Genomic DNA, 57,021 nt, shown 5'->3' on the forward strand with positions numbered 1-57,021 from the left:
CTTCACCCGCACAAGGCTCTTCACCCGCACAAGGCTTTGGGATATCGATCACCGCGCGAGTTCTTAAACCGTCAAACAGAAACCTGATCCTGTCCGGTTTTTATGGGGCAACTCCAGGAACGTTGATCGGGATCAAGGAATAAGCCCCTGATGGCGGTAGGCTTGAATGAAACTTGGAGAAGGAGGATCCCATGTTTCGCAATATTCTTATACCCACCGACGGTTCGCCGTTGGCAAAATCGCGGTCGATGCAGGCATAGCCTTCGCGAAGGAGGCCAGCGCAAAAGTGACCATCCTTGCCGTTACCGAACCATTCCATCTCTTTTCGGTCAATCCCGAGCAGGTGTCGGGCACGCGCGACGAATACGAAGCGCTGGCCAGCAAGCATGCCGCGGAAATGCTCGCGGCTTTGGCGCGCAAGGCAGAGGCGGAAGGCGTGGCGTGCCAGACGGAGCAGGTCAGCAGCCACGAGGTCTACCGCGCAATCATCGACCAGGCGACACACAAAGATGCCGATCTCATCATCATGGCGTCGCATGGTCGCGGTGGTGTCGGAAGCCTGATGCTCGGCAGCGTAGCTGCCAAGGTGCTGGCTCATTCGACGATACCGGTATTGATCTATCGCGCGAAGAAATGAGGCGACTTAGCGCGACGCGTCGTTATGTCCTGCGTACGCCGACAGGTGGGTTGAAGGCGTTCGCTAAGCCTGATGAGGCCGGGACGCGCTTTTCCAACATAGCAACGGCTCGGCGATCTACCGATCCCGAGCCGTTTATCCTTGGGAGGATTGGCGCGCCTTAGGCGCGTTGAAATTCATTAGTCGCGGCGCGTGTCCGGGAAGTTCGCCGGGTCGATGCCGAGGGTGCGCAGGTCGCTTGCCTTGGGGCGGCGGTGCCCTTCGACAGCGGCGGCGGCAGCGCTAGCAGCGCCGAGACCTGCGAACGCACGACCGATGAAACCCGTGTGGTAAGTTGTGGTAGCCATCTTCTTGCTCGCTTTCGCTTTCTCTTTGATGAGAAAAAGATGGGGGCTGGCCGGTCTTGCTGCAATGCACAATTGGGCACGTCAGCCATGCAGGGAAAGCAGTCCGGTTGCTCGCGTCGAGGCACTACCCCATAAACGCACAACGGCCCGGCGATCTTCCGATCCCGAGCCGTTTTTCATCCTTGGGAGGATAAGGCACCCATTGGGCGCCGGAATTTTGTTAGCCGCGGCGCGTGTCCGGGAAGTTCGCCGGGTCAATGCCGAGGGTGCGCAGGTCGCTTGCCTTCGGGCGGCGGTGACCTTCGACAGCGGCGGCGGCAGCGCTGGCAGCGCCGAGAACTGCGAACGCACGGCCGATGAAACCCTTGTGGTAAGTTGTGGTAGCCATCTTCTTGCTCGCTTTCGTTTTCTCTTTGATGAGCAAAAGATGGGGTCTGCCTGGTCTTTTTGCAATGCACAATTGGACACTCCAGCCATGCAAACGAAGCAGGCCCGGTCGGTAGTGAAATCGACCGGGCCTGCGGATAGGCCTTGGGAGGAGGCGCTAATTCGGACAACTCCGAAAGGGGCTCCCGGAGTTGTTTTGCGAAGACGACTTAGTCTTCGTTCGCCGCCAGTTGCGAAAGCACCTCGCCACGACCGCGGGCCCTGAGGATCAGCGGTACGATCAGCGCAGCAGCGGCAATAACCAGAAGTACAGCTGCGATCGGCGAGGTGAACAGCACGCTGTAGTCGCCCTGGCTGATGGCGAGCGCCCGGCGAAGCTGCTGTTCGGCCAGCGGACCGAGGATCAGGCCGACGACGACGGGAGCGATCGGATAACCGAAGACACGCATGGCGTATCCGAGAAGGCCGAAAGCGAGCAGCATGCCGAGTTCGTAGACGGATGGGTTGGCGCCGATGGTTCCCAGCGTCGCGAACAGCAGAATGCCGGCATAGAGCCACGGCTTCGGGATCGTCAGTAGCTTCACCCAAAGACCGATCAGTGGCAGGTTCAGGACCAGCAGCATGAAGTTGGCGATGAGCAAGCTGGCGATCAGGCCCCAGACGAGCTGCGGGTTGGTCGCAAACAGCAGGGGGCCCGGCTGCAGGCCGTATTGTTGGAAGCCGGCGAGCATGATTGCAGCTGTTGCTGTCGTCGGCAGGCCGAGCGTCAGGAGAGGTACGAGCGTTCCGGCGGCGGACGCGTTATTGGCGGCCTCGGGACCTGCAACGCCCTCGATTGCGCCATTGCCAAACTCTTCCGGATGCTTCGTCAGACGCTTTTCTGCAGCATAGGAGAGGAAGGTGCCGATCTCGGCGCCGCCAGCCGGCATGGCGCCGATCGGGAAGCCGATGATGGTGCCACGCAGCCAGGGCTTCCAGGAACGCGCCCAGTCGTTGGCGCTCATCCAGACGGAGCCACGAACTGCCTCGACCTTGTCGGGCCCCTTGTCGCCTTGCGCAGCGATGAAGAGCGTTTCGCCGATGGCGAACATAGCAACGGCGAGCGTCGTAACTTCGATGCCGTCAAGCAGTTCCGGAACGCCGAAGGAGAGGCGCGCCTGACCGGTCAACTGGTCGATGCCGACGACGGAGAGCGCCAGCCCGACAAATAGCGACGTCAGGCCGCGAAGGGTGGAATCGCCGAAGGCCGAAGAGACGGTGACGAACGCCAGCACCATCAGTGCGAAGTACTCGCGCGGACCAAAGACCAGGGCCAGCTTGACGATATAGGGCGCGATGAAAGCGAGGCCGAGCGTGGCGATGAGGCCGGCGACGAATGAGCCGATCGCAGCTGTCGCCAGCGCCGGGCCGCCGCGTCCGGCGCGCGCCATCTTGTTGCCCTCGAGCGCGGTCACGATCGACGCGCTTTCGCCGGGCGTGTTCAAGAGGATCGACGTGGTCGAGCCGCCATACATGCCGCCATAGTAGATGCCGGCGAACATGATCAGCGAACCGCCGGGATCGAGCCGATAAGTAACGGGCAGGAGGAGAGCCACGGTCAGCGCGGGCCCGATGCCGGGCAGAACGCCGACGGCGGTTCCGAGCGTGACGCCGATCAGCGCATAGAGCAGGTTCATCGGCTGGGCAGCAACCAGCAATCCCTGCAGCAGGAAATCAAAAGTAGCCATGGTCGTCGGCCCTCTTAGAAGAACAGGCGTTCAAGCGGCCCCGCGGGCAGCGACAGTTGCAGGAGCTTGGCGAAAATCACCCAGACGACGAAACAGAGCACGATGCCGACGGGGAGAGAAAACCAAAGCTTGCGTTTGCCGAAACCGCGCGCGGTCAGCGCGAACAGAATGCCGGTGGCGATCGAAAAACCCGCGACTTTCAGCAGGAGCATCTGGGCAGCCAGGCCGCCAACGATCCAGATGACCGGAGCAACCTCCTGGCGTTCACGCTCCGGAAAATCGCCGCGAAACGCTTCGAAGCCCGTCCAGATAGCGAGAGCGAGAAGACAGCAGGCGATCGCGTAGGGGACCGTCGTCGGTCCGACCTGGGAGTAGCCGGCAGCGCCTGCCAGGCGCGACACATCCCAAAAAATGAGGCCAGCGATAGCGCCGAGAACCACCGCGATGAAGAGCGCCGCCCGATCCGGGCGACGCGTTGCGGTTGAAGGGTGATGCCCCTTGGTCATTTCACCAGTCCAATGTCCTTGAGAACACCTTCGGTTGCCGCAACGTCCTTTTCGAGTTGGGCGTTGAAGGCATCACCGGCGAGATAGCTGTCCTGCCAGCCCTTGGTCTTCAGAACTTCCTGCCAGCCGGCGGACTTCGCAAGCTTCTCGATATCGGCCGAGACGGCAGCCTTCTGCTCATCCGACAGTCCCGGAGCGGCTGCGACCATCCGCCAGTTTTCGACGACTACGTCGAGGCCCGATTCCTTGAGTGTCGGAGCGTCGACGCCCGCAATGCGCTCGGGGCCCGATACGGCGAGCAGACGGAGCGTGCCGGCCTTGACCTGAGATTCGAATTCGCCGTAGCCGGAAACGCCGGCGGTCACCTGGCTGCCGAGGATGGCAGCGAGGGCCTCGCCACCGCCAGAGTAAGCGATGTAGTTGATCTTGGTCGGATCGACACCGGCAGCCTTGGCGATCAGGCCAACGGCGATATGGTCGGTGCCGCCGGCCGAGCCGCCTGCCCAGGAGACTGCGCCCGGATCTTTCTTCAGGGCTTCGACGAGGTCGGCCATCGTCTTGATGTCCGATGCAGCCGGCACGACGACCGCTTCATATTCGCCGGTGAGGCGAGCGATCGGCGTCACGTCCTTAAGGGTGACCGGGGATTTGTTGGTGAGGATCGCGCCGACCATGACGTAGCCGCCGACGATCAGGGCGTTCGCATTGCCCTTCTGCTGGCTTGCGAACTGGGCGAGGCCGATGGTGCCGCCGGCACCCGGAACGTTCTGAACTTGAACGTTGCTGGAGATGCCTTCCTGCTGCATGACGGTCTGCAGCGAGCGTGCCGTCTGGTCCCAGCCACCGCCCGGGTTTGCCGGCGCGATGATGGTGTAATCAGCGGCGAAGGCCGGCAGCGACATGGCGCCGGCGAGAATCGTTGCGAGGAAAAAGTGTTTCAAGGTCAGTCCTCCGTGAGGCGCGTTTTCACCGCGCACGTTGTTGCTCAGTGCGAACGGGAAGACGGCGACGGGTTCTTTCGACCCTTGTCGCTTGACCGGATTGGTGGCTTCCTCCCAGTGCGCAACCGGCGACCCGCCTCCACGGGTGCCAGTGACCCTAAGGCAACATAGAAAGCTGACATTTAGCTGACATCAAGCCCCTAATGCGCTTTTCGGTGCGTGACGTTTACGAAATCTTAGATTCTTGGCCGCGCCAACGAGGGAGATAGGCTCTGTCAGCCTCGGTGGCCGAGTTCGGAGAGGTTGATCCACCGGGAAATGGGCGAATCGAAACCTCGGAGCCGAGGTGCCGGTTCCACGTATGATGGCAGCGATATCGCGAGGACGGCAAGCTGTGGTAGTGTCGCGCCGGCCACCCCGAAGACCTGTTCGCCCCGAGACCTGATCGAAAGGATGGAGCAATGACCAAGACAGCCAACTCCAAGATCGCCAATGTGACATCGAAGCGACCAACAATGGGAAAAGCCACGCGGACGCGAGTGTCAGTCAAGAAGGAAGGCGAAAAAGAGGAGAAGGGACAGACGGTTGCAGATCAGCCGAAATTGCTTTCAGGCGGCAATCCCCAGATCGCCAAGGGCTATGGCGATGCGCCAGTGCAGGCCTATATCGCTGCCATGCCGGGCTGGAAGAGTGCGGTCGGGCGCCATCTCGACCAGCTTATCATGCGCGCCGTCCCGAAGGCGCAAAAGGCCGTGAAGTGGAATTCGCCGCTTTATGGCATGGAGGGCGACGGATGGTTCCTCGGCGTTCACTGCTTTGCGAAATACATCAAGGTCGCGTTCTTCAATGGCGCGGCCCTCAGCCCGCCGCCACCTGTCGAATCCAAGATGGCAAATGCGCGCTATTTCCATATCCACGAAAAAGACGAGATAGATGAGGCGCAATTCAGCGATTGGGTAAAACAAGCGAGCGAATTGCCCGGCGAAAGTATGTGAGCGGAATGTCAGTGACGTCGTGCAGAGCGCACCCCGCGTGATGTGTGATACCTGCGTGGAGATGATCGGATGAAGAAAGCGACGGGAAAGATGACGAAGACTGATGCGATGGAGGGAGAAGCGCCTGCCTCCGAACAGATCGATGCCAGGATAGCTGAACTGGGCGACTGGCGGGGAGAGATGCTTGGGCGGGTTAGGAAGCTCATCAAGGAGGTCGATCCCGAGGTCGTCGAGGAATGGAAATGGAGAGGCGTTCCGGTTTGGGAACATGCGGGGATCATCTGTACCGGCGAGACCTACAAGGCGGTGGTGAAGATGACCTTCGCCAAGGGCGCATCACTGGAAGATCCCTCGGGTCTCTTCAATTCAAGCCTCGACGGCAATACCCGGCGGGCGATCGATATCCACGAGGACCAACGGATCGATGAGGACGCTTTGAAGGCCCTCATTCGAGCTGCCGTGGATCTGAACCTGTCGGTACAAGCCGAACGCAGCGGCCGCTCCAGGAAGAAAGCCTGACGTTCCCATTCAGGGCGCCGCCGAATTGACGCGCGCCCTGATTTCAGTGGAGCCGCAGGACTTCGTTCCATTTGGCGATCAGACGCGAGCGCTTTACCTGGTCGAGATAGACCATCAGTCCGGGGCTAACGGGAACCGGGCGCAATTGAGCGCCGAGCATTTCCTGCATGGTGTTTGCGGTATTTTCTCCGGCGACCTCTGGGCTGACGGCGGCGATCTGCAGTTCTCGCGCCATAATCGTCTGTCCTTCCTTGGACATGAAGAATTCGAGGTAGCGGCGTCCAAGGTCCGGAGAGGCCGAAGCCTGGGGAACGAGGCCAATTCGCGACATCACCACCGTGTAGTCCTTGGGCAGAACGATCCCGACATCCGGATGTCGCGCTGCCCAGTCCGCCGCGTAGGAGCCAAGGATATTATAGCCGAGCACGAAACGCCCGTCGGCAACACGCTCGAGGATGGCTTCGCTGGTGGAATAGAGCTTGACGCCAGCGGCACCCATGGCCTGGATCACATCCCAGATATCGCCGAACTGCTCCTGGTCACGTGCCATGAAGAGGAAACCGACGCCGGAGCGCTCGATGTCGTAGGTTCCGATGCGGCCGAAGACGCTGGCGCCCTGGCGCTTGAGGTAATCGACGAATTCGGAACGCGTGGACGGTGGTTTTTCCGTCGTGAAACTCGGCTTGTGATAGACGAAGACGGCCGGTTCGAAGGTCAGCGCATAAGCCGTGTTGCGCCAATTCGCCCAGGCGGGCCAGCGGTCGCTCATCGGCAGGTCGCTGCGCTGGGCATAGCCATCGTTGCTGAGCTTGACTTGCAGGTCCATGGCGGAAGAAAACGCGAAGTCCGCCGTCTTCATGCCGGCATCCGTCTCCTTGATGATGCGGTCATAGATCTCGCCGGTCAGCATGTCTTCGTAGCGCACAGTGACATCCGGATTGGCCCTCTGGAAGCCGATGATCATCGGCCGGGCGAGAGGCTCATCGAGCGAGGAATAAACCACCAGCGTGCGCGCGTCGGAGTTGCCGGAAAGGGCTGGAAATATGATCGGCGCCGCAAGGAGCAGTCGGGGGCAAAGGGCAAAAAAAAGAAGAGAAATCAAGAACCGCATGAATCCACAATGCCTCAGCGTGTCACCGTTCACAAGCAAGGCGTCGCCGGATAAGGTGGATCGGGGAGTGACGATATTTGCGTATCTTGCTTGTTGAGGACAACCAGGACCTGGCCGAGGGCCTGTCTGCCATTTTGCGTGGTAGCGGCTATGCCGTCGACGTTGTCAGTGATGGTGCCTCGGCGCATGCTGTTGCGGCAACTGAAACCTTCGATCTGGTCATTCTCGATCTCAACCTGCCGGAGATGGACGGGCTCGACGTTTTGCGGGCAATGCGCGCCCGTCAGAACCGCGCGGCGGTGCTGATCCTCACAGCACGGGGGGCGCCCGAGGAGCGGATCAAGGGGCTCGATCTCGGCGCCGACGATTACATGATCAAGCCGTTCGACGTCGGTGAACTCGAAGCGCGGGTGCGCGTGTTGCTGCGCCGGCAGGCCGGGCTCAGAGCATCCACTGTGAGCTATGGCAATGTTTCGCTCGATCTCAATACGCGCAGCTTCTCCTCAGGCGGCGTGCCGATCGAGATCCCGGCGCGCGAACTCGGGCTTCTCGAACTCCTGTTCATGCGGGCCGGAAAGGTGGTTGCCAAGGACGCGATCATGCAGTCGCTGACCGGCTTCGACGATGATTTGAGCTCCAACGCGATCGAGCAATATGTCAGTCGGCTGCGCAAGCGGCTGGCGCCGCATGGCCTCACAGTTCGCACGGCCCGCGGCATCGGCTACTACCTCGACAAGATGGCCGGGCCGGAATGAAGGCGACGGTCTACTCCCTCCGCCGGCGCCTGCTTGGCTGGCTGCTGATTTCGACGGTCGTCATCGGCGTCATAGCGCTCACGGACACCTACCGCGAGGCTGTGACGACCGCCAACGTTGTCTCCGACCGCGTGCTCGCCGGCTCCGCGTTGGCGATCGCGGAACGCGTGGTCGTCGCGGAGGATGGCTCGCTCGAGGTCGATATTCCCTATGTTGCCCTGGAGATGTTGACCTCCGCGGCGCAGGACCGCGTTTTCTACAGGGTCGACGGACCGCCCGGCCAGTTCATCACGGGTTACCAGACGTTGCCGTCGCTTGCGGAAGAGCCGGGGACATCCACGACCTTTGCGGATTCTACCTTCCGCGGCGAACCGATCCGCATCGCGGCGCTCCGCCGATCCGCCTCGACCGGGATCAATTCGGTACCCTTTGTCGTGACCGTTGCCGAAACGACGATCGCGCGGCGGCAACTTGCGCAGACCATCCTTTTCCGCTCGGCGCTGCGCCTCGGCATGATGATCGCAGGTGCTGCAGTCATCGTCTGGATCGCAGTCACGTTTTCGCTGCGCCCGCTCTACCGGCTCGGAGATGCGATTTCGGAGCGTAATCCGGATGATCTGCACCCTATCGGAGAACGCGTACCGAACGAAGTCCAGGGGCTCGTCGATACCGTCAATTCCTTCATGGGACGCCTGCAGTCGGCCCTCGATGCGCTACGCAATTTCACCGGCAACGCCAGCCATCAACTCCGCACGCCGCTGGCGATTATTCGAACCCAGCTCGCCCTGGCGCAGCGCGCAGGGTCGATCGAGGAAACGCATGGCGCGGTGAAAAAGGCCGATGAAGCGGTCGCCAATGCCGAACGCATCCTGGGGCAATTGCTGCTGATGGCGAAAATCGACGCGGCCGGGAAGAACGAGGCGCGGATGCTGGGGCGCGTCGATCTCGTCGATCTCGTGCGGGAGATCACGGCAGAACATGTACCCGCTGCAGGCGAAGCGGATATCGATCTCGGCTTTGACGGCGAGGGCGAAGCCTTCGTTCGCGCCGAGCCGCTGCTGGTGGCTGAGATGCTGAAGAACCTGATCGGCAACGCGCTGCTTTATGCCGGCCGGGGTGCGGAGGTGACAACGCGCGTACTCGCCGAAGGCGGTTCGGTGTCGCTCGACGTGGAGGATAACGGGCCGGGAATTCGGCCGGAAATGCGCGAATCGGTGCTCCGCCGCTTCGAGCGCGGTGGCAGCGAAGCGCCGGGCTCGGGGCTTGGTCTGCCGATCGTCGAGGAGATTGCCGAACTCTACGGCGCGACGACCCGTCTCAGCGAGGGGGCCGATGGCCGGGGCCTCAAGGTGACCATCCTCTTTCCAGCGGGCTAGTCACAGATCGGCTCTGTCGGGCCGGCTCTGTCCGGCGCCGCGATTGCGGGCCGGATGAGCAAAAACCATCTGCAGGCCGTCAGGTCGACACGCCCAAAATGGTTGCGGCATTTTCGATTGTTTGCTTAGCGGCCGCGGTGGCCGAAGAGGGAAGCTGTCTCGCGGGTCTGTACCCGCAGCATCGCGTTCCAAAGCTGTAGAACGAAACGCGGCTGAAACTGGCTCGCAAGCTTGCGCTGCGACAACATGATAAGTCTCCGATAGTTTTGGACGCTTGCCGTATAGTGCATTGGCGGGGATTTTGCCAGAGCGCTCGCGCCGGGGCAGCTCTGCGCGCCAAGCATATGTGGAAAACGGCATAAGGCGGACGAAATACCTGCCGGCGAAAAAGAAAATGCCGGGATGATTTTCATCATCCCGGCCAGTTGGCTTCACTGGGAGGAGGGTTATTCTTTTGAGCGTCAAGCCTTCTTGCGGTTTTTCTGTCGGTAGACGTCGATGACGACGGCTGCGACGATGATCAGGCCCTTGACGATTTCCTGGTAGTAAGCGTCGACGCGCAAGAAGGTGAATCCAGAAGTCATGACGCCGAGGATAATCGTGCCGATCACCGTGCCGGTGATGCGGCCGACGCCGCCGGTGAGCGACGTGCCGCCGATGACGGTCGCGGCGATCGCATCCAGTTCGTACATGACACCCATGCCTGCCTGTGCGGTCTGGGCGCGGGCAGCGGTGACGACGCCGGCGAGGCCCGCCAGCATGCCGGCAATGGCATAGACCTTGATGAGGTGTGCTTCGACATTGATACCCGAGACGCGTGCCGCCTGAACGTTGGCGCCGATCGCATAGGTAAACTTGCCATAGCGGGTATAGCGCAGGGCGATGTGGAAGATGATCGCGACGACGAGGAAGACGATGACGGGCCAGATGCCGGTGCCGATGAAGTTGAACTGTTCGGTGAGGCCCGAGACCGGCTGGCCCTTGGTATACCACTTGGAGATGCCGCGTGCCGACACCATCATGCCGAGCGTGGCGATGAAGGGCGGGATCTTGGTGCGGGCGATGAGCTGGCCGTTGATGAAACCGGCGAGGAGGCCGATACCAACGCCAAGCCCGATCGGAACGATCGCCGGCATGTCGGTCAGCGACGGATAGATCGCGCGGGGCCAGGTGGAGGCCTGAGCGACGCTTGCGGAGATCATCGCCGTCATGCCGACGACGGAGCCCGAGGAAAGGTCGATGCCACCTGTGATGATGACCTGCGTGACGCCGACGGCGATGATGCCGATCACCGAGACCTGCAGGATCATGATTGTCAGGCGCTGTGGATTCATCAGGAAGCTCTGGCCGACGAAGATCCAGCCAAGAACCTCATAAACCAGCGCAATGCCGATCAATACGAGGAAGATGTTGAATTCGGGGGGCAGGCGGCGCTTTGCGCCGGTAAGCGGTGTGCTCGCGCCCTGTGCGGCGACATTGGTATCCATTTTCATTCCTCCCTTTCGTCGGGTCGCTTCCCGCTCAACTCGCGGCGAGCTCCATGACCTTGATCTGGGTTGCTTCCGCCCTGTCGAGGAAGCCGGTGACGCGGCCCTCGTGCATGACCATGATGCGGTCGCTCATGCCGAGCACCTCTGGCATTTCCGAAGAAATCATGATGACCGCGACACCATTGCGTGCGAGTTCGGTGACGAGGCGGTGGATTTCCGCCTTGGCGCCGACATCGATGCCACGTGTCGGCTCGTCGAGGATCAGGATGCGCGGATTGGTGAGCAGCCAGCGGCCGATGAGCACCTTCTGCTGGTTGCCGCCGGAGAGGTTTTCGATGCGCTCCTGCAGGTTCGGCGTCTTGACGCGCAGCTTGCGGCTCATCTCTTCGCAGGCGGCGGTAATCAGTTTCTCGGTAACGAAGCCGCCCTTGACGAAGCGATCCTGCAGCACCGCGATCTGCATGTTCTCGAGGATGTCGAGGATCAGAAGACAGCCGGTGTCCTTGCGGTCCTCGGTCAGGAACGCCATTCGGTGCCTGATTGCAGTGTTAGGGCTATTGATTGAAAGGGTTTTTCCGTCGATCGAAATCGTGCCGGAACTTGCCGGTGTCACGCCAAAGAGCGTCTCGGCGACGTTGGAGCGGCCGGAGCCGACGAGGCCTGCAATGCCGAGGATTTCGCCGGCGCGGACATCGAAGGAGACGTCGCGGAAGACACCGTCGAGCGCCAGGTTCTTTACCGAAAGGACGACATCGCCGATCGGCACTTCCTCCTTCGGGAACATCTGGGTGATTTCGCGGCCGACCATCATGCGGATGATGTCGTCGCGGGTGACGTCGCTCGAGGCATGGGTGCCGATAAATTTGCCGTCACGAAACACCGAGAACTCATCGGCAATTTCGAACAGCTCGTTCATCTTGTGGGTGATGTAGACGATGCCGATCCCTTGCTCGCGCAGGTCGCGGATGATCTCGAAGAGGTGCGCGACCTCGCGCTCGGTCAGCGCCGAGGTCGGTTCGTCCATGATCAGCACGTCGGATTCATAGGAGACCGCCTTGGCGATCTCGACCATCTGCCGGCTCGCAACGGACAGATGGCGGACCTCAATCTCCGGATCGATCTTGATCTTCAGGCGATCGAACAGCCGGGCGGTGATGCGGTTCATCTCGCCGTGGTCGACGAAGCCAAAGCGGTTCTTCGGCTCACGGCGGATCCAGATGTTTTCCGCGACCGTCATGAACGGCATCAGGTTCAGTTCCTGATGGATCATCGCGATGCCGTTTTCGAGTGCGTCGAGCGGCGATTTCAGTCGGATGTCGACGCCCTTCAACCTGATGTCGCCCTTGTCGGGCGTATAGATGCCGGCGAGGATCTTCATCAGCGTCGACTTGCCGGCGCCGTTTTCACCCATCAGCGCATGGACCGTGCCGCGCTTCAACTTGAATTCGACGTCGTCAAGGGCGACGACGCCCGGGAATTCCTTGCGGATGCCTTCCGCCGAAAGAAGATATTCGGCCTTCGGTACGGCGCCGCTGGCGCGCACGGCTGCCATCGTTGTCGGACTGAGCGTCATGTTCCTTGCCTCCCCCGTCGTTTCCGGCTGTCGCGGAAAAGTCCTCATCGCTGGCGGGTCACCAGCCCATTTAATCGCAGGTCGCATCCAAAAGGACGCAGACATCCGCAGCGGGACTTGCATATTTGAGCGGGAGCGCAGGTGATCCTGCGCTCCCGCTGCAGGCGATCAGTTCTTGGCCTGATACTTGTCGAGGGTTTCCTTGGTCACCAGCTCGAAGGGAATGTAGACCTTCTTGTCGACCGCCTCGCCCTTGGCGAGTTTCAAGGCGGCGTCGACCGAACCCTTGCCCTGGCCGGCGGCGTTCTGGAACACCGTCACGTCGAGATCGCCCGCAGCCATGGCGGCAAGCGCATCCTGCGTTGCGTCGATGCCGCCGATGACGACGGAGTCCATCGAACGGCCGGCGGCCTTCAACGCCTGGATCGCGCCGATCGCCATTTCGTCGTTGTTCGCGATGACCGCATCGAACTCAAGTCCGGCGGAGAGCCAGTTCGTCAGAAGGTCCGACCCTTGCGTACGCGACCAGTTGGCCGTCTGCTCCTCGACGATCTCGATACCCTTGCATTGGTCGGTCGCGAGCACGTCGTGAATGTCCTTCGTGCGCATCCGGGCGGCCTGGTTGGACAGTTCGCCCATCATGACGACGGCCTTGCCCTTGCCGCCAAGCATCTTGCAGATTTCCTGCGTCTGCAGCGTGCCGGATTCCTGTTCGTTCGACGCGACGAAAGCCTGCTTTTCCGGCAGAGTGTCGACGTTGACCGGCTCGCGGTTGACGTAGACGAGCGGAATGCCGGCGTCGGCGGCAATCTTCGACATGGCTGCCGTCGCATCGGTATCGACCGGGTTGACGATGATGGCGGTCACGCCGGCTGCGATGAAGTTCTGGATCTGGCTCTGCTGCTTCGAAACGTCGTTCTGCGCGTCTTCGATCTGCAGTTCGACGCCGTCGAGCGTCTTGGCGTAATCGGACATGCCGTTGCGCAAGACCGTTAGGAAGTTGTCATCGAAAAGGGCCATCGACACGCCGATGGTCTCGGCATGCGCAGCCGTCGACATCATCACGGCCAGCGCTGTACCCAGCACGAATTTCTTCATTGTCTCTCTCCTCCACAATGGTGCCCGGCGACACCTTCTCCTGCCGGGAGCGCAATCCTTGTCGGATTGCGCTCATTCACATCGAAAGCGTCACTCCCGTTACGCCTTCGGATAAAACGGAATAAACGAACCAGTAAATTGCGATTACGGAATATGTATTCCATTTTATGGGGGCGTCGTCAAGACCTGATGCGGCGCCCCGCATCGTTTTCCCGCAGCCAGGCCGCGGCGGATCAGATCCGGGTTTGAATGTGGTCCACACTCTGCCTGATCGCAGCCGCCGGATCGGCGACCGCGTGGACTTCGGCGGCAAACGCTTCAAAGGAAAGCGGCCCTCTATAGCCCTCGGCACGCAGGCGCCGTATCTGGCCGACATTGTCGAGAACGTCATCCTGATCGACCAGAACGCGATGCGAGTCGCGCAGATCGGAAACGGCGACCCGACCGTCGGTTACGCCGGAAATATGCACGAGCCCTGTCATCTCAGGATAGGTTGCGGGTTCGCCGGCGAGGTGGTGATGGAACGTATCGTGCACCAGTCGGAAGGTACTTTCTCCTCCGACCGCCTTGATCCCCTCGACAGCCTCCGTCTTCGAGCGCAGCGAGCAGATTTCGAAGCCCAGCGGCTCGACAAGGCCGATAATTCCGGCCGATTCGAGCATCGGTTTCAGTGCGGCAAGCGCTTCACGAAGGTTTGCCTGTCGCTCGCCGTCCGCCTGGCCGGAGCCGTCGTTGACGGGCACGAGCACGAGGGCCTTGGCGCCGCAGTCGCGCGCATAGGCTATCAGCTCTCCGGCTTCTTTCTGACGATCCGAATTCCACTCGTTGAAGCGCTGCAACGCGTTGATCGAGATAATCGTAATGCCATTGCGACTGGCGAGCGCAGCCACATCCTTGGCCGGCGTGCCGTCAATGATGGCATTGCCGGAAAGGTCGTTGCGGATCTCGACGGAGGAGATCCCGAGGGATTTGGCAAGTTCGAAGAAGGCGCCGAGCGGAAGACCGGGCGTAGTCATATGATTGAGGGCGAAGGGCAGGGTTGTCACGGGAATGTCTCCTCCAGTGGGACGGGTCACGCTTTGCAAATAGAACGTTCATTCCATTTACAGCGTCGCAGACATTTCACCAACTGCTGGAGGACAGTCAAAGAGCGAGTGGCTCAAAGGACTTGCATTGCCGCAACATTGTCTTTCGTCAATGATGGAATTCTATCATATCCCGCTAGATATTCTCTGGCGTGAAGAGATCAAAGGGAAGGAAGGTTTGCCCAGGGGCGCCCGTCGGACCTTTGTCGATCGCCTGGATCATCAGATTGATCGTTTCGCGCGCAAGCGTCGCTGTTGGGGTTGAGATCGCCAGCGTGACGACATCATCTCCGAGGGCCGCCCGGGACTCCGGCGTCAATTCGTTGACGACGGCAATAAGCTTGCCTTCCAGCCTTTCCTCGCGGATCGCAGAGATGGCACCTTCCATGCCCCCGCCGCAGACGTAGAAGCCGATCAGATCCGGATGGCGTTGCAAAAGGTTCAGTGTTGCCTCGTGCGTGATCTCGGCCGTATCGAGATTGACCATGGTATCAAGCACTTCGAAGTCCGGTGCATGTTCACGAAAATAGGTGCGGAACCCGATCTCTCGAAGTTCGTGGCCGAGGAAGCGATGGCTGCCGACGAAGGCCGCGACCTTGCCGGGGCGTTTGGCCGCCTTGGCGATCATCCATGCCGCGGTGCGACCGACCTTGTGGTTGTTGAGCCCGACATATCCCTCACGCACGCCGGCCGCGAAGTCCGAAAGCAGCGAGAAGACGGGAATGCCGCGTTCCTTCAGTTCCTCGATCGCGGCCGTCACCGCCGGATAATCAGGAGCGACGAGCGCTACCGCCTGGTTTCGCGCCGCAGCCGCACGAAGCTTTTCCGTAATCGCCGTCGGTGTCGAATTTGCAACGAAGTCGACCTGGGCGAAAACACGTGCGTTTGACAGCGAAAGCGCCGCGTTTTCGATCTCCTTTGCAACCGCCTTGTAGAAGGACTGCTCCGGCTTCTGCAGAACGAAGGCAATTCTGTACTGCGGCAGGTCCTCGAAGACGCGCTGCCGGATGAGGCCAACCGCGTGGTAGCCGATAGACTTGGCTGCCTCGTAGACACGGCGTGCCGTCTCCTCCCGCACGGGATGGCGTCCGTTCAGGACGCGATCGACGGTCGCGACGCTGACACCGGCGGTCCGTGCGAGGTCGGCAATGGTCGGACGGTTGCTCATCGCTTCTCCTGATAGGTTTGCATCACGAATGATATGCGGTGAATGACATCATTTGATAGAATATATCATTGCTGCATTGAGACCTAGCAAAAGTCAACCTATCGTCATTGCACGACATCGGACGCTCCTGGCCAAACTGGCCGGATCGCAGGGAGGAGAGCAAATGGCGATGGTTCCAACGAAGCGAGACTACAGTCTCCTCGGGCGCGATACCCGGGCGGCCGTCGCCAATGGCCTCTCGGCCGCGGAGTGGTATCACACGGAGATCCCGCGCAAGCAGATGAAGGAACTGATGAAGCGTGAGGACGGACCCGCCATCCGCGATACCGCGATCTGGCTCGGTTGCCTCGTTCTTTTTGGTGGGCTCGGCATCACCTTCTGGGGCACCTGGTGGGCTGTTCCGTTCTTCCTCGCCTATGGCGTTCTCTACGGCTCGGCCTCCGATAGTCGCTGGCACGAATGCGGGCACGGCACCGCGTTCAAGACGATGTGGATGAACAACGCGGTCTACCAGATCGCCTGCTTCATGATCATGCGCAATCCCGTCACCTGGCGTTGGAGCCACACCCGTCACCACACAGACACGGTCATTGTCGGCCGCGATCCCGAGATTGCCGTCATGCGGCCGCCGGATCTCCTGCGCCTCGTCCTGAACTTCTTCGGCATTCTCGATGTCTGGCACGCGATGGTCGACATGGTTCGCAACACGCTTGGCATTATCAGTGCTGAGGAAGCGACGTTCATCCCTGAAATGGAGCAGCCGAAGGCAATCCTCGTTGCCCGCATCTGGTTTGCCATCTACGCCGCAACGATCGCGCTCTCGTTCTATCTCGGTTCGATCCTGCCGCTGATGTTGATCGGTCTGCCGCGGCTCTACGGTGCCTGGCACCATGTGCTGACCGGGCTGCTGCAACATGGCGGTCTTGCCGACAACGTCACGGATCATCGGCTGAACAGCCGCACCGTCTACATGAACCCGCTCAGCCGCTTCGTCTATTGGAACATGAACTACCATGTGGAGCACCACATGTTCCCGATGGTGCCCTATCACGCCCTTCCGAAGCTGCACGCCATGATCAAGCACGACCTGCCGGAGCCGAACCCCTCGATACTGCATGGCTATCGCGAGATGATCCCGGCCTTCCTGCGGCAGTTGCGCAACGAGGACTATTTCTTGAAGCGCGAACTGCCGGCGACGGCGAAGCCCTACCGGGAAGAATTTCACAGCGACGCGATCGTGCATGCAGCCGAATAGCCAACGAAATTAGGAATGGGAGAAAGTCATGAGCGGGAGCTGGGTCGAAGTCTGCGCGGCGAACGAAATCGATGAGGAAGACGTCATCCGATTTGATCACGAAGGGCGCACCTTCGCGGTCTACCGGAGTCCTGACAACGAATTCTTCGCAACCGACGGGCTTTGCACGCACGAGCACATCCATCTGGCGGACGGCCTCGTTATGGACGACATCATCGAATGTCCGAAGCACAACGGTCGCTTCAACTACAAGACCGGCCAGGCCAAGGGCGCCCCGGTCTGCGTCAACCTGAAGACCTATCCAGTGAAGGTCGAGTCAGGAAGCGTGTTCATCGCGATCGCTTGATCGCGGCTTCAACGCGAAGAACTCAGCAAGAGCGGGCAGGGAGGTTGAGATGGGTGGAATTGTCATTGTTGGTGCCGGTGAATGTGGCGCAAGAGCCGCCTTTGCCCTGAGGGAGCGGGGCTACGACGGCTCAATCACGTTGATCGGCGCCGAGCCGCATCTTCCCTATGAACGACCGCCGCTTTCGAAGGAGGGCCTTAAGGATCAGCTTCAACCGAAATATGTCGCCGATGCCGAGCGCTACGCTGCTTCAGGGATCGACGTACTGACCGATACCCCAGTCAAGGCCATCGACCGGTTCGCCAAGCGCGTGGAACTCGTCGACGGCGGCAGTATTGCCTATGATCGGCTCTTGCTGACGACCGGCGCCCGCGCGCGGACGATATCCGGAACCGATGATGTGTCTCGGCGCGTTCGCACGCTCAGAACGCATGCCGACGCCGAGGAGATCCGTCGCGAACTTCTGCCCGGGCGAAAGCTTGCCATCATCGGTGGCGGATTTATCGGCTTGGAGCTCGCGGCAACGGCGCGCTGCCTCGGTGCAGACGTCGTCCTGATCGAAGGGCTGCCACGCATCCTTTCACGCGGCGTGCCGGCTGAGATCGCGACCGTCGTCGCAGAACGGCACCGCACGGAAGGCGTCGACATACGTTGCGACACGAAAATCGATCGCATCGATACTGATGAGAACGGCGTGCGTATCCTGCTTGCGAACGGACAATCGGTCGATGCAGATTTCCTGGTCGTTGGCATCGGTGCATCGCCGAACACGGAACTGGCAGAAGCCGCTGGCCTCATGCTCGACAATGGCATTGCCGTCGACGCGACGCTCAGGACTTCGGATCCCGACATATTCGCGGCCGGCGATTGCTGCTCCTATCCGCTCTGTCACTATGGCGACCGCCGCGTGCGTCTTGAGGCTTGGCGCAATGCGCAGGACCAAGGAACACTCGTCGCCGGCAATCTGCTGGGTGCGAGTGAGACGGTCACCAGCGTGCCGTGGTTCTGGTCCGACCAATTTGACCTGACGCTGCAGATTGCCGGACTTGCAGACGGCGCGACTGTGACCGTGCGCCGTGATCTCGCAGACGGCGCCTTCATTCTTTTCCATCTCGACGACACCGGGCGCTTGCTTGCCGCCTCCGGTATCGGCCCAGGCAATGCCGTCGCGCGCGATATTCGTCTTGCGGAAATGTTGATCGCGGCCGGAAAGCGGCCCGACCCTCAGGCGCTCATCTCGCCGGAAACCAAACTCAAGGCCCTGCTAGCCGCCTAGGGCGAGAGCCTGTATTGCTCACTGATATCGGAGACTTCTCATGAAAAGCCGCCGCCCGACCGTTGCCGACCTCCTTTCGATGAAGGGCAAGCGCCAACTCACCATGTTGCGTGTGGAAACGCTTGACGAAGCCGAAGCGGCGGAAGCCGCCGGCATTGACCTCGTCTCCGTACCGCCGGCACTTCTCGGGCCGCAGTTTCGGGAAGTGGCGCCGACCTGTTTTGCCTTTCCTGGACTTGAGTATGGCGACTACGTTTCGGCGGAAGAATACATCCGTGCAGCATTCAAGGCGCTGAGGGCCGGCGGCGATGCGGTCTATTGCGCCGCCGGTCTTTCGACCGTTCGACGCATGCGGGAGGAGGGCATTCCGGTCTGCGGTCATGTCGGGCTCATCCCCTCCAAGGCCACCTGGACCGGTGGGTTCCGCGCGGTCGGCAAGACGGCGGCAAGCGCGCTCGAGATCTGGCGACAGGTGAGGGCGCTGGAGGAAGCTGGAGCCTTTGCTGCCGAAATCGAGGTCGTCCCTGGCGACGTTGCATCGGCGATCAGCGCGCGAACCTCGATGCTGATGCTGTCGATGGGGGCGGGGGCGGGTTGCGACGCCCAGTATCTGTTCGCCGATGACGTGCTCGGCAGCAATCGTGGCCACGTGCCGCGCCATGCCAAGACTTATCGAAACTTCGCGGTGGAATATGATCGCCTGCAGCGGGAGCGCATTGCCGCCTTTTCGGAGTTTGCCGAAGACGTCCGGTCCGGGGTCTATCCGCAGCAGCGGCATCTCATCGGCATCGAGGAGGCGGAACTGCGCGCGTTTCTGACAGAGCTCGAGCGCGGCTAGGACCGAACGACTTGCGCTGGAGAGGGTGGTTGGTATAGTCCACGCACCAATTCAACTTAATCTCCGCGACGGATCCCGATTTGAGCGCCCTTATCCAGGACAGTCTCACCTTTGTTGCCTTGCTTGCCGCGATCTATGCGGCGACCGTGCTGTTGTATTTCATCTTGGGCTACGGCATCACCTGGCTCAACGACCGCAACCCCGAACGCCGCATCCAGAAGGGGCGGCGCGGCGAGAAGCGCAAGGCCATCGAGATCCGCCAGAGCATGGCATCGATCCTTGTCACCTGCACGTCCGTGGCGATTGGTCTCTTTGCCCAGTATCAGGGCTGGACCTTGTTCTCGCCCTGGTCCTTCAGCTGGTGGACGGCGGTTCCGCTCTTCGTACTCTGCATGGTGCTCTTCGACGCCTGGTTCTATTTCGCTCATCGCCTGCTGCACACCAAGCTTTTCTACAAATACCACGTGCTCCACCACCGCAGCGTCGCGCCCACGGCCTGGAGCAACGATTCGATCGGCCTTGTGGATACGGCGATGTGCCAGGGCTACTACGCCGTCATCGTCTTCTTCGTGCCGGTCCCGCCGATCATTCTCCTGGCACACCGGCTGTTCGACCAGATCAACGGCACCTTCGGCCACGCCGGCTTCGAATACTTCGCCTCGCGAACGGCGCGGTATCCCTCACCGATGCTTTGCACCACCTATCACGATCAGCACCACGCCGAGTTCAAATACAACTATGCGAACTATTTTTCGTTCTGGGACCGCGTGATGGGAACTGTCGCGCCGAATTATGATCGGCGTGTGGAGACGTTTGAAGGGGAGGCACCGGCGCTCAATCTGCGGAAGGCGTCCACGGTGACGGGAGCGGCTGAGACCTCTGCTGCCGACTGAGGCGGCTTGCGTTCCAATCCATTTTTCTGCGATGGCAATGGCTCGACTGAGAATTGAATACCCGTCAGGCGGTGATGGATTGGAGCAGATGGTCGAGCCATCGCAGGATGAAATTGAGGTCGCGTTAAGGCGTGGCCCGGCGCATTACGCGGATCGACCGATTACGCTTTCGGTCTGCGATCCCGACAACCGCCTTGGCCGCCGGCCACAGCTTGCCTTCAAACGCCGCGACCGGACGCCCCATAAGGTCTTCCGTTCGTTCCTGATGGACGGGCGGGGGCGGGGGCGCTTCTACGGGTGGACACCCGTGCAGCTTGATGCAGTGGCCTTGGTGCCCGACGTCGCGACGGCAAACGACACAGCAAGCACTGAGCCGCAGATCAAGATCCGCCGCCTGTCCCTCCCCGAGGCGGTACTCCTGATCGCATTCCGGAGAACCCTGGCGTTCCTGCAGATTATCAGACTGTTCCTCGCGGGTAACAGAAAGGGAGCCGAGTTTCGGTTCGTTCGGCAATGCGATGCCCTTTCCGCCCCAGACTATCGCGCTTGGGTCGAAGCCCAAGCGCTGGCGGAGGCGAGCGAGACGGGAGACGATGCGCGTGCGTGGCCGCGAAGGCCGCGGATCCTCGTTTCGATCGAAGGTATCGATGCGACCGCGGTCGCGGAGACCAGGCAGTCGCTCGAAACCCAGACATGGCGAGACTTTCAGGAAGCGTCCGCGGCAGAGATCGACCAGTTGCTGGAGCAAGGCGAGGCGACTGACGATCTCTTGTGGCTGCGGGTTCCGGCAGGAATGCGCGTCGCCCCAAAGGCCTTGGAGCGATTGGCGCGTCCGTTTGCGTTCTCTACGGATGTCGCGGTCGTTTACTGCGACGAAGATCATATCGATGCCCGCGGCGCGCGTGTTGCCCCCTTCTTCAAGCCAGCCTGGAATGAGCCACTCGCTCGCTCCGGATGGCTTCCCCTGGAAGGCGCCCTTCTTAGCTTGGCCTGCGTCCCCGATGGCGTTTCTCTGCAAAGAGCATCCACCGCCGAAATCGTCCTCGCGATGGCTCAGGTACCGTCCGGAACGATTGTGCATCTGCCGAGAGTTCTGCTGCATCGAGGACCGTCGTGCCGTCGGCGCGACCATCGCGAGACGATTGTTCAGCCCAAACGCGAACGCCCGGCAGTCAGCGTCATCATTCCGACGCGAGACAGGGCCGATTTGCTTGAGGCCTGTCTGAAAGGTCTTTTCGAGAAGACGGTGCCGGCGGATCTTGACGTCATCGTCATCGACAATGATAGCGCCGAACCAGCCACGCTGGCCTTGTTCTCGCGGTATGAGCAGTCAGGACGAATCCGTCGGATACCTCTTCCGGGAGCTTTCAACTTCTCCCGCGCCTGCAATGTCGGCGTAGATGCCGCCCGGCACGACCTCATCCTCTTGTTGAACAATGATGTTGAACCACTTGATAGCCAGTGGCTCGAGTGCTTGGCAGGCGAGCTTGATGATCCAGTGGTCGGCGCCGCCGGTAACCTGTTGCTCTTTCCCGATGGCTTCGTTCAACACGGGGGCGTAACGCTTGGTGCGGGGACAGTCGCACGACACAGCTTTCACTTTCTTGACCCAAAGGATGGCGGCGACAGGGGGCTTTTGAGCCAGCGGCGCGATATGTCGGCTGTCACTGCGGCCTGCCTGCTGACGCGAAAGGACTTGTGGCGCCGCCTCGGCGGCATGGATGAGCAAAAGCTGACCGTCGCGTTCAACGATGTGGACTACTGCCTGAAGCTACGGGAAGCGGGCTTCCGTATTGTCTGGACGCCGGAGGCGGCGATGTTGCATAGAGAGAGCGTCTCGCGTGGCGCCGACGACACGCCGCAGAAGCTTCAGCGCTTTGCGGAGGAGGAGCGAGCCATGTATGAGCGCTGGAGCGATATGTTGAAAGCCGATCCATACTACAATCCGAACCTCTCGCTTATCGCCGAAGAATTCGTTCTCGAAGCCCATCCGAGAACTCTTGCTGCGAGGTCGAGCGCTTGAGCAGCGCGCGCGAACGGCTGGCCCGCTGGATCGAGCGACGGCTGCCTCAGCCGCGGCTGCGGGAGGGTGCCACCGGTCGTCTAAGGCGGCCGGTGAAGCGGATCATCGTGTTTGGGCGGATACCGAACCCCACCTTCGATTACTACCTCGCCGCGCGTCTTGAAGCGCCGGACATGCCATCGTATCAGGTGGCGGATATCCGCGGTCGCGAAACGCCGCCCGTGGATGCCGACGGAGCCTTCGTCATTATATGTCGCTACGCATCTCCGTCCGTCCTGCGCTGGATCGAGAGCCATGCGGAGCGTCTCTCCGGAGTGGGGCTGTTCCTCGACGACGACATACCTGCTGTCGTGACGGGGAAGGATGCGGATTTTTTCTATCGGTTGTTCCTTTGGTACCGGGCTCTTTGGCCACTCCGCCGCCTGAACAGGCATCTGGATATCGTCTGGGCCTCTACGCCTCATCTTGCGTCTCGGTTGAGGCAAGCGAAGGCGGTGGTCTTGCCGCCGGCTCCGCCGAAGGCGCTTTGGTCGGACGCTGATGACTACATCGACGCCCAGAACGCTGTGAAGAGTGAGGTCTTGATTGGTTATCACGCGACGGGGGTTCATCTCGAGGAGCATCGATTTCTCCGTCCGATTATTGCTGAGGTTCTACGTGAACGCCCGCAAGCCCGATTTGAGGTATTCGCAGATCGGCGTGCACGAGCAATCTGGCAGGGCCTCGATCGCGTGCAAATCCGTGAGCCGATGCCGTGGATGGAGTATCTAGCCGACGCGAAAGCCCGGCGCATTGACATCATGCTCGTCCCGTTGGCGCCATCGCATGTAAACGACAGCCGCGCCCCGACGAAACGCATTGACGTGGCGCGCTACAGGGCGGCGGGGGTATTCTCCGCGGGCGCGGCGTATGGCCACACTTCGTGTGGCGCCGAACTGCGGCCCTCCTATGACCCAACCAGTTGGCGCGAAGTCATCTTTCAGCTCGTCGATGATCTTGAAGGGCGCGGCAATGTTGCAAATGCGACGCGCATGGCCGTCTTGCAAATGACCTTGGCAGCCGATACGGGATTTGAGGCCCTTAGGGCCCGATAAGAAACCGGGTCAACCATTCGGGTTGACCGCAGCTCCGAAAATTAGAACAGCGGATCTTTTCCGAATGACTTCAAAGGTATTGTTGCTTCGACCCAAACGTTTTGGGGACGGCCGCGGATGGTTTTCGGAAGTTTACAATGAGAAAACCTTCTCCACATACGGCATCAGTGACCGGTTCGTTCAGGACAATCATTCGCTTTCGGTTCCTGCTGGAACGTTGAGGGGGTTGCATTTCCAGACCGCGCCTTACGAGCAAGCCAAGCTCGTTCGCTGCATCCGTGGGAAGATCTTCGATGTCGCTGTCGACATTCGCCGTGGTTCACCGAGTTTCGGGCAGTGGGTGGGCGTTGAATTATCTGCGGAGAACGGTCACCAACTTTATGTCCCCGTTGGCTTTGCCCATGGCTTCGTGACGCTCGAACCCTCGACCGAAGTGACCTACAAGGTGTCCAATCTTTACTCTCCAGAGAATGATGGCGGCATCCTCTGGAATGATCCACAAATAGGGATCGATTGGCCTCTACCTGGTGGAATTGAGCCCATTTTGAGCCTCAAGGATGGGCTTCAGCCGTTGTTGGGTGACTTTGACAGCCCTTTCGCCTACGACGGGGTGCCGCTCGAACTGGTCGAAGTGTAGGTTTCGAAAGGAATAGCCATGCGAATTCTCGTTACCGGCGGTGCCGGCTTCATTGGCTCGGCTCTGGTTCGGCACCTCGTCAACAACACCGACCATGAGGTGTTGAATTTCGACAAATTGACCTATGCCGGGACGTTAACTTCGCTGGCTTCCATCGCCGCTTCACCGAATTACCGTTTCAAACAAGGCGATGTCTGCGACGAAGGCGCGGTGGTTGCGGCTATCGCTGATTTTCAGCCAGATGTGATTACCCACCTGGCCGCAGAATCGCATGTCGATCGGTCGATCGATGGTCCGAGTGCTTTCATACAGACGAATGTGGTCGGTACCTATACAATGCTGGCGGCGGCACTGGACTACTGGCGCAAGCTTCCGGCAGATCGCGCGCAGAATTTCCGCTTCCATCATATCTCGACGGATGAGGTTTTCGGTTCGCTCGGCGAGACCGGCTATTTCACTGAAACGACACCTTACGATCCCCGTTCCCCATATTCGGCTTCGAAGGCGGGCTCGGATCACCTGGTCTCCGCCTGGGGGCACACATTTGGCCTGCCGATCCTGATCACCAATTGCTCGAATAACTATGGGCCTTATCATTTCCCTGAAAAGCTCATCCCGCTGATGATTGTGAAGGCCGTCGCCGGCGACCCGCTTCCTGTGTATGGCAACGGTACGAACGTTCGTGATTGGCTTTATGTGGAAGACCATGTGCGCGCTCTGCAATGCGTGTTTGAAAAAGGCGCCCCTGGCCAGACTTACAATGTCGGCGGAAACTCGGAACGACGGAACATCGATGTGGTGAACACCGTCTGCCAGATCCTGGATCGTCTACAGCCGCGCGCGGATGGGAAAAATTACGCCAGGCAGATTACCTACGTGGCCGATCGCCCCGGTCACGACCAAAGATATGCAATCGATGCAGCAAAGATAGGCAACCAGCTTGGCTGGAGGCCGGTTGAAACTTTCGAAAGCGGGATTGAGAAGACCGTCGCCTGGTACTTGAGCAACCGAGAATGGTGGTCAGAAATTGTTGAGCGAAACCACGCTGCCCAACGGCGAGGTTTGGGGGTATGAAATTGCGGCGCATTCTGATTACGGGGGGCACTGGGCAGGTTGGGACCGAGCTGCTCCGGTGTCAATGGCCTAGCGATATTGAACTCGTAGCTCCAAACCGGCGAGAGCTCGATCTGTGTAATTGCGATCAAATTGAGCAATACATCGCGGACGGCGACTTTTCCGCCGTTGTTAATTCAGGCGCCTACACTGCCGTGGATCGAGCCGAAAACGAGATACTCGCCGCCTGGAGAACCAACGCATTAGCGCCCGCAGCCATTGCTGCGGCGACCAAGGCGTGCGGCATTCCCATTGTTCACGTATCGACCGACTACGTGTTTGATGGGGCAAAAGGGGCGCCTTATGCTGAAGAAGATTGTGTTGCCCCTCTCGGAGTCTACGGTGCCTCCAAGGAAGCGGGCGAGCAGGCGGTTCGGACCGCGAATCCGCGTCACGTTATCCTTCGCACGGCATGGGTCTTTAGTCCGCACGGATCCAATTTCGTCAAGACGATGCTGCGACTGGGCAAGGAAAGGCCGTTAATTCGAGTTGTCAATGATCAGCGGGGTTGCCCAACAGCAGCGGTCGACATCGCGGAAGCTTTGTCCACGATCGCTCTCCGCTTGATCGAGGACAAGGGTTCACCGGTCGGCACCTACAATTTTGTCAATGCTGGCGATGCAACTTGGTATGAGTTCGCGTGCGAAATATTTGAGCAACGAAGAAGTGCGCGCTATCCAATCCCGACAATAGAGTCGATTGAGACGCACGAATATCCAACACTCGCGCAGCGCCCGGCGAATTCCTTGCTTGCAACTGACAAGTGGAGCCGGGACTTTGGTTGGAAACCTCGTCACTGGCGCATGGCGTTGCATGAGATGCTCGCCTTAATGCAGGATTGATTCCAAAGAAGAGGTGTATTTTATATGAAGGGTATTATTCTCGCGGGCGGATCAGGTACACGTCTGCACCCAGCGACCCTGGCGATCAATAAACAGCTAATTCCTGTTTACGACAAGCCTATGATATACTATCCTCTGTCTGTATTAATGCAGGCAGGAATTAGAGATATACTAATTATTTCGTCGTCTGACCATCTAGGCAGTTACGAGCGCCTTTTCGGCGACGGGTCTGGCCTTGGGTTGCGAATGAGTTACGCAGTTCAGCCTAAGCCTGAAGGTCTCGCACAGGCATTCACGATCGGCGAAGAGTTTATCGGGACGGACAATGTAGCTCTGGTATTAGGTGACAATATATTCTTCGGGGCAGGACTAGCTGAGTTGCTCGATAAGGCTTCAAGCAGAGCTTCCGGCGCAACAGTGTTTGCCTACGAGGTCGAGGATCCTGAGCGCTACGGGGTTGTTGAGTTGGGAGCGGAGGGGCAAGCGCTCAGTTTAGAGGAAAAGCCAGCGAAGCCGCGGTCTCGATTTGCTGTAACAGGCTTATATTTTTACGACAATCAGGTCGTCTCCCACGCAAAATCTTTGCGGCCGTCCGCCCGTGGAGAGTATGAAATCACCGATTTAAATCGCATTTATATGGAACAAGGCAATCTCTTCGTAGAGAAAATGGCGCGAGGTTATGCATGGCTCGACACCGGGACCCACGACAGTCTACTGGAGGCCGCTGAGTTCGTCCGAGTTATTCAGCATCGGCAAGGCACCAACATCGCCTGCATTGAAGAAGTCGCCTATTTGAGCGGCTTTATCACCAAGGAAGAACTGATACAGTTTGGCAAGCAGTACTCAAGTACCTCGTACGGGAGATATCTCTTACGGATTGCGGGAGAGGCGTGAGGTTGGCCAAATGCCTCGTCATACATCGCCGTGCGTGCGCGCGCCGCCTAGACAAATGCGTGGGCTGCTTGTTAAGGCTTGGGCATTCCTAGTTTTCCAATGGACCGAGTGCACCTTCCGGGCCGGACGAAAAGCCGCCCGCTCTCAGGCTGGCGGTGATAGGTTGTTCGAGGTGGCAAGGCGTTCCAACATAAGATGCTGCAGCAATACTATCGTCTTCATATCTACAATCTCACCGGAGGAGATCATTTGAAACGCCACTTGAAACGGCAGTTCCAACACTTCGATATCTTCTCCTTCATCAGGTAGTCCGCCGCCTTCCTGTATCTCTGTGCCGTCGTAAGTTCCAATAAATAGACTAAGTACCTCAGTCACTGCGGCTGGTAACCCGTACGCTGATGTAATCAATCGAATGTCCTTCACCACAACGCCGGCTTCTTCGAGAGCCTCTTTCCTCGCGCAAGTTGCCGGATCGTCCCCATCTAGCACACCGGCGCATACCTCCACGAGAAACGGATTGCCGCCATTCACCATGGCTGGCGGCCGAAACTGTCGCACGAGGATGACCATGTCCCTCAGTGGATCATGCAGCAATATTGCGGCAGCGTGCCCGCGGTCGTAAACTTCTCGCGTTATCTCCGTGAGTTCGCCGGAGAGCTTTGAAAATTGGAACGTATATTGGGTTAACGTTCCCCAAGCTTTCGCCACTACCTCGGAGGACAGTATTCTCGTAGTTCGCATGCAACTCTCCCATACCGGAACACTTGTGAATTATTGATGCCAGCAGATCGGAACGAAAACCCGCGTCGCGCACTGACAAAAAAATGCACACATTCCGCAGTCGAATGTTGGATTGCGTCAGCTGGTGCATGCTGCAATGCGGAGCATTCATGGGCGAGTCAAGTCCTCACAGGTCATTAAGGGTGGTGGTGCGCTTGGCCGTTGACCCGGTGCCAGATAGTCGACGCGTGCGGTGTCTTGCGAAGGGCCACCGTTTCTCCTAAATGGCTCGATATTTAATGGCCAAAACTAATTTTAATTGGGGCGAAGAATGAAATTTGGAACTAGTGGTTTGCGCGGTCTGGTTGCGGACCTGATGGGGCGAACTACCTCGATTTACGCCGAAGCCTTTGCCAGACACCTTCTCGAAATCGGTGCCGCGAGACCTGGCGACCGCGTTCTCGTAGGGCGTGATTTCCGTGCCTCAAGCCCTGAGATTGCTGCCTCTGCAATGGGCGCGTTAGAACGTACCGGCTTGAATCCCGTGGATTGCGGGGCGATACCAACACCGGCACTGGCCCTTTACGGTTTGAAGCTAGGATGTGCTTCGTTGATGGTAACCGGATCGCACATCCCTGATGATCGTAATGGAATAAAATTCTATCGACCAGACGGCGAGATCGACAAGCGGGACGAAATGAGGATCAGTGCAATCGCTGCTGATATCGACCGCTATCCCGTAAACTTAGCGCCTGGCGTTGGACCGAACAATTCGGGAGAGGCGGAGACGTTGTTTCTTGCCCGGAACCAGCATCTCTTGCCCCCCTCAGCCTTGTCTGGCCTTAGAATCGGCGTCTACCAGCACTCGACTGTCGCACGCGACCTCCTGGTCGAGGTTCTGAAACACTATGGAGCCGAGGTTGTGGCACTTGGGCGCTCCACGCATTTCATACCTGTCGATACCGAAGCCGTTTCTGAGGAAACTGTTGCCTTGCTTAAGGAATGGGCCAAGGAGCACAGCCTCAACGCAATAGTTTCGGCGGACGGCGATGGTGATCGCCCTCTCGTGGCCACAGAAACCGGGGAGCCAGTGCGGGGCGATTTGCTTGGAATAGTCACCGCGGAATTCCTTGGTGCGAAGACCGTTGTAACTCCGGTAACTTCAAACTCAGGAATCGAGGAGGCTGGCGACTATCGCGTCATTCGGACCAAAGTTGGTTCGCCCTTTGTGATCGCTGGAATGCTCGAAGCTCTGCAAAACGGCAAGGCCGGAGTTATGGGTTTTGAGGCGAATGGGGGACTGCTGGTCGGCTCCAGGTTTGAGCTTGGTGGGAGAGTGATTGACGCGCTACCGACGCGGGACAGTTTCCTGCCTATTCTCGCAATTCTCTTCCTTTCGGCCGCGAAGAACGTTTCGCTATCAAACATTACCAAGAGTTTTGGACTGCCATTTGCTGCTTCGGGGCGACTTGAGGGCTTCCCAGTTGAGGCGAGCGCAGCGCTGATGACGCAACTTCGTCTTTCGAGCGACAACCTTAGCGTTTTTCTCAGGTCGGTAGGTGATGTCAGCTGCACGAGTGATGTCGATGGGCTGAGGGTCACATTCCGCGATGATCGCGTCGTACACTTTCGTCCGTCTGGGAATGCGCCAGAGATGCGATGCTACGTTGAAGCTAATTGCGAACATTCAGCGGCGGAACTCCTTAATCAAAGCCTAGCGCTCATCCGCGAGTGGGCTCGCGGAACGGAAACTAGTCACAGTCCGGAGAGTGCCGAACCAGTTCGTAGTGTAGACCCCGCGAAGGAGAGAAAAGAATTGAATTCGGCCGGCAAAATTATTCCAGTGATCATGGCGGGCGGCAAAGGTACTCGCCTTTGGCCGTTGTCGCGCGCAAGTGCGCCGAAGCAGTTCATTCAGTTCGTGGGCGATCGGACGCTATTTCAGGCAACTCTTGCGCGTGTAGCTGATCAGGAAATCTATGGGCCACCGCTTGTAATCACGAACGAGGATTTCCGGTTCCTCGCTGCTGAACAAGCCCGTGAACTTGGCATCAAACTTGGTGGGATTTTGCTGGAGCCGATAGCACGCAACACAGCTGCCGCTGTTGCTGTTGCGTCTGCCTTGGTTTCAGACCGTTACGGAGAAGATACCGTCCTCCAGGTCTTGGCCTCCGACCATGACATCGTTGCCGATCAAGGTTATTTCGATGCCATCCAGATAGCGCATCAAACTGCGCTTTCTGGCAAACTCGTCACGTTCGGAATCAAGCCTACGGAGCCGGCGACGGGTTACGGCTATATCGAGATCGGCGAACGGCTTGCAACGAACGCTTGTAATGTGAAACGGTTCGTCGAGAAACCGGCGCGAGACGATGCGCAGAAGATGCTCGATCAAGGCGGCTTCGTTTGGAATTCCGGTATTTTCGTGTTTAAGGCAAGCCAGATGCTCAATGAGATGGCAAGGTTTGCGCCAGACGTCGAAAACGCTGCTCGCGCCGCACTTTCATTAGCCACAAGTGATCTTGACTTTATCCGCCTCGACGAAGAGGCGTTCGCAGCGAGCCCGGATATTTCGGTAGACTATGCCATTATGGAGAAAACCTCTAATGCTGCGGTAGTGGTTTCCACGATTGCGTGGAGCGATTTAGGTAGTTGGGATGCCGTCTGGAAGCTTGGCGATCGCGATGAGTCAGGTAACGTGGTTTTAGGCAATGCGACGGTAATGAACACAGCGAATTCTCTTGTTATGTCCAACAACTGCCATTTGGCAGTACTTGGCCTTGAGGGTGTTGCGGTGATCGCAAGTGAGGACGCCGTATACGTTGGCCGATTAGATGACAGCCAGCACGTCGGAAAAATTGTCAAGCATCTCGCTTCGACGAAAGCGACGGCAATGTTAACGGAAACGCATCCGACGTCGTACCGCCCGTGGGGCGGGTATACTTCGGTGCTCAACGGCGATCGCTTCCAGGTGAAACGCCTTTTCGTTAGTCCCGGTAAACAGCTTTCGCTGCAAAAACACCACCACCGTTCAGAGCATTGGGTGTGTGTAAAAGGAACAGCGGAAGTGACCGTAGGGGATATGGTGAAGATGGTATCGGAGAATGAGTCCGTTTACATTCCGCAGGGCGAAGTTCACCGCCTAACAAATCCGGGCAAGATAATGTTGGAGATGATTGAGGTGCAGACAGGTTCTTATCTCGGTGAGGATGACATTGTTCGCATCGCTGATGAGTTTGGTCGGGGATGATGCTAGGCGTCGGATGCCCTTCTCCCGTAGCAGGGCGTCCACGATTTTTGTATGTTCATCCGAATGGCAAAATCACTGGTACAAAAGCGCACCAGATTTCGCGGTCACGTCGATACTATTTCCGACGGGTACATGTTTGGTTGGCTTTTTGATGCTATGCACCCGACATGTAGCGTAGTTTTTGAGCTATTTGTTAATGGCGCTTACCGTGGGCAGTGGACATGTGCCTATTTTCGGCCCGACCTAATGGCGGGAAACCTTGGCAACGGCGTGCACGGGTTCAAGGTGCCTTTAGGAAGAGTTACTGCGGACAGCATCTATAGTTTAGAACTATTTCTTCCCGCCGCGGGAGGCGCGTGGTTCGCCGCCCGTGACGGTCAACTGCGTCCTTTGAAGGGGGCGGGCGCTACCCGCGCGCTACGCCTGAAGCGATTTCGAGATAGGTTGATACGAAGTGCGGCGGATACGCCGTCTACGACTGATCGGCCAGACGCCTCATGGGCTGTCGGGGTGTTGTCACAATGTGACGTCTACCGCGCTGAACGCCGAAGTGACTTGCAGTCGTCCGATTTCGCAGAGTTCCTGAGAAGGCTAAAGGGCCTGCGTGGAAGCGATGTCGAGTTCTATAGTTGGTATGTCAACGACTATATATACAAACTCGATCCGCGGTATATTCCACTATCCGAAGAGGAGAAGAAGTTTGTCAAGGCTTTGATCGAAAGCACCCGGTCGGAGTTCGACTCCCCTCCGTTCTCAATATACCTCAGGCTTCTTCGTTGGAAATCCTATCGGGGGCTTAGAGAAGCTTACAAACATTACTGGTGGAGTGCGGAAGGCGGTCGCCAACTGAACCTGGACCTCTCGATTCCGCGGCCGAACGAAAGCCAAGTGCTGCAGGAATTTGTTCGCTACGGCGTCGGAAGATCGTTTCCACTGACCTACTTCATGGCGATATTTGCGTTCCGCAACCGTTTGGTAAACCCAATTGCGATGCTCTTTCCATTCGGTCGACGGCAAGTCTACGAGTGGTGCTACCACTACGGGTACCAGAATTCCCACATTCGGCGGCACATCGAACATGTATTAGCAACATGTCCCTCTGAGGCTCGATCGCGACTTGAAGCTAAGTCGTTCCCATACCACCGTGCGGCTGGCAACCAACGCCAGGAGATTGAAAAATCCATCGCTCCTCCGGTTTCCAGTTCGCAGGGACTGTTGGCGAATAAGTCAGACGTCAGCCTCCAGTTCATCGGTCCGTTTGATAAACTGCTAGGCCTCGGCGAGAGTAGTCGTCGACTTATGGAAGCTATTCGCATTTTAGATAGAAACTGCACTTTTGTTTGCTATAACGATGGAATTCAAAGCGCTTCAGTGGAAGGCGAATATAATTATGCTTTGCGCAAGTCAGATATAAACATAATTCACTTGAATATTGAGCAGATACCTGAGTTCTTTTTGAAGAATGGTAATTTTCTTAAGGACTCGTATAATATTGTGTTCCCATATTGGGAGTTAAGCAAAATTTCTAGCCTGCACCTGCTTGGGCTGAGGCTGGTCGATGAAGTATGGTCAGCATCCACTTTTATCAATTCAGTCGTCCAAGGCAAAGATCTGCCAGTAACAACAATTGGGGTGCCGGCGTCAATTCTAGGCGACGTATGCGTAGATTCCGGCACACGATCGGACAAATTTACATTTCTCACCACATTCGACGCGTATTCGTGGCCTCAGCGCAAGAATGCCCTAGGAGTTGTAGAAGCCTTCCTGGCTGCTTTTAGTAGCGACATTGCGGTTCGTCTAATTGTGAAGACGCAGAATGCCAACGACGTTCATAGCATTCACCAAAAACGAGCATGGGAATCTCTGAAAGCGCGGTGCGGTGAGGACGACCGGATTGAGGTTATAAACGAGACCTACAGCCCTTCTCAGCAGCGTGATTTGATTCGCTCTAGCGATTGTCTGGTTTCTCTCCATCGAGCGGAGGGATTGGGTATCGATATACTCGATGCGTTGGCAAGTGGGATTCCAGTCATTGCTACTGCGTATTCAGGCAACATGGACCTTTGTGCGCCGAACAATACCTGGCTGGTAGACTATGATCTGATCCCTGTCAGAGAAGACGAGTATGTTTTCGTAGAAGACAATCAACTATGGGCAGACCCTAAAAGTGACTCTGCCATCCAGGCGATGAGGGGTGTGTTCTATGGGCGTCAGGAACGATACGAAAAGAGTTGGGCTGGCATTGCAGATGCTCACCGATTGCGGTCGCGAGACGCTATTGCGGAAAAAATTAGGCAGCGGCTGGCAATCATCAGCGGCTCGAAAAGCAGCTAGTGTGTGCATGCGAATTTGCCGGGAGATATTGGTGCATTGAACGACTTCTCGACTTCTCAGCTATTTGGCCATTTGCCTGCGATATATTTGGAAACAGATACGGCAAGAACCGTGTAGCGAACCGCCCCACTCACCGCCTCTCATCATGAATTTCTAAAATGCGATTGACTAGCTTTCGACCAACTTCAACGGGCGAGTACGCTTCGCGGATGGTTGTTTGGCCTGCACTTGCAATCGAGGCCCGGTATGTCTCATCTTCGAAAACACGCCGCATATGTCGGGCAGCGTCTTCTACATCGGGTTCGGCCCACTTGCTTTGTTCTGGGTAGCCGCACGTGCCTATGTCGGTGAGGTCAAATCCAACCAAACAGGAATTCGACTCGTTCATAAAATCGAGGTTGCCGGAATAGCCGGTCGCGATAGTCGGTTTGCCGTAGCCCATTGCTTCTGCAATACTAAGGCCAAAACCTTCGGCGCGATGCAATGAAACATATGCGTCGCAATTAATGTATAGAGAAGCGTTTTCGTCGCGCCCTAATGTTTCCTCAATCAAAACCACGCGGGAGTCACGGTGTGCAGCGGCTCTAAAGACGTCGTATCTAGCTATTTCGGTTAGAGAGGCTCGCCCAAGTGTGGTCTTGATGACAAGAGAGACGGGTTCAGACCCGCGCGGAAATGCGACTGCGAAAGCTTGAAGCACCGCTTCTGGATTCTTGCGGGCCATTGAGGAATCAATCTCAAAACAAAACAGGAAAGCGAAAGTGTGTTCCGGAATGCGAAAATGCCCTCGCGGATTCACGGTAGGTGGAACATAGACGTTGACTGGCATAGCGACTGAATGCACTGGAACATCCAGCTGCGCTCTGGCAGAGCTCTCGGTAAATGACGACGCTGCCCAGTATTCATCGAAGTATCGCGTATTGGTAAGGTGCGTAGGCATTCTTTCAAGTTCAAACGCCCCGTACACAATATTATATCGCTTGGTCAAGAAATCATTCCCGTGGCGGGAAAGTAAATTGTCTATTATAGTGGCCTTGCCGACGAAGATATTTACGTTGGACCCGCCAGTTTGCTTCGGGTCAAATGCCGTGTCCAATACCGTCCGCGAGGAGCCGCCGAAATCTACCGCTTGAAATCCGGCCGCTGGCAGATGCTCGGCATTGGGCTGGATTTCATCGAACGCTGCTTGAACCGCGTCAAAGACATTTCGCGACATCGCTCCAGCGCACGCCGGGCTACTAAAGGGGCCAATAAGGTTCGCAATGTGAGTAAAAGGATGTGTGGCCACCGCACGTATCTGCGAGTCAAGGCGCAAACGTGTGAATTTCAAACCCAAATCACGGTCATCAGGAGAACTACCGGCAAGCGCAGGTGAATGGCTGGCCAGTAGGTCGAGATCCACATGGACCGAAAGTTGGCCATCGGCGAGTAGCCGCTTTGGTAGTGGAATTCTGATGTCGGTTGGACTTGGGGCGTGCTGATCAAATTTGTGAATCACGCTTCTGACGCCGTTTACAGACACAAGTAACGTGTTTTGTGGTAGCAAGTCGGTTAAAAAAGCCTCGACGCCAACCAGCACAATTTCGAGATTTTCATCGGGCGTATCAGCTAATTTGATCGAAATCTGTGATTTCCGCCCGGCGGACCACGTTCCGCCAGGCTCGGGAAGATGCCATCCGTATGAGAACAGTGGAGAGTGTTCCGGAAGACAGGCGATATCTATTTCCTGTCCAATCGTAATCACCTCGCCGCTTTCAAACGGGGTCACTCTCATTGAATGAAGTGCAACCGACAGAGAGCGAGTATCTTCGATCCCCGCTATGATTTTTGGCGAATTGGCGCAGTCGCACTGGATGTCGAGGACCACTTCGCCGATTGAGGAGCACATATCGGAAGCGATCGCGAACGATACTGGTTCGCAATCTTGCCGTACAAAGACACGGGTCGCAAGGATCACTGATCCAGTTGAGATCGTACAGCGTAGCGGAGCTTCGGATGATGCCATGGCGGCCAAGGATAGATCGACGCGGTAGCTAGCCTCGACGCCGGCAAAAACCTTAAACGACAGCAAGCCACTCGTTCCCGACATCCAACGGTGGTCGGGCGCGGGGGATGTCCATGATGGTCCAAAGGAAACGACATCTGCTTCGTCACCTGCTCCACACACAATGGTTTTGTTCATCGGAATCGTTGAGCAATTGGTGTGGATGCCGCTGCTTCCAAATGTCTCCCAAGAAATGTTTAGGAGTTTCTTGAGGGACGTGTCGCCTAGTAGTTGAACGGGAGAACTCGCAATTGATTTATCATCGAAGAGTATATGCCGCCAAAAATGCGGAGACAGGGCAGCCAAGTTGTAGGCAGGTTGGCGCGAACCGTCCTTCCAAGTTGTGGACAACGCGATAGCCGGTTTCTGAAAGACGTCCGCCTCCGACAATACGCTTGAGGTCAACGCGGAAACTTGAACAATTTCGGGCGCGGCCAGTAACATATATGCATTACAATTTAGATAGGCGATGTTCGAGAATTGCTGCAGGAAACGCACCTGTGCGCGAGCTGCGTTCTTGTCTTGGTACGGATGGGGCTTAAAGTACACGGTTTCAAATTTCGAAACCAGCGATCGTAGTTCATTTGGATGGTCCTGCAGTGCAATGAAGCCGCCATTCTGATGTAGGAGAGCGGCGTCCCCGTCGACCTGGCCAAAAAGGACGGCGGAGTCTCGCTCCAACTTAGGGCGCGATGACAAATTTGCCAACTCGGCGGCCTTCATTTGTGCAGCAAATGCAATATCGTCAGGATTCAATTGAAACGGGCGAAGCCGCTCCAAGGAGGCGAAATTGCTCTCGATCATGAAGGCGTAGTCCTTCATAAAACGAAAAGGATGTATTGCATACGAGATGTATGGAACATCAAGGATGGCGCAAAGATCCTTTTGATACGGTGAGAGTTCAAATCCGACAACGAGCTTTCGGTCGAGGAAAGGGCGTAGTAGGTCTACGACAGCCGCACATGGCTGGCGGTTATAAAGCCGTCCCCACCCAGCAGTAGACGGATCAAGGCCTTCCAGTTCATACACGCGGCGTGTTGGTAGGCTGACTTGCTCGTTCTCGCTCCAAAGCCCTAGCGTGCTTGGGCGTCCCAAAACCCGCTGAAGCCCTGCTGCAGTCCAGCTATGGAGTTGCTGTGCAATTGCGTTCTGTACACCGGAAAGGGCCAGCCGCGTATTCGGTGGAGGACGCAAAAAGTCAGCCACGACGAGCGCTTGACGATCAGAAAAATCGTATGCGCGAGCGGGCATTAGGAGATTTACCACATCAGCCACCGAGGGTCCTCACCATAAAAACCTCATGCGAAGAGAGCGACAACGAACCGGTCATATCAGCTTGTGCTTTATCGCCGATTCTTCTTAAATAGAGACTTTCTGAAGCGCGGCCAATCCTAAGTTTTGGCCGGTGTTCTTCAGGCTTAAACGGAACCGATTGCCGACACCATTCGTTCACGAAGGGCGCGTTCACTCGAATGCTTTCAGCTATATCGTTGGTTGTAGGATTGCGCCTCGGGGGCCAAAACACTCGCGTGGATAAGCGCTCTGCGCTTGCAAAATTGAGAGACTTTGCATAACACGGGCCTCGAAACGCTTCGTTAAACAAATTTGAGTTGAGCGGATGACAGATAGCAGGATATGGATTGCCGGTCACAACGGAATGGTAGGTTCAGCAATAAGGCGGCTGCTTCAGCAGCAAGGCCAGGAAGTACTGACCGTAGACAGAGCACAGTTGGACCTGCGCGATCAGGGAGCCGTTACGACTTGGCTGAAAGCAAATAAGCCGACATCCATCATATTCGCGGCCGCTAAGGTGGGCGGCATATATGCAAACGATCGTTACCCGGCTGATTTCATTTATGACAACTTAGCGATCGAAACCAATATTATCCACGCGGCTCATCTGGCGGATGTAGAGCGATTGGTTTTTCTGGGGTCGTCTTGTATCTATCCGAAGTTCGCACCTCAGCCCATTCCGGAAAGCGCGCTGCTGACGGGACCTCTCGAGCCGACGAATGAATGGTATGCGATCGCTAAGATCGCGGGTATAAAGCTCTGCCAAGCATATCGTAAGCAATATAGTCGCCGTTATATTTCGGTTATGCCGTGTAACCTTTATGGCCCGCGTGATAACTATGACCTGCAGACCAGCCATGTTATCCCCGCGCTGATCAGGAAATTTCACGAAGCAATGCATTCGGGTGCGGAGCAGGTCGTAGTGTGGGGGAGCGGGCGCCCGCTCCGTGAGTTCCTCCACGTTGATGACTTGGCGAAGGGCGTTGTATATTGCCACGAGCACTACGACGCATATGAGCACATCAACTGCGGAGCGGGTTGCGAAGTCAGCATCCGAGAGCTTGCTGAGCTTGTAAAAGAGGTTGTCGGATACCGGGGCGAGCTTACATTCGATGTCACCAAGCCTGACGGTACTCCTAGAAAGTTGATGGATTCGTCAAAGATCACTGCTCTGGGTTGGAGACCGGAAATTGATCTTCGCGCCGGACTTCTTGATTCGTACAACTGGTATACCGAGCACGCTGCGGACAATACTGCGCGGTAAGGGTTATTCACCGCGCTTCGCTCATCAAATAAATGCCGTATAGCTCGGCTCTTTCTGGAGTAAACATGTCAAAGAAAGCATTGATCACTGGCGTCACCGGCCAAGACGGCGCCTACCTGAGCGCTCTCCTTCTAGAGAAGGGTTACGAAGTGTACGGGATGGTTAGAAGGTCATCTCATGCCGGCGTCGCAGACCACAGGCTGAGGTGGCTCGGGGTAGCGGATCACGTCCAACTGGTCGATTGCAACCTTCTTGACGCAGCCGCCCTTATTCGCTTGATGATGGATGTCAAGCCAGATGAGGTCTACAATCTGGCCGCGCAGTCATTTGTCGCCACCTCCTGGGCGCAGCCGAGTTTGACTGGGCAAGTAACCGCGTTGGGTGTTTTAAACGTCTTGGAGGCCGTGAGAACAGCAGCGCCAGAAGCACGCTTCTATCAAGCATCTTCCTCGGAGATGTATGGATTGATCCAGGAGCCGGCGCAGAGCGAACAGACGCCTTTCTATCCTCGCTCACCATATGCCGTGGCCAAGCTGTTTGGGCATTGGGCAACCGTTAACTACCGCGAAAGCTTCAACCTGCACGCTTCTTCGGGAATTCTCTTCAATCACGAGAGCCCGCTGCGTGGCGTTGAGTTTGTGACTCGAAAGGTTACTGACGGTGTTGCGAGAATTAAGCTTGGTCTAGCGAACGAACTGGCGCTCGGCAACATTGACGCCAAGCGTGACTGGGGGCATGCGAAGGACTACGTCCGAGCTATGTGGTTGATGTTGCAGCAGGATGCGGCGGATGACTATGTCGTCGCAACGGGTCGAACTACAACAGTTAGAGATATGTGCGCTATCGCGTTCAAGCACGTGGGCTTGCCGATGGAAGATCATTTGCGGATCGATCCGGCGCTCTATAGGCCGGCCGAAGTCGATGTACTCCTTGGTAACCCGGCGAAGGCGAAGGCAAAGCTTGGGTGGGAGCCGGTAATTGGCTTGGAAGAGCTGATTGCGGAAATGGTCGAGGCTGACCTGACGCGCTTGGCGCGCCGCTGAACTCAAAACTAGCGGACCCGGGCAGCATGACTAATAGCTCTAATCCCACCATACTCATGACGGGAGGCGCGGGATTTGTTGGGCGCGTATTGTGCGGAAAACTTACTGAGGCGTTTCCGCTGTCTCATCGCGTGCTACTGTGTCGGAATGGCCCAGGTATAAGCAACGGCTGGGAAACAGCCGTTGCTGATGTCACTGATTTTGACGCTGTAGGAATGCTCGTTGCGAGCATAAAGCCCGACATCGTGTTGCATCTCGCGGCTCAGGCGTCAGTGGCGAATGCGCAGAATTACGCAGAGCAAACTTGGCGCACCAACGTAATTGGGACGATGTCTATCGGCTCGGCAGTGGCGCGTTTTGCGCCGAGTGCTACTGTTTTGTTTGTTTCCTCGGGCGAAGTTTATGGCGCGAACTTAACTGAAGCCCCCACGACTGAGGCGATTCAGCCGCTACCGCAGAACCCCTATTCCTGGTCAAAATTTGCTGCGGAGCGAGTTCTCTACGATGTACTAACGACTGACAACAAGCTCATTGTAGCAAGACCCTTTAATCATTCGGGGGCGGGCCAAGATCGTAGATTTGTGTTGCCGAGCTTCGCCGCGCAGATTGTGGAGGCAGAGTTAGGCTTGCGGGAGCCCCAACTTCAGGTCGGGAACCTGGAAGCGAAGAGAGATTTTCTTCATGTAGATGACGTGGTTTCTGCCTACGTTGGGTTGCTACGGGCTTCGCCGAGGTTATCGCGCTCAACAGTGGTAAATATCAGCTCCGGAGAAGCTCATCCCGTGAGCTATTATCTTGCTGAGATGACGAAGCTTTCAAGTGTACGCGTAGAGATCATTGTCGACAAGGAGAAGATGAGGCCTTCTGACGTTTCATGTTCTTGTGGGGACAATTCTCTACTCCGTTCTTTGATCGGATGGTCGCCGAAGATCTCCAAAGCTGCGTTATTGCAAGAATTGCTTACAAGTTGGCGAAATAGATATGGCTAAGATTATAAGTATTCCTAAATTTGGGATTAGAGATAGACGGATTTTACTCGGGCTTAAGCCGCGAAGGGGCCTGAGGAAGATCGATCGCCAGAAAAATATTTGGGCCGTTACGGACGATGACCCGCAATTCACACTGAAATCTCGTTTTGGACTGAAGATTCCGGCTGGTCACTACCGGTTAAGCGTGGTGGGTGGTCGCCACATTGGCCGGCTGACTAACGCGTCTCTCTATTTTAATAGCGGTCGTGGACTTAATGAGCGCGACCGAGTAAGTGTGCCTTTTAAAGAGGAAACGGGCGGCGAATATGCTGCATACATAAAATTAGAGCTAGATGTACGCAACCTTCGGTTTGATCCAACCGAAAACGGGAGGATTACATTCTCAGCCCAAGGCGTTCTACTTGAACGAATGAGTGAGAGTGCATGGCAATTAGCAATGAACCGCCCAATCGCAGAGCGGGCGCTGAGATTGAAAAATGACGGTAAGTTGAGATTGCTTGTCAATCTCTTTCGTCTTCTGCCAGCGCATAAAGGAGCCGGCGGTGCAGGGCGACTGGCGCTGGCTTTCTTACGATATCTCCCGGAGTTCTCAAATGTACGTGTGCTCGTGGCAAGCCACAATCAAAGCTTAGTTTTGGAATTTCCGGATGTAGACTTTGTCATAGCCGGCACTGAAAGTTATTCCGAGCTTGAAGATCATTTTCAGTGGTGCGATTGCTATTTTGATTTTCTAAATGCGCTACGACCTACTTACATACCAAGGCACGTCGTTGTTTTGAGTTGCCTCTTGGACTTGCAACACATGCGTCTGCCGAAGCTGTTCTCTAGCAGCGAGCTATCGGCACGAATGCGCGAATATGGATATGCGGTAGACCGAGCTGATCGGTTAGTGGCGATTTCGAACTATGAGCGGGAGAATCTTGAGTTTTTCTACGGCAAGACCAACGTGAGCGTAGTGCCGCTTAGTGGTTTTGCGGCCGAGGACTTCATAGAAGAACAGGGTAAGGCGTTTGGCCGCCAGAATCCCAACCGACAAACCTATCTGCTCTATCCCGCTGTGCCCTGGGCGCACAAAAACCATGAAACTCTAATTCAAGCTGCCGCCGTTCTAAAGCACACAGGTAGGATTGTTCAGTTGGTGCTGACCAACACCGATTCCCATCCAGAAAACAAACGTAAGTTGCAGAAGCTATGTGAGAGACTTGACGTTAGTGATTGTGTGGAATTCAAAGGATATGTGTCTGAACCCGAACTAATCGAGTTGATGCGGAATAGCTCCGGGTTGGTATTTCCTTCCCTGTACGAAGGATTTGGAATTCCACTAGCAGATGCAATGAAGCTTGGGGTTCCTGTACTTGCCAGCAAGATACCTGCGATCGTTGAAATCTGCGCGTCTGCGGCAGTCTATCTAGAAAATCATAGAAATTCGATCTCGATGGCAGAAGATATATGGAGTTTCTGGACAGATGAGCAGGGGAAGAGGGAACTTGTAACTGAGGGCTGGGGCCGGGGTCAGCTTTTTTCAAGCCGGCGCATGGCAAAGGAGATTGTTGAGGCTGCAAAATTGGCAGTAGCATCGCGAAGCGAGCGATCGAATTCCTATTGTTCTCCGCCTGTACGTGAACCGCAAAAGAACCTTCTTTCTCTCCTACTTCTAGTCGAAAAGCGGGACGTTACTCGGGTGGAAGACGTGCAAGCTATGGTGGAGACAATGTCCTCCTTGGGGGAAACAGTTGACCTTACTATAGCCCTAGACGCTGCGTTGCTGGAAAATACAAATGTTAGGCGCGCTTTTACCTCTGTCGCGAAGCTAATTATTTTCGACTCTAAGACAACGACATCTCGGCAAGCTGCAGTTGAGGAATTTGCGAGGAGGCATGATAGCAGTGATTTTCACATGGTTGTCGATTGGGGAAATCATGAGGCGATCTCTGCGGCTCAGATAGCGGCGTTGCTGCAAAGCCTTCGCCACAATCCTGAAGCGAGATATGCTACTTCAGAGCAAGGTCTGAAGGACGTCGTCATTGGCGGCGCTCCTTCAGAACTAGAGATAATTGACCGCTTTGAGAAGATGCGCGGAAACGGGAATGTTATCCCGGGAGTTGTATTTAGGGCTGAGGGTAAATTCCGTGACGCGCACCACGGCACGACGCAGTTTTTGAGCGCCTATTGTTCTGAAAATGCATTCGTGCGCGTTCCGACTGCGAGGGCCGACTTTTGATGCATACGAAAGCTATTGACCGGTTCGCTCGGTTCGTTCGGGAAAGTAAAGTGAATTTGGGGCGGGCGAAACCCAAAGTTTCAACTGGAGACTTCGCAGACGTTGTTCTGACAGAAGGGCTTCCGCCAATTTTGCAGCGGGGGCCGCTTCCCGTGGTTGGGGTCGTCACGCCCGTGCGTAACAGACTACAGTGGAGCGTTTCGTTCGTTCGACAAATGTTGGCGCAAACATACCCGTTTCTACGCATATACATAGTCGATGCAGCGTCAACGGACGGCACTGCATCCGCCATCGCTGCGCTTGGGCATTCTGCAGTCGAAGTACTCTCAGTGGACTCAAGCAATTTTTGGACAGGAGGCACCAACGCTGGAGTACGGCGGGCAGTAGAAGACGGTTGCGACTACATCCTAACCATAAATGACGATGCAGTTGTACCGCCCGAATTCCTAGAGCGGTTGGTAGCCGTCGCGGCGACAAAGAAGTTGAGGATTGTTGGCAGTATGATCTCCTATGCAGCCGAACCTGGCCGCATTTGGGGCGCTGGAGCATACAACGATTGGTCAAGTGGAAATTTCCTTCAGACAAGACATGCCAACCTTTGGGCTGACGCTGTTGATGAGCTGAGGAATGACCTTATTGAAGCGGAATGCTTGTGCGGGAACGGAACCCTGATTGAGGCGTCGGTCTTCGATCAAATAGGGTTGTACGATGAGAAGTTTACACCGCACTACCACGCAGATACTGAGTTCACTTTGCGGGCGAGGCGGCAAGGGATAAGCTCTTACGTCGCGACGGGCGCTTGGATCTATAATCGTTTTTATGAGGCGACGGATGGAGCCATGACGGCTCGCAATCGGCGTTACTTCTCGCTTCGCTCAGCAAATTATCTTAAGCCTATAGTTTATATCTTGGCGAACTATTGCCCCAGTGAACTACGTCTGGCTGCCTTTTGCCGGTACATAGAAAGATATTTGTTCGACGCAAGCCAGCGGGCGCTTTCCATATTTGCTAGGACTGCATTTTTTCTTTCAGAAAAGCTGCCGAAAGAGTACTTTGGGTCGCGGGGCTTTTATACATCGGGATGCGATGAATTAGATTTCTGCAGGGACATTAACGTTGCTCTCAAACTAGAGGGGCGAGAGTTTCTGATGGTGGCGTCGATGTTATTTCTTCGCCGCGTCCTGAACAAACTAGAGGAAGACCACTATCTTCAGTATGTCGGAACAGAAGAATCGCGTAGAGTAGTATTACTCGATCTGATGAAGCGACCCGAGTTTGTTGCGTTCAGGACTAAGACTCCCGAAATATCGCTTTTGTTGAAAGAGTGGACGCAGGAGGTTCCGCATCAGCTTCTTCGAATGTGTTCGGATTCATCTTTTGTGATTAGCGTTTTTCTGATTACGGAGAATAGACTTCCGAGTACGCAACGTTTCAGGCAGAACCTTTCAACGACGAAAGCACGATCGAGAGCGGAAGTATATCCCAGCCTCGATTTGGGCGATCCTACAAGCGATAGTCAGGGGCGTCTCCCTTGCATATCAATCAGTAAAGAAAAGCCGGTTGTGTATGTAAATACTGATGTCTTGTGCATGGCCCAACTCGATAACCGTGCCAAGACAGGTGTATTTCGATACGTGCAATCGTTCGTGGAGCGCATCCGCAACGACGGTAGCGTTCAAGCCCGACTATTCCATTCACCCAATTTGAACAGCGGTTGGGAGAGGGTAGCGCAAAAACATCCGGAGCTTGTACAGTTGCATGTCGAGGGACCGGCACCCGACGCTGGCCTAATGAGTAATCACGTCGCGTTCTATCCATACTTTCCGTTCGACCCATTTGATGCGCGCTTCCTAAAGCTAAAAAGCGTCTTTACACTCTGTGATCTATTCCCGGTCACGAATCCTGAATGGTTTACGGAGGAGGCGACAACGAATTTCCGCCGTCAGATACGGCACCTAACGTCTGCAACGCACATATTCTGTATCTCGGCTGAAACGGAACAGAAGCTGAAGACTTATGCGCCGACGCTGCGTGGGACGACGTCTGTCGCGCATCTAGGCGTCTCGGTTCCGCCGTTGAGCTCGGTTCGGGCGGCTGGAGAAATTGCAAAACTGCTTCCATCACAGAGATACATGCTTTGTATCGGAACGCTGGAACCGCGCAAAAATCTGGCGACAGTTGTCAGGGCCATGCGGCGGCTTAGGGGCACTGAGTTTGACGATGTTCAACTGGTTGTTGTCGGTGCGTCTGGTTGGAATGTCGATTTCGCAGAAGAAGCCAGCATGCTCGGTGACCGTGTGCGTTTCCTTGGCCACGTCGATGACGGAGAACTCTGGACTCTCTACGGGTCGGCCGTTTGTACGGTATTTCCTTCACTCGCTGAAGGTTTTGGCTTTCCCATTGTGGAGTCCTTCGCCAGTGGGACGCCAGTGATCACATCAAATCGTTCAAGCATGCGAGAAATAGCGGGCGAAAATGCGCTGCTAGTCGATCCGCTAGATGAACGAGCCATTCTCGACGCAATGGTCCGTATCTTGCGCTCTCCCGACCTTCGAGAAAAGCTGACGAAAGGAGGCTTAGATCGAGCGAAGACGTTTACGTGGGAACGATGTGTTTCACTTCACGTGCAAGAGTTTCTTCGCATTCAGCAAGCTTGAGATGGATGAATTGATCTGACGTGCTTAGGCCGAGCACCAGCGCCAGCATTCAGGTAACTGTCGTCGATTTGGCAGATGGGCACCATTGATCGCTTGAGCGACGGCGATTGACTGCTGCAACGGGTGCTGGAGCTTGGATGTTGTGTATCAGCTTCAGAGAATTATTGCGGGCGAGAACCCGAGCGCGCCGTCTGACCGGTCTGCGAGCGCATCCCCCTCCAGATCGACAACCACCCGGCTGCCGTTCGGTGACCTTCTAACCAACACCGGCACGATAAGCATTTCGACCATCTCAGCCACAACAGAGGGCCGTGTTGTCAGCCTTCTCTTTGCTACTGCTTTGACGACTACCCATGACGCGAGTCTTGTCTTGAAGGGCGCGGTGAACGCCACGGTTGCGAGCGGCAACATCACGCTGTTCTACAACGGGTCGGGCAATTGGCCCGCAGTTTCGAGGGATTTCTAAGAAGCGCGGAAAAACATTTGGAAGTACTAGCCACTCCCACGCCAATCGGGAGTGGCTATTTGTGGTTGCCAAGACCTTTTCGGTCATTTAGACCTACGCCGTTCGAAAAGCCTGCGAGACAGCCATGAAATTTTCACTCCTGATCACCGGTCAAGTGCGGAATATGGCGGTTTTTGAGGGGGTCACCAGTTCTGCCAAAGCAGCAGCAGACTTTTTCGAGAAGATTGTCTATTGCGGCTGGGATGATCAGGTTGCCACGGCGAAGTCTCTTCTGGCTCATAACACGAGCATCGAGTGCGTGGGCGCCGGGTATCTGCTGCCGCTGGGCTCAGGCGCCGAGTCGTCTCTCGTTAGCTTCTTGGCTCAGCATCAACAGATTTCGTGTGGCCTCAGAGCGATCGGACCAGGGACGTTCGTTATCCGTATCCGAGCCGACAGTGCTCACATAACAGCCGAAAGGCTTCACTATCTTTGCCAGCTTATGGCCCTGAGTGGCAGCCGACACGATTTGCAAGGCAAGAGCGTTGTTCTGGGGGCGAGTGACCGGGCTCCGTTCTTTTTCGATGATCGGACGATGTTCTTGAGCCCTTTGCACCAGTCTGCAATCTTGGGTATCGATCTCTCGTCGATTTACCGTGTCGATCCAGTCAATTTTTTCCCAGAGTTCCTGTTCTATTCGTCACTGGCGTTTGCGAACAAATCGCCGGGGCGGCTGACGGAATTCTGCTCATTTGACCACCGGTTCCGGCATTACGAGAACTGCGTGCAATCCGTCATGCACGGAATATCTGTCTTTGGTGAAAACGGGTACGGCGAGGGCTGTGCCGAGTATCTGGAGTTTGCGAAGGACCACTTCCTCTTCTTAGCGGACTTAGTTGCTGAATTCTCATCAGATATCGGCCACCCCCCTGAAGGCATGATGTCGAGCCTGTGTAACAGCTTTCATATCTACAATATGAACGTGTTGTTGTCGTCGTTTGAGAGGAACAGCCAAGAATATCGGAGCGAATTCGACACGGTCATGTCTGGCGTTTCAGAAAACACTTCGAGTGTTTTCAGAGTTACGGACAAAGAGATCGCCGTCGAAGCTAAGTCTTACCTGAACACCCTTCGTAGAGCTGTGGCGGCCGGGCAGGATTCGACACAGCCGATGCCTGAGCGACTTTCCTCTGCGTCAATTGCACCAATCATTCGGTTCTACCAGGCGAAGTCATTAAAGGGCGTTGGTGGCTATGAAGCCGGCAAGGCGCTGATCAGCAAGAATCTTGATCTTGGCTACTCGACACCGCGGCAAGATGATTTGCTCCAAGAAATCGAACAAGCGCTCAATTCAAAACTTAAGCCCGAATCGCAGGTTGCATCGGGAAGGGGAGAGTAATGTTGAAAATCGTAGTCCCCATGGCGGGGAGAGGCAGCCGTTTTACGGATGCTGGCTACCAGGATCCGAAGCCTCTAATTAAGGTCGGCGAACAACGCATGATCGAGGTTGTCATCAACAACCTTCGTCCACGATGCGACCATACGTTCGTTTTCATTTGTCAGCAGGACCAGGTCGAGCGGTATGGCTTGCGAGAAAAGCTGGCAGCCTGGGCACCGGGTTCAAAGATCGTTTCTCTCGACGGGATTACGGAAGGCGCAGCTTGCACCGTACTCGCTGCGGCGGAGCACATCGATGGCGGTGCATTGATGATCGCGAACAGCGATCAGTACGTCGACATCGACATCAATGACTATCTGGCTGCATGCAGCGGCGGCCTCGACGGCCTCATAATGACGATGAAGGCGACGGATCCGAAGTGGTCTTTCGTTGACTACAATGGGGACGGCCACGTCACGAGGGTGGTCGAAAAGGAGGCCATCTCAGACGAGGCTACCGTCGGCATCTACAATTTCTCCAACGGACTAGATTTCGTCGCAGCCGCCAAGCGCATGATTGCCGACAACGAGCGCGTAAATGGCGAGTTCTACGTTGCTCCGGTCTACAATCAGATGATCAAGCGGGGCGCCAAAATCGGGTTCTACAATGTAGGCTCCGTCGACGATGGTATGCATGGACTTGGGACGCCCGCGGACCTTGACGCCTTTCTTGCTTCAGAAACGATGCTGAAGCTGAAGGCTGCCCAATGAAGATCATCAGCCACCGAGGTTTCTGGCAAACGCCAGAAGAAAAGAACGCAATATCTGCGTTTGATCGCACGGTCGCCGATGGGTTTGGTACCGAGACGGATGTCAGAGACTTCCTTGGGGATCTCGTGATTTCTCACGACCCCGCCGTTGGAAACCCGATCCCTTGGAGTGCTGTCGTCGATAGGTTCGATGGCACAGGACTCGAGTTGGCGGTCAACGTAAAAGCCGACGGGCTCTCGTCAGCCCTTGCCGCGAGCTTTGCCGGCAGAAACGTGCACTGGTTTGCGTTCGACATGTCTGGCCCTGAGATGTGGCGCTACAAGAACGCTGGATTGCCCTACTACACCCGTCACAGCGACATCGAGCCGGACCCGATTCTTTACGGGGATGCCGCCGGCGTTTGGCTGGATGCATTCGAAGACACATGGTTCGATGCGGAGGTAATCACCTCGCATCTGGAGAGCGGAAAATCCGTCTGCGTGGTCTCTTCAGAACTTCATGGCCGCGACCCGCTGTTACTGTGGCAAATGCTCAAGCCTGTTCGCGATCGCAATGGCCTAACCATTTGCACCGACAAACCATTGGATGTCAGAAGGTTCCTGTTCGATGATTAAATCCGTCGTATTTGATATGGATGGCGTGTTGATTGATGCCAAAGAATGGCACTACGACGCGCTGAACAGAGCACTTGCGCTTTTCGGAAGCGGGATCAGCCGCGCGGACCACCTGACCACTTTCGACGGACTTCCGACGCGAAGGAAGCTAGAGTTGCTGAGCGTTACCGATGGCCTCCCCAAGCGGCTGCACGGCTTCATCAATGATCTGAAACAGAGCTACACGATGGAAATTGTTAGTGTGAGGTGCAAGCCGACATTCAATCATCAATATGCCTTATCTGAGCTCAAGGCGCGAGGAATGAAACTCGCGGTGGCCTCAAACTCCATTCGCAAGTCGGTTGAAGCCATGATGGAGTTCTCACATTTGCGCGAGCACTTGGATTTGCTGATCTCCAACCAGGATGTTTCCAAGGCCAAGCCTGACCCGGAAATGTATCTTAAGGCGATGGACAAGTTGGGTACTAATCCAGATGAGACGCTCATTCTGGAGGACAACGAGCACGGCATTATGGCCGCCCGGAGCTCCGGTGCCCACGTCCTGGTTGTTAAGGACGTGTCCGATGTTAACTTCCCCAACATCGACCGGAAGATCAAAGAGATTGGTGGGTATTCGCAATGAACATCATTATTCTTGCGGCCGGTGAGCGCGCGACCGAAGACAGTGAACGCATCTATCCGATCTGGTTGGGTGAAGTTGACGGCGAGCTCGTAGTCGAGAGAAAAGTCCGAGCCTTATCGAAGTTGCAAGATCCGCAATTCATTTTTGCATTCCGGGCAGCAGACATAGACGCATACTACCTGCGCGATATCGTAGGGCAGATGGCCGGTTCGCCGGTGGTGGTCTCCGTCAAAAACGAAACTGCCGGCGCGGCTTGCACAGCTTTGTTGTGCTGCGACGCGGTTGATATGGATGACGAACTCATCATTGCTAGCGCAACCGACCAGTTGGATGTCGACTACCTGCCACTGGTAGAAGAATTCAAGACGAGGGGAGCCGACGCCGGAGTTCTCACATTTCCGTCCCTACACCCGCGCTACTCATACGTCCGAGCCGGCGCCGACGGATGGGTGACTGAATGTGCCGAAAAGCGCCCCATCAGTCGATCGGCGAACGCTGGTTTTTACTGGTTTGCCAAGGCATCCGATTTCTTCGAATCTCTAAAACAGATGATCTTCAAGGATGCGCACGTCCAGGGTAAGTTCTACATATGCCCAGCCTTGAATGAGATGATCCTTAAGCAACGGAAAGTGCTGTCCATTCCGCTGCGCCCCGAGCAGTATCATCCTTTGAAATCCGCCGATCAGCTAAACGTCTACGGGCTGGCTACGGAGAAAGAAGTTCAATGATCAAAATCGACAAACTTGAAGACATGGTCCGTGGATGGTTCGTCGGTGATTTCGAGCCTTCTGCCCTAAGGACGAAGGAATTCGAGGTCGGTATTCGCCGTTACAACGCCGGAGACGCCGAGGCGGCGCATGTCCATAGACAGACGCTGGAAATAACGGCGATCATGTCTGGGGAGGCCAGAATGGCAGGAAGAACGCTGGTCCCCGGCGACATCATTACGATCGAGCCTGGTGACGCAACAGCGTTCGAAGCTCTGACGGATTGCGTGACAGTCGTTGTGAAAACGCCGTCGCTCGTAAACGACAAGTTCCCCGTGGATCACATTGACTGATCACAAAACCGAAATGCCTGTACCTAGACCAGCCCCGCCTTATTCGGCGGGGTTTTCGCTTTGCGGGAAGAGAGCGCTACCCGAAGGCCTTGAGGAGCACCTTCTTCAGCCACCCGTCCTGGATCTTTGGCATCGGCTTCCGGCAGGCGAAGATATTGAATTGGCCGGCCACACCGTCTCGCAGAGCCATCTCGGCTTCGGTTACCAAGCCTCCTTGTGTCCCTTCCGGTGTCATGTTGTACGTATTCTGGCCCGCGAAACCGATGAATTCCAATCCTTCAGCAGAAGCCAGATCCTTGGCTTCAGCAGTCGTATAGTGACGATGATGGAAGTGATTGCCAGTTGCCGTCAGAGGAAGCAGGTCCTCATTCGGGGTCGAGTAAACCAGGACCCCGCCTGGCTTCAGGGCAGCAGCCAGGGCAGCAAAGAAGTTCGAGCCGTCCGGTACGTGCTCGACCGATTCCAGTGAGACGATAAAGTCGAAAGCTTCTCGAGGCAGTTCAAACGGCCAGTAAGCGTGGGCAAAATGAACTCGCGCGCCGCTGAAGTGCTCGGTAGCGAAGGCAACCGCTTCTTTGGAGCCATCTAAAGCCAAAACCTGCCGCTCCTTGCCTAGAAGCCAAGCTCCGTAGCCATTTCCGCAGAATGCATCGATTCCAAATCCGCCAGTCGGGATCAGCCTCTCTGCCCATTCGTAGCGAAAGCGATGGTCAGCACGGATGTCTTCGTAGCGCCCGGCAATCTGCCGTTCGCCTGAGTTGAAGGAAAGATCATGTGCCACCTGAATGCGCTCCCTTTTGATTGACGATGTCGAGTTATCGCGGTTCATGCAAAACAGCAATCCTCCCAGAAAGCGGTGGCTGAACTCATCTTGCCCCTTCCAGGCGCCCGTTTCGTGGAAGTGGTCACGCCGAATTTTCCAGCACCCAAAAATTAGGAGAAGTCGAAGAGGGCATCACTGCGTGAAGCGACCGTACGGGATTGACCGGAATCGCTGTCCCAACCGAAATCCGCACCCCCACCCTTCGCGAACGACCTGCTTGACGCTTACGATTTGGTACCGCAGTAGCCCGTATGAACCTGCTTTCCAAGAAATGTCCATTTGTAATGACGGGCGCACTCCGGTATCCGATAGGCCTGGTGCGGGCCATCGAACGCAATTGAAGCCATTCGCCGCCCTGTGGTTTGGCTTGGGTCTGGAACTGTCACTTATCTTGCATTTCTGCGAAACCTGAGAAAAACGAAGGTAGAGAGAAGATTGAGCAATGCAGCGTCACGCAAATAATATGACACGCCAGCCGCCGCTTTCCGGCAAAGTCCCGATCCGTGTCGCTCTGAAGAGGCAATGGCATGTGATGCATGCGGTAATTCTCCGTGACATTCGAAGCCGATATTTCAACCATGGCCTAGGTTTTTTGGTAGCGCCGCTGTTTCCGGTTGCGCACGTCGGCATCCTACTCGCCATCTATTCCTTCACTGGGCGTTCAGCAACTTTCGGCGACGACATGATGCTCTTCTTCGCGACTGGCCTAATGCCCGTGTTGACCTTGACATATGTCTCCAGGTTTATGTCCTCGTCGATCGTCGCAAACAAGAGTATGCTTTCGTTTCCAGCCGTCCACCTAATGGACATAGTGCTTGCGAGGTCTCTTCTAGAGTTTGTGGCCATTGTAATATCAGTTATTATCCTTGTAATAATCCTATTAAGTCTTGGGACAAACCCTTTTCCTTACAGGCCTGAGCAAGCGCTCATGTGTATGGCGGTAACTGCAATGCTGGCGGTGGGCGTTGGGATTATCATCAGCGTGATTTCGGCAATGGTGCCGACCATGTCAATGATCTATGCGCTGTTCACGGTCCTCATTTACTTGTCGTCTGGAGGCCCGATTTATTTGGACACCTATCCAGAAGAAGTAGTTTACATGCTATCTTTCAATCCAGCATTTCAATGCGTATCTTGGATGCGGCAGGCATATTATCAAGGATACGCGGCGCCATTTCTAGACAAAACATACCTGTTCTTGTGGAGTACCAGTACGTTATCAGCCGGACTATTGATGGAGCGCACGCTCAGGAAGTATGTACTACAATAAATGCACGCAAGGGCGCTCTAAAGGTGGCACCCATCTGAATCGTGCCATCATGGACGGCCCCCCAAACGTACGTTCCGCTTTCTAGGCGATTAGTCGTGAGCGCGACGAACGTCCTGCAGGTATCCGATGTTGACAGTCGGGCTTTTTGGTAAGGGGCAAGGGGACCACGTCTGATAGAGCGGTGAGAGGTCGGATATCGGTGGCGGACACGATGAGCAGGCTCGGCCTTGCAGAAGAAACGGATACGTTCCTGCAATCTGGTGAAAGCCATAGTGACGAGCCAGATCGACGAGGGCACGGTTGTAGACGATACCTTCAGTCTGACCTTCACCGATGACCGCCGTCTTCATTCGATCATAGAGGATCTCCCGCGGTGCGCCGCCAATCGCTTCGAAAGCGGCCGCATGGCATCGAAGGACTGTCGGCAGGTTCTGGTGCATGACAAAGCGCGCCCAGATGAGCCGGCTGTATCCGAGCACCATGGAGAACAGCCAGACGATCCTCGGCGTTGTTGGTTCATCCGTGAAGGTGACATGAAAGCGGGCGAAATCGACCTGCGCCTGATCGCCGGGCGACGTCTCGAAACGAACCTCATACCCTTGTGTCGTCGCCGGCCGCACATCGCGCAGGAAATCCGTCACAGCCGTATAGCCACCGACATAGCCGCGTTCCTTGATCTCACGAAACAGTCGACTGCCCGTGAGACCGGGATAGGTCTTTACCCGATCACGAAGATAGGCGGCAAACGGGTCGATTACCGCCGCTCGTGGCTTTCGTGGGCCGTAGGACGGAGCCTCCAGACCGCGCTCGATATATTTGCGTACCGTCTTGCGGTCGATGCCAGTCTGCCTGGCGATCGCCGACACCGACAAACCTTGTCGATGCAAATCAAGGATCATGATCGTCTCCCTCAGTTTGATCACCGAAATCCCCCTTCCGACCATCGGAAGGAGTATCGATGACGACGCGCCGCCGGTCTTCCGGGGCGCGCCCCGAAAGACCGGCTACAGCGCGCAAACTGGGGAAGATTCAAACGGCACTAGTGGGTGACCTGCCCCTGAGAATTCCCTCCAGAATGGATTAGAGTCCGGCCTATTAAAGGACGGACGAATGAAGAAGCAGCGATTTACGGAAGAGCAGATTATTGCGGTGCTGAAGGAGCAGGAGGCTGGCGCGAAGGTGGCCGACCTCTGCCGCAAGCACGGAATTTCAGAAGCAACGTTTTATAACTGGAAAGCCAAGTACGGCGGCATGGAGGTCTCCGAGGCGAAGCGGTTGAAGGCGCTTGAGGACGAGAATATCAGGCTAAAGAAACTGCTGGCCGAGCAGATGCTGGATGCAGCCGCACTCCGCGAGCTTCTTGCAAAAAAATGGTAGGGCCTGCCGCCAAGCGTGAAGCCGTCACGCATCTGAAGGCCGTCATGGGTCTTTCGGAGCGTCGGGCCTGTCAGATCATATCCGCCGACCGCAAGACGATCCGTTATCGGTCCCGTTGACCGCCGGAGGTCGATCTGCGAGCGAAGCTGCGCGACCTGGCCAACCAGCGGCGGCGTTTCGGCTACCGTCGCCTGTTCATCCTGCTTCGGCGAGATGGAGAGCGGTCGGGCGTCAATCGCATCTACCGTCTTTATCGCGAGGAAGGGCTTTCCGTTCGCAAGCGAACAGCCCGGCGGCGTGCTGTCGGCATGCGTGCACCGATCCTGGTCGAAGCGAAGGCCAATGCCCGCTGGTCGCTGGATTTCGTCCACGACCAGTTCGCCTGCGGCAGGCGATTCCGGGTCCTCATGTCGTTGATGACGTGACGCGCGAATGCCTGGCAGCGATCCCGGACACGTCTATCGTGAGCGCGACGAACAGCCCACCTTTTCTTTGCTGATTGAGACCGCGAGATAAGCTCCTTCATCGATAGGAGCGGAACAGGATGGTTGGAGATCGCGCTGATGCCATGCTTGAAGTCATGGATGAAGGCATGGATGAAGCCAGGCATGATGGAGTCTACCGGCGGATCGAGGTGATCACCGGTCGCCGCCAGCGGCGGAATTGGACCGACGAAGAGAAGGCGCGGATCCTTGCCGAAAGCGCAGAACCCGACGTGAACATCTCGGCCGTCGCCCGGCGCTGGGGCGTCAATCGCGGCCTGCTGAATGTCTGGCGCCGCGAAGCCGGGCTGACCTCTCGACGATCTGCGCAAGCCGGCGCACAGCAGGCCATGTTCGTGCCGGTGACCGTGGTTGGAGAACGAACGCCTCCCCAGAGCGCGTCGTCGGATATCGCTTCCGTTGCTTCCGGTCGCATTGAGATCGAGATTGCTGGCGCGCGCATGACCGTGTTCGGCTCGGTGGCGCCCGAGTTGGCGCAGGCGATCGTGGCGGCGTTGCGAGGGCGCCGGTGATCGGACTTTCGCCGAATGGCGTGAAGATCATGGTGGCGACGCAGCCGGTCGACTTCCGGCGCGGGATGAATGGGCTTGTGGCCTTGGTGGCGTCAGCGCTTGCGGCCGATCCCTATTGTGGCGATGTGTTCGTGTTCCGCGCCAAGCGTCTCGATCGCCTTCGCTGCATTTATTGGGACGGGTCAGGCATGATCCTGGCGACGAAATGGCTGGAGGCGGGCAAGTTCGTTTGGCCACCGATCCGCGATGGCGCGATGCAAATGAGTAGCCAAGAGTTCTCGCTTTTGCTGGCCGGCATTGACTGGACGCGGGTCAAACGAAACGCGGTGAGGAGGCCTTCAAAAGCGGGCTGATCCTATTGGATTTGTTTGCAGATTCAGGCTCACGTGGTAGGGTCTGTCATGCCGCTTCGACCCACCCCCTTGCCTCAGGATGCTGCGCAATTGACCCGGATCATTCTCTCGCTCGACGAGGAGAATGCCGATCTCAAAGCGCGCGTTGCCTTCCTGGAGCAACAGCTCTTTGGGGCGAAGTCGGAGAAAATGACGATGATCGACCCGACGCAGGCGACGCTCGATCTTGGCGATCTCAGCGACATTCCCGAAGCTGCCAATGACGATGTTGCGCCCGTCGCCGAGGGGACACCGCAGGCTCGACAAGCGCCGTCCCGCAATATCGGCCGTTTACCCAAGCACCTTCCCCGGTATGAAGAGCTCATCGAGCCAGAGAGCAAGGTTTGCCCGTGCTGCTCGTTCGAGCTTCATTGCATCGGCAAGGATGTCAGCGAAGCGCTCGACATCGTGCCGGCGGTCGTCCGGGTTAAACGGACGATCCGGCCGCGCTACGCATGCCGAGCCTGCGAAAGCGTCATTGTGCAGGCGCCCGCGCCGCCGCGCGTAATGGATGGCGGCATGGTGACTATGGCCTTTGCCGCCCATGTCGCCGTCTCAAAGTTTGCCTGGCACCTGCCGCTGCATCGCCAGGCGCAGATGCTTGCCTCCTGCGGCGTGATCATCGATCGCGGCACGCTCGGCGCCTGGGTGACGCGGGTCGCCTGGTGGCTTGAACTTCTCTATGATGCGCTGCTTGCCTTCATCCGCTCGCAGCCGAGGGTATTTTGTGATGAGACGCCGCTGCCGCGGCTTGATCCAGGGCGCAAACGCACCAAGCTTTGCCAACTTTGGGCGCAAGCGATCGACGATCGCCCATGGAATGGTCCGGCGCCGCCGGCGGTTGCCTATATCTTTGCCGAAAGCCGCGGCGCTCGCGAAGTCGAGGGGCAATTGTCGTCGTTTACCGGCGTGCTTCAAGTTGATGGGTATCAAGCCTATAAAACCATGGCCAAGCGCCGGGGGAAGAGTAATGTCGCGCCCATGCGGCTGGCCTTCTGCCTTGCCCATGCTCGGCGCAAGTTCGTCGATGTCGTCAAGCTCACCGGCTCCTCGGAGGCTCTGTCGATCCTTGCCAGGATTGCCGAGATCTATCGGATCGAAGCGAGACTGCGCGGCGAAAGTGCCGATACCCGCCTCGTAGTGAGGCGTCGCGATGCAGCTCCTATCATGAGAGAACTGAAGGTCCATCTCACCGAACTGCGTGACGAGGTGTCGGCGAAATCGGCGCTTGGCAAGGCCGTCACCTACACGCTCAACCACTGGAGCGGACTGGCAGCCTTCCTGGAGGATGGCCGGATCGAAGTGGACTCCAATGTGGTCGAGCGTTCGATGAAATCCGTGGCCCTGACGAGGAAGAATTCGTTGTTCGTGGGCAACGAGCGCGGTGGCAAGACCTTCGCGGTGCTCGCATCGCTCGTCAACACCTGTAAACTCAATGGTGTGGACCCCCATGTCTGGTTTGCCGATGTGCTGGGACGCATCATCGCGGGCAAAGTAAAAGCCAGCGAGATGGAAAGTCTCCTGCCGTGGAACTGGAAGGCTGAGCGCGAGGCGATGACAGAGCAGGAGCGACGGGCGGCATGACGCACAACAGCCAGGGGATGACGACCGCACGACCGAAGCTTGATGATGAGGCGTTCGAGGCGTTTATTAGGGGACGCCGTCCCGCATCGCCAATTTGGTCAATGAGCGGTCTCGATGGTTATCTTACGGCTCTCATCATCGGCCCGAAGTTCATCGACCCACGCAAATGGATCCCGGAACTGACAGGTCCGGATGCCCTGAACCTGCCGATGGAGACAACAGAACATCGGGCCGTGCAGACGATCGTTGCGGAGTATAACCGCATCTCGGCGAGCCTTTCCGAAAGACCGAAAGACCACCGGCCCAGGTTCACCAGGATAGATGATCAGACCTTTGATCAGTTCGATTGGGACCTCTGCTTTTTGTTGGGAACAGGATACGCGCCGAGGCTTTGGCAGCCGGTTCTTCGAGGTCATGCCGGGACTGGCGATATCATCGCGCCCATCCGCAAGCTCGGCGAGACAAAACGGAAAGCAACCCGCCAGGATGCTGCTGACGTCGCCGAAGCACTCGTCAATATCCGAACCTACTTTATGCCGAAGCGGGCAAAGCAGAAGTTCTGAAAGAAAGTGCTATTGCGATCCCATCAACGCCGAAAACAGTGGGCTGTTCGTCGCGCTCACCGTCTATCTCTGGTCGACGTGTCGCCCGAGAACTGACGACGCTGATCGAACGGCGAGGCAAACCCGGAATGATCGTCTCCGACAATGGCACCGAACTCACCTCGAATGCCATCTTTGCCTGGTCGAAGGATCACAAGATCGAGTGGCACTACATCGCGCCGGGAAAGCCGATGCAAAACGGCTATGTCGAGAGTTTCAACGTAAGCGACAAGCCGGGGCCGTTCAGGCGGCGTAGTTCCACGGCATGAGCGCGTCAATATCGCTGCTGGGCCATCCATTTGCGAGGCGCTCAAGTGTCTGGGTAAGG

At 56.7% G+C, this 57,021-nt stretch carries 50 protein-coding genes and 4 pseudogenes; 37 read left to right on the top strand and 17 right to left on the bottom strand.

Features of this window, described 5'->3' with window-relative positions; genetic code table 11:
* The first annotated feature begins 166 nt into the window (after nt 1-166).
* Nucleotides 167-637: a universal stress protein gene (locus tag ASE60_RS15150; RefSeq protein ID WP_244495625.1), complete on the top strand. Its 471-nt coding sequence runs from the start codon at nt 167-169 to the stop codon at nt 635-637.
* A 179-nt stretch (nt 638-816) separates the two neighbouring features.
* Here ASE60_RS15150 and ASE60_RS35190 read toward each other — a convergent pair whose 3' ends face one another.
* From ASE60_RS35190 to ASE60_RS15170, 5 genes are all read right to left on the bottom strand, one after another.
* Nucleotides 817-984, bottom strand: coding sequence for a hypothetical protein (locus tag ASE60_RS35190; RefSeq protein ID WP_156414650.1), 168 nt, complete (start codon nt 982-984; stop codon nt 817-819).
* 220 nt (nt 985-1,204) lie between these two features.
* A complete protein-coding gene (locus ASE60_RS35195) occupies nt 1,205-1,372 on the bottom strand; it encodes a hypothetical protein (protein WP_089045897.1) in 168 nt (55 codons plus the stop codon).
* Nucleotides 1,373-1,580: 208 nt separating this feature from the next.
* Nucleotides 1,581-3,098, bottom strand: a complete 1,518-nt coding sequence (locus ASE60_RS15160) for a tripartite tricarboxylate transporter permease (RefSeq protein ID WP_057251398.1) — start codon at nt 3,096-3,098, stop codon at nt 1,581-1,583.
* A gap of 14 nt (nt 3,099-3,112) precedes the next feature.
* Nucleotides 3,113-3,604, bottom strand: coding sequence for a tripartite tricarboxylate transporter TctB family protein (locus ASE60_RS15165; RefSeq protein WP_057251399.1), 492 nt, complete (start codon nt 3,602-3,604; stop codon nt 3,113-3,115).
* A complete protein-coding gene (locus tag ASE60_RS15170; RefSeq protein ID WP_057251400.1) occupies nt 3,601-4,545 on the bottom strand; it encodes a tripartite tricarboxylate transporter substrate binding protein in 945 nt (314 codons plus the stop codon). Before ASE60_RS15170 ends, ASE60_RS15165 begins: the two co-directional genes overlap by 4 nt.
* Before the next feature lie 461 nt (nt 4,546-5,006).
* On the opposite strand from ASE60_RS15170, the gene ASE60_RS15175 reads away from it, so the two are divergent.
* Together ASE60_RS15175 and ASE60_RS15180 are read left to right on the top strand one after the other, a co-directional pair.
* The gene (locus tag ASE60_RS15175) at nt 5,007-5,540 is read left to right on the top strand and encodes a DUF1801 domain-containing protein (protein ID WP_082615870.1); all 534 of its coding nucleotides are present in this window, start codon (nt 5,007-5,009) and stop codon (nt 5,538-5,540) included.
* 69 nt (nt 5,541-5,609) lie between these two features.
* Nucleotides 5,610-6,059: a DUF1801 domain-containing protein gene (locus ASE60_RS15180; RefSeq protein WP_057251402.1), complete on the top strand. Its 450-nt coding sequence runs from the start codon at nt 5,610-5,612 to the stop codon at nt 6,057-6,059.
* 43 nt (nt 6,060-6,102) lie between these two features.
* On the opposite strand, the gene ASE60_RS15185 is transcribed toward ASE60_RS15180, so the two are convergent.
* Entirely contained in the window at nt 6,103-7,170 is a 1,068-nt protein-coding gene (locus ASE60_RS15185; protein WP_057251403.1) for an ABC transporter substrate-binding protein, read from the bottom strand.
* Between the two features lie 77 nt (nt 7,171-7,247).
* Here ASE60_RS15185 and ASE60_RS15190 point away from each other — a divergent pair, with 77 nt between their 5' ends.
* Both ASE60_RS15190 and ASE60_RS15195 read left to right on the top strand, forming a co-directional pair.
* The gene (locus ASE60_RS15190; protein WP_057251404.1) at nt 7,248-7,925 is read left to right on the top strand and encodes a response regulator transcription factor; all 678 of its coding nucleotides are present in this window, start codon (nt 7,248-7,250) and stop codon (nt 7,923-7,925) included.
* Complete coding sequence (locus ASE60_RS15195) at nt 7,922-9,301, top strand: sensor histidine kinase (protein ID WP_057251405.1); 1,380 nt, start codon at nt 7,922-7,924, stop codon at nt 9,299-9,301. Before ASE60_RS15190 ends, ASE60_RS15195 begins: the two co-directional genes overlap by 4 nt.
* Nucleotides 9,302-9,426: 125 nt before the next feature.
* Here ASE60_RS15195 and ASE60_RS36050 read toward each other — a convergent pair whose 3' ends face one another.
* From ASE60_RS36050 to ASE60_RS15225, 6 genes are all read right to left on the bottom strand, one after another.
* Nucleotides 9,427-9,549 (bottom strand): hypothetical protein, encoded by a 123-nt coding sequence (locus tag ASE60_RS36050; protein WP_255571421.1) that lies wholly within the window; start codon nt 9,547-9,549, stop codon nt 9,427-9,429.
* Between the two features lie 213 nt (nt 9,550-9,762).
* Nucleotides 9,763-10,788, bottom strand: coding sequence for an ABC transporter permease (locus ASE60_RS15205; protein ID WP_057251406.1), 1,026 nt, complete (start codon nt 10,786-10,788; stop codon nt 9,763-9,765).
* A 34-nt stretch (nt 10,789-10,822) separates the two neighbouring features.
* The gene (locus ASE60_RS15210) at nt 10,823-12,364 is read right to left on the bottom strand and encodes a sugar ABC transporter ATP-binding protein (RefSeq protein ID WP_057251407.1); all 1,542 of its coding nucleotides are present in this window, start codon (nt 12,362-12,364) and stop codon (nt 10,823-10,825) included.
* Nucleotides 12,365-12,532: 168 nt separating this feature from the next.
* Nucleotides 12,533-13,462 (bottom strand): sugar ABC transporter substrate-binding protein, encoded by a 930-nt coding sequence (locus tag ASE60_RS15215; RefSeq protein WP_057251408.1) that lies wholly within the window; start codon nt 13,460-13,462, stop codon nt 12,533-12,535.
* Nucleotides 13,463-13,695: 233 nt separating this feature from the next.
* Entirely contained in the window at nt 13,696-14,508 is an 813-nt protein-coding gene (locus tag ASE60_RS15220) for a TIM barrel protein (RefSeq protein ID WP_057251409.1), read from the bottom strand.
* 175 nt (nt 14,509-14,683) lie between these two features.
* Nucleotides 14,684-15,715 (bottom strand): LacI family DNA-binding transcriptional regulator, encoded by a 1,032-nt coding sequence (locus tag ASE60_RS15225; protein ID WP_057251410.1) that lies wholly within the window; start codon nt 15,713-15,715, stop codon nt 14,684-14,686.
* A gap of 163 nt (nt 15,716-15,878) precedes the next feature.
* Between ASE60_RS15225 and ASE60_RS15230 the strand changes: the two genes are divergently transcribed.
* From ASE60_RS15230 to rfbA, 11 genes are all read left to right on the top strand, one after another.
* Nucleotides 15,879-16,970 (top strand): fatty acid desaturase family protein, encoded by a 1,092-nt coding sequence (locus ASE60_RS15230; RefSeq protein WP_057251411.1) that lies wholly within the window; start codon nt 15,879-15,881, stop codon nt 16,968-16,970.
* 28 nt (nt 16,971-16,998) lie between these two features.
* Entirely contained in the window at nt 16,999-17,316 is a 318-nt protein-coding gene (locus tag ASE60_RS15235) for a MocE family 2Fe-2S type ferredoxin (RefSeq protein WP_057251412.1), read from the top strand.
* A 49-nt stretch (nt 17,317-17,365) separates the two neighbouring features.
* On the top strand, nt 17,366-18,592 hold the full coding sequence (locus tag ASE60_RS15240; protein ID WP_057251413.1) for an FAD-dependent oxidoreductase: 1,227 nt from the start codon (nt 17,366-17,368) through the stop codon (nt 18,590-18,592).
* Between the two features lie 40 nt (nt 18,593-18,632).
* Nucleotides 18,633-19,430, top strand: a complete 798-nt coding sequence (locus tag ASE60_RS15245; protein ID WP_057251414.1) for a 3-methyl-2-oxobutanoate hydroxymethyltransferase — start codon at nt 18,633-18,635, stop codon at nt 19,428-19,430.
* 80 nt (nt 19,431-19,510) lie between these two features.
* Entirely contained in the window at nt 19,511-20,323 is an 813-nt protein-coding gene (locus tag ASE60_RS15250) for a sterol desaturase family protein (protein WP_244495626.1), read from the top strand.
* Between the two features lie 88 nt (nt 20,324-20,411).
* Nucleotides 20,412-22,346 carry a glycosyltransferase family 2 protein gene (locus ASE60_RS15255; RefSeq protein ID WP_162261297.1) on the top strand — a complete coding sequence of 645 codons (1,935 nt, stop codon included), beginning with the start codon at nt 20,412-20,414 and terminating at the stop codon, nt 22,344-22,346.
* Entirely contained in the window at nt 22,343-23,440 is a 1,098-nt protein-coding gene (locus tag ASE60_RS15260) for a hypothetical protein (RefSeq protein ID WP_057251416.1), read from the top strand. Before ASE60_RS15255 ends, ASE60_RS15260 begins: the two co-directional genes overlap by 4 nt.
* Before the next feature lie 64 nt (nt 23,441-23,504).
* On the top strand, nt 23,505-24,077 hold the full coding sequence (gene rfbC / locus ASE60_RS15265; protein WP_057251417.1) for a dTDP-4-dehydrorhamnose 3,5-epimerase: 573 nt from the start codon (nt 23,505-23,507) through the stop codon (nt 24,075-24,077).
* A gap of 18 nt (nt 24,078-24,095) precedes the next feature.
* A complete protein-coding gene (gene rfbB / locus ASE60_RS15270) occupies nt 24,096-25,151 on the top strand; it encodes a dTDP-glucose 4,6-dehydratase (RefSeq protein WP_057251418.1) in 1,056 nt (351 codons plus the stop codon).
* Nucleotides 25,148-26,032, top strand: coding sequence for a dTDP-4-dehydrorhamnose reductase (gene rfbD / locus ASE60_RS15275; protein WP_200964182.1), 885 nt, complete (start codon nt 25,148-25,150; stop codon nt 26,030-26,032). The genes rfbB and rfbD overlap by 4 nt, the downstream gene beginning before the upstream one ends.
* 24 nt (nt 26,033-26,056) lie before the next feature.
* A complete protein-coding gene (rfbA, locus tag ASE60_RS15280; protein ID WP_057251419.1) occupies nt 26,057-26,926 on the top strand; it encodes a glucose-1-phosphate thymidylyltransferase RfbA in 870 nt (289 codons plus the stop codon).
* A gap of 144 nt (nt 26,927-27,070) precedes the next feature.
* On the opposite strand, the gene ASE60_RS15285 is transcribed toward rfbA, so the two are convergent.
* Complete coding sequence (locus ASE60_RS15285; RefSeq protein ID WP_057251420.1) at nt 27,071-27,667, bottom strand: NUDIX domain-containing protein; 597 nt, start codon at nt 27,665-27,667, stop codon at nt 27,071-27,073.
* A gap of 310 nt (nt 27,668-27,977) precedes the next feature.
* Between ASE60_RS15285 and ASE60_RS35200 the strand changes: the two are divergent.
* From ASE60_RS35200 to ASE60_RS15295, 3 genes and pseudogenes are all read left to right on the top strand, one after another.
* Nucleotides 27,978-29,381, top strand: a pseudogene (locus ASE60_RS35200) (phosphomannomutase); the annotation flags it as partial.
* A gap of 81 nt (nt 29,382-29,462) precedes the next feature.
* Nucleotides 29,463-30,896 (top strand): mannose-1-phosphate guanylyltransferase/mannose-6-phosphate isomerase, encoded by a 1,434-nt coding sequence (locus ASE60_RS35205; RefSeq protein WP_280137710.1) that lies wholly within the window; start codon nt 29,463-29,465, stop codon nt 30,894-30,896.
* A 51-nt stretch (nt 30,897-30,947) separates the two neighbouring features.
* Nucleotides 30,948-33,230, top strand: a complete 2,283-nt coding sequence (locus ASE60_RS15295) for a glycosyltransferase (RefSeq protein WP_082615873.1) — start codon at nt 30,948-30,950, stop codon at nt 33,228-33,230.
* Nucleotides 33,231-33,360: 130 nt separating this feature from the next.
* Here ASE60_RS15295 and ASE60_RS15300 read toward each other — a convergent pair whose 3' ends face one another.
* The gene (locus ASE60_RS15300; RefSeq protein ID WP_156414651.1) at nt 33,361-36,549 is read right to left on the bottom strand and encodes a glycosyltransferase; all 3,189 of its coding nucleotides are present in this window, start codon (nt 36,547-36,549) and stop codon (nt 33,361-33,363) included.
* A gap of 343 nt (nt 36,550-36,892) precedes the next feature.
* Here ASE60_RS15300 and ASE60_RS15305 point away from each other — a divergent pair, with 343 nt between their 5' ends.
* The 11 genes from ASE60_RS15305 (at nt 36,893) to ASE60_RS15360 (ending at nt 49,630) form a co-directional block, all read left to right on the top strand.
* A complete protein-coding gene (locus ASE60_RS15305) occupies nt 36,893-37,831 on the top strand; it encodes a GDP-L-fucose synthase (RefSeq protein ID WP_057251423.1) in 939 nt (312 codons plus the stop codon).
* Between the two features lie 65 nt (nt 37,832-37,896).
* The gene (gmd, locus tag ASE60_RS15310) at nt 37,897-38,874 is read left to right on the top strand and encodes a GDP-mannose 4,6-dehydratase (RefSeq protein ID WP_057251424.1); all 978 of its coding nucleotides are present in this window, start codon (nt 37,897-37,899) and stop codon (nt 38,872-38,874) included.
* A 26-nt stretch (nt 38,875-38,900) separates the two neighbouring features.
* Nucleotides 38,901-39,863, top strand: a complete 963-nt coding sequence (locus ASE60_RS15315) for a GDP-mannose 4,6-dehydratase (RefSeq protein ID WP_082615875.1) — start codon at nt 38,901-38,903, stop codon at nt 39,861-39,863.
* Nucleotides 39,856-42,084: a glycosyltransferase family 1 protein gene (locus ASE60_RS15320; protein WP_082615876.1), complete on the top strand. Its 2,229-nt coding sequence runs from the start codon at nt 39,856-39,858 to the stop codon at nt 42,082-42,084. Before ASE60_RS15315 ends, ASE60_RS15320 begins: the two co-directional genes overlap by 8 nt.
* Complete coding sequence (locus ASE60_RS15325) at nt 42,084-44,741, top strand: glycosyltransferase (RefSeq protein WP_082615877.1); 2,658 nt, start codon at nt 42,084-42,086, stop codon at nt 44,739-44,741. Before ASE60_RS15320 ends, ASE60_RS15325 begins: the two co-directional genes overlap by 1 nt.
* A 590-nt stretch (nt 44,742-45,331) precedes the next feature.
* Nucleotides 45,332-46,585 (top strand): hypothetical protein, encoded by a 1,254-nt coding sequence (locus ASE60_RS15335; protein ID WP_057251429.1) that lies wholly within the window; start codon nt 45,332-45,334, stop codon nt 46,583-46,585.
* Nucleotides 46,585-47,334 (top strand): glycosyltransferase family 2 protein, encoded by a 750-nt coding sequence (locus ASE60_RS15340; protein WP_057251430.1) that lies wholly within the window; start codon nt 46,585-46,587, stop codon nt 47,332-47,334. Before ASE60_RS15335 ends, ASE60_RS15340 begins: the two co-directional genes overlap by 1 nt.
* A complete protein-coding gene (locus ASE60_RS15345; protein WP_057251431.1) occupies nt 47,331-47,948 on the top strand; it encodes a hypothetical protein in 618 nt (205 codons plus the stop codon). Before ASE60_RS15340 ends, ASE60_RS15345 begins: the two co-directional genes overlap by 4 nt.
* Entirely contained in the window at nt 47,941-48,570 is a 630-nt protein-coding gene (locus ASE60_RS15350; protein ID WP_057251432.1) for an HAD-IA family hydrolase, read from the top strand. Before ASE60_RS15345 ends, ASE60_RS15350 begins: the two co-directional genes overlap by 8 nt.
* Complete coding sequence (locus tag ASE60_RS15355; RefSeq protein ID WP_057251433.1) at nt 48,567-49,298, top strand: glycosyltransferase family 2 protein; 732 nt, start codon at nt 48,567-48,569, stop codon at nt 49,296-49,298. The genes ASE60_RS15350 and ASE60_RS15355 overlap by 4 nt, the downstream gene beginning before the upstream one ends.
* Nucleotides 49,295-49,630 (top strand): hypothetical protein, encoded by a 336-nt coding sequence (locus ASE60_RS15360; protein ID WP_244495627.1) that lies wholly within the window; start codon nt 49,295-49,297, stop codon nt 49,628-49,630. The genes ASE60_RS15355 and ASE60_RS15360 overlap by 4 nt, the downstream gene beginning before the upstream one ends.
* A gap of 76 nt (nt 49,631-49,706) precedes the next feature.
* On the opposite strand, the gene ASE60_RS15365 is transcribed toward ASE60_RS15360, so the two are convergent.
* Nucleotides 49,707-50,459, bottom strand: a complete 753-nt coding sequence (locus ASE60_RS15365; protein WP_057251434.1) for a methyltransferase domain-containing protein — start codon at nt 50,457-50,459, stop codon at nt 49,707-49,709.
* A gap of 436 nt (nt 50,460-50,895) precedes the next feature.
* Between ASE60_RS15365 and ASE60_RS15370 the strand changes: the two genes are divergently transcribed.
* Nucleotides 50,896-51,723 carry an ABC transporter permease gene (locus ASE60_RS15370; RefSeq protein WP_057251435.1) on the top strand — a complete coding sequence of 276 codons (828 nt, stop codon included), beginning with the start codon at nt 50,896-50,898 and terminating at the stop codon, nt 51,721-51,723.
* A gap of 263 nt (nt 51,724-51,986) precedes the next feature.
* On the opposite strand, the pseudogene istA reads toward ASE60_RS15370, so the two are convergent.
* Nucleotides 51,987-52,646 (bottom strand): annotated as a pseudogene (istA, locus tag ASE60_RS15375) (IS21 family transposase); the annotation flags it as partial.
* Between the two features lie 187 nt (nt 52,647-52,833).
* Between istA and ASE60_RS33810 the strand changes: the two are divergent.
* The 6 genes and pseudogenes from ASE60_RS33810 to ASE60_RS15410 form a co-directional block, all read left to right on the top strand.
* A pseudogene (locus ASE60_RS33810) lies at nt 52,834-53,563 on the top strand (transposase); the annotation flags it as partial.
* 81 nt (nt 53,564-53,644) lie between these two features.
* The gene (locus ASE60_RS15390) at nt 53,645-54,115 is read left to right on the top strand and encodes a transposase (RefSeq protein WP_057251437.1); all 471 of its coding nucleotides are present in this window, start codon (nt 53,645-53,647) and stop codon (nt 54,113-54,115) included.
* Nucleotides 54,112-54,468, top strand: a complete 357-nt coding sequence (gene tnpB / locus ASE60_RS15395; RefSeq protein WP_057251438.1) for an IS66 family insertion sequence element accessory protein TnpB — start codon at nt 54,112-54,114, stop codon at nt 54,466-54,468. The genes ASE60_RS15390 and tnpB overlap by 4 nt, the downstream gene beginning before the upstream one ends.
* A 48-nt stretch (nt 54,469-54,516) precedes the next feature.
* Nucleotides 54,517-56,091 (top strand): IS66 family transposase, encoded by a 1,575-nt coding sequence (locus ASE60_RS15400; protein WP_057251439.1) that lies wholly within the window; start codon nt 54,517-54,519, stop codon nt 56,089-56,091.
* Nucleotides 56,088-56,654, top strand: coding sequence for a UPF0149 family protein (locus ASE60_RS15405; RefSeq protein WP_057251440.1), 567 nt, complete (start codon nt 56,088-56,090; stop codon nt 56,652-56,654). The genes ASE60_RS15400 and ASE60_RS15405 overlap by 4 nt, the downstream gene beginning before the upstream one ends.
* Nucleotides 56,655-56,716: 62 nt before the next feature.
* Nucleotides 56,717-56,914, top strand: a pseudogene (locus ASE60_RS15410) (integrase core domain-containing protein); the annotation flags it as partial.
* 22 nt (nt 56,915-56,936) lie between these two features.
* On the opposite strand, the gene ASE60_RS35035 reads toward ASE60_RS15410, so the two are convergent.
* The coding region (locus tag ASE60_RS35035; RefSeq protein WP_162261298.1) for a transposase domain-containing protein at nt 56,937-57,021 on the bottom strand (85 nt) is incomplete at its 5' end.

Source organism: Ensifer sp. Root278 (genome assembly GCF_001429285.1).
Lineage (GTDB): Bacteria > Pseudomonadota > Alphaproteobacteria > Rhizobiales > Rhizobiaceae > Ensifer.

What these genes read in the sequence shown, in the direction of transcription:
- ASE60_RS15165 (WP_057251399.1), bottom strand. Translation starts at nt 3,604, where the DNA reads ATGACCAAGGGGCATCACCCTTCAACCGCAACGCGTCGCCCGGATCGG.
- ASE60_RS15185 (WP_057251403.1), bottom strand. Translation starts at nt 7,170, where the DNA reads ATGCGGTTCTTGATTTCTCTTCTTTTTTTTGCCCTTTGCCCCCGACTG.
- ASE60_RS15405 (WP_057251440.1), top strand. Translation starts at nt 56,088, where the DNA reads ATGACGCACAACAGCCAGGGGATGACGACCGCACGACCGAAGCTTGAT.
- ASE60_RS35190 (WP_156414650.1), bottom strand. Translation starts at nt 984, where the DNA reads ATGGCTACCACAACTTACCACACGGGTTTCATCGGTCGTGCGTTCGCA.
- ASE60_RS15370 (WP_057251435.1), top strand. Translation starts at nt 50,896, where the DNA reads ATGCAGCGTCACGCAAATAATATGACACGCCAGCCGCCGCTTTCCGGC.
- ASE60_RS15320 (WP_082615876.1), top strand. Translation starts at nt 39,856, where the DNA reads ATGGCTAAGATTATAAGTATTCCTAAATTTGGGATTAGAGATAGACGG.
- gmd (WP_057251424.1), top strand. Translation starts at nt 37,897, where the DNA reads ATGTCAAAGAAAGCATTGATCACTGGCGTCACCGGCCAAGACGGCGCC.
- ASE60_RS36050 (WP_255571421.1), bottom strand. Translation starts at nt 9,549, where the DNA reads ATGTTGTCGCAGCGCAAGCTTGCGAGCCAGTTTCAGCCGCGTTTCGTT.
- ASE60_RS15295 (WP_082615873.1), top strand. Translation starts at nt 30,948, where the DNA reads ATGTTCATCCGAATGGCAAAATCACTGGTACAAAAGCGCACCAGATTT.
- rfbC (WP_057251417.1), top strand. Translation starts at nt 23,505, where the DNA reads ATGACTTCAAAGGTATTGTTGCTTCGACCCAAACGTTTTGGGGACGGC.
- ASE60_RS15305 (WP_057251423.1), top strand. Translation starts at nt 36,893, where the DNA reads ATGACAGATAGCAGGATATGGATTGCCGGTCACAACGGAATGGTAGGT.
- ASE60_RS15285 (WP_057251420.1), bottom strand. Translation starts at nt 27,667, where the DNA reads ATGCGAACTACGAGAATACTGTCCTCCGAGGTAGTGGCGAAAGCTTGG.
- ASE60_RS15175 (WP_082615870.1), top strand. Translation starts at nt 5,007, where the DNA reads ATGACCAAGACAGCCAACTCCAAGATCGCCAATGTGACATCGAAGCGA.
- ASE60_RS15150 (WP_244495625.1), top strand. Translation starts at nt 167, where the DNA reads ATGAAACTTGGAGAAGGAGGATCCCATGTTTCGCAATATTCTTATACC.
- ASE60_RS35195 (WP_089045897.1), bottom strand. Translation starts at nt 1,372, where the DNA reads ATGGCTACCACAACTTACCACAAGGGTTTCATCGGCCGTGCGTTCGCA.
- ASE60_RS15390 (WP_057251437.1), top strand. Translation starts at nt 53,645, where the DNA reads ATGGTTGGAGATCGCGCTGATGCCATGCTTGAAGTCATGGATGAAGGC.
- ASE60_RS15210 (WP_057251407.1), bottom strand. Translation starts at nt 12,364, where the DNA reads ATGACGCTCAGTCCGACAACGATGGCAGCCGTGCGCGCCAGCGGCGCC.
- ASE60_RS15240 (WP_057251413.1), top strand. Translation starts at nt 17,366, where the DNA reads ATGGGTGGAATTGTCATTGTTGGTGCCGGTGAATGTGGCGCAAGAGCC.
- rfbD (WP_200964182.1), top strand. Translation starts at nt 25,148, where the DNA reads ATGAAATTGCGGCGCATTCTGATTACGGGGGGCACTGGGCAGGTTGGG.
- ASE60_RS15205 (WP_057251406.1), bottom strand. Translation starts at nt 10,788, where the DNA reads ATGGATACCAATGTCGCCGCACAGGGCGCGAGCACACCGCTTACCGGC.
- ASE60_RS15350 (WP_057251432.1), top strand. Translation starts at nt 47,941, where the DNA reads ATGATTAAATCCGTCGTATTTGATATGGATGGCGTGTTGATTGATGCC.
- ASE60_RS15160 (WP_057251398.1), bottom strand. Translation starts at nt 3,098, where the DNA reads ATGGCTACTTTTGATTTCCTGCTGCAGGGATTGCTGGTTGCTGCCCAG.
- ASE60_RS15400 (WP_057251439.1), top strand. Translation starts at nt 54,517, where the DNA reads ATGCCGCTTCGACCCACCCCCTTGCCTCAGGATGCTGCGCAATTGACC.
- rfbA (WP_057251419.1), top strand. Translation starts at nt 26,057, where the DNA reads ATGAAGGGTATTATTCTCGCGGGCGGATCAGGTACACGTCTGCACCCA.
- ASE60_RS15365 (WP_057251434.1), bottom strand. Translation starts at nt 50,459, where the DNA reads ATGAACCGCGATAACTCGACATCGTCAATCAAAAGGGAGCGCATTCAG.
- ASE60_RS15315 (WP_082615875.1), top strand. Translation starts at nt 38,901, where the DNA reads ATGACTAATAGCTCTAATCCCACCATACTCATGACGGGAGGCGCGGGA.
- ASE60_RS15235 (WP_057251412.1), top strand. Translation starts at nt 16,999, where the DNA reads ATGAGCGGGAGCTGGGTCGAAGTCTGCGCGGCGAACGAAATCGATGAG.
- ASE60_RS15230 (WP_057251411.1), top strand. Translation starts at nt 15,879, where the DNA reads ATGGCGATGGTTCCAACGAAGCGAGACTACAGTCTCCTCGGGCGCGAT.
- ASE60_RS15360 (WP_244495627.1), top strand. Translation starts at nt 49,295, where the DNA reads ATGATCAAAATCGACAAACTTGAAGACATGGTCCGTGGATGGTTCGTC.
- ASE60_RS15215 (WP_057251408.1), bottom strand. Translation starts at nt 13,462, where the DNA reads ATGAAGAAATTCGTGCTGGGTACAGCGCTGGCCGTGATGATGTCGACG.
- ASE60_RS15340 (WP_057251430.1), top strand. Translation starts at nt 46,585, where the DNA reads ATGTTGAAAATCGTAGTCCCCATGGCGGGGAGAGGCAGCCGTTTTACG.
- ASE60_RS15245 (WP_057251414.1), top strand. Translation starts at nt 18,633, where the DNA reads ATGAAAAGCCGCCGCCCGACCGTTGCCGACCTCCTTTCGATGAAGGGC.
- ASE60_RS15180 (WP_057251402.1), top strand. Translation starts at nt 5,610, where the DNA reads ATGAAGAAAGCGACGGGAAAGATGACGAAGACTGATGCGATGGAGGGA.
- ASE60_RS15335 (WP_057251429.1), top strand. Translation starts at nt 45,332, where the DNA reads ATGAAATTTTCACTCCTGATCACCGGTCAAGTGCGGAATATGGCGGTT.
- rfbB (WP_057251418.1), top strand. Translation starts at nt 24,096, where the DNA reads ATGCGAATTCTCGTTACCGGCGGTGCCGGCTTCATTGGCTCGGCTCTG.
- ASE60_RS15255 (WP_162261297.1), top strand. Translation starts at nt 20,412, where the DNA reads ATGGTCGAGCCATCGCAGGATGAAATTGAGGTCGCGTTAAGGCGTGGC.
- ASE60_RS15345 (WP_057251431.1), top strand. Translation starts at nt 47,331, where the DNA reads ATGAAGATCATCAGCCACCGAGGTTTCTGGCAAACGCCAGAAGAAAAG.
- ASE60_RS15225 (WP_057251410.1), bottom strand. Translation starts at nt 15,715, where the DNA reads ATGAGCAACCGTCCGACCATTGCCGACCTCGCACGGACCGCCGGTGTC.
- ASE60_RS15195 (WP_057251405.1), top strand. Translation starts at nt 7,922, where the DNA reads ATGAAGGCGACGGTCTACTCCCTCCGCCGGCGCCTGCTTGGCTGGCTG.
- ASE60_RS15355 (WP_057251433.1), top strand. Translation starts at nt 48,567, where the DNA reads ATGAACATCATTATTCTTGCGGCCGGTGAGCGCGCGACCGAAGACAGT.
- ASE60_RS15325 (WP_082615877.1), top strand. Translation starts at nt 42,084, where the DNA reads ATGCATACGAAAGCTATTGACCGGTTCGCTCGGTTCGTTCGGGAAAGT.